Annotated in this window: 53 protein-coding genes, 1 tRNA gene and 3 other annotated features (1 of these 57 running past the window's edge); of the genes, 4 read left to right on the forward strand and 50 right to left on the reverse strand. The window is 36.7% G+C overall.

The features are described 5' to 3' along the window. Positions 1 to 191: 191 nt before the first annotated feature. From nadA to nadB, 3 genes are read right to left on the reverse strand one after another with little or no spacing between them, the layout of a single operon-like run. Positions 192 to 1,301: a quinolinate synthase NadA gene (gene nadA / locus BK577_RS08145; protein ID WP_078432452.1), complete on the reverse strand. Its 1,110-nt coding sequence runs from the start codon at positions 1,299 to 1,301 to the stop codon at positions 192 to 194. 12 nt (positions 1,302 to 1,313) lie between these two features. After that, entirely contained in the window at positions 1,314 to 2,144 is an 831-nt protein-coding gene (gene nadC, locus BK577_RS08150) for a carboxylating nicotinate-nucleotide diphosphorylase (protein WP_078432453.1), read from the reverse strand. A 1-nt stretch (position 2,145) separates the two neighbouring features. Continuing rightward, positions 2,146 to 3,696 (reverse strand): L-aspartate oxidase, encoded by a 1,551-nt coding sequence (gene nadB / locus BK577_RS08155; RefSeq protein WP_078432454.1) that lies wholly within the window; start codon positions 3,694 to 3,696, stop codon positions 2,146 to 2,148. A 115-nt stretch (positions 3,697 to 3,811) separates the two neighbouring features. On the opposite strand from nadB, the gene BK577_RS08160 reads away from it, so the two are divergent. Together BK577_RS08160 and BK577_RS08165 are read left to right on the forward strand one after the other, a co-directional pair. After that, the gene (locus BK577_RS08160) at positions 3,812 to 4,939 is read left to right on the forward strand and encodes an IscS subfamily cysteine desulfurase (protein WP_078432455.1); all 1,128 of its coding nucleotides are present in this window, start codon (positions 3,812 to 3,814) and stop codon (positions 4,937 to 4,939) included. Between the two features lie 12 nt (positions 4,940 to 4,951). Then, positions 4,952 to 5,500 carry a transcription repressor NadR gene (locus BK577_RS08165; protein ID WP_078432456.1) on the forward strand — a complete coding sequence of 183 codons (549 nt, stop codon included), beginning with the start codon at positions 4,952 to 4,954 and terminating at the stop codon, positions 5,498 to 5,500. A gap of 71 nt (positions 5,501 to 5,571) precedes the next feature. Here BK577_RS08165 and pheA read toward each other — a convergent pair whose 3' ends face one another. The 21 genes from pheA to BK577_RS08270 all read right to left on the reverse strand — a co-directional run bounded on the left by pheA (position 5,572) and on the right by BK577_RS08270 (position 26,363). Further along, positions 5,572 to 6,450: a prephenate dehydratase gene (pheA, locus tag BK577_RS08170; protein ID WP_078433501.1), complete on the reverse strand. Its 879-nt coding sequence runs from the start codon at positions 6,448 to 6,450 to the stop codon at positions 5,572 to 5,574. Between the two features lie 20 nt (positions 6,451 to 6,470). Continuing rightward, on the reverse strand, positions 6,471 to 6,914 hold the full coding sequence (locus BK577_RS08175) for an ACT domain-containing protein (RefSeq protein ID WP_026558616.1): 444 nt from the start codon (positions 6,912 to 6,914) through the stop codon (positions 6,471 to 6,473). Between the two features lie 165 nt (positions 6,915 to 7,079). Beyond that, entirely contained in the window at positions 7,080 to 8,363 is a 1,284-nt protein-coding gene (gene obgE, locus BK577_RS08180) for a GTPase ObgE (RefSeq protein ID WP_078432457.1), read from the reverse strand. Between the two features lie 51 nt (positions 8,364 to 8,414). Then, positions 8,415 to 8,978, reverse strand: a complete 564-nt coding sequence (locus BK577_RS08185; RefSeq protein ID WP_078432458.1) for a Spo0B C-terminal domain-containing protein — start codon at positions 8,976 to 8,978, stop codon at positions 8,415 to 8,417. 309 nt (positions 8,979 to 9,287) lie between these two features. Further along, positions 9,288 to 9,578 carry a 50S ribosomal protein L27 gene (rpmA, locus tag BK577_RS08190; protein WP_026558613.1) on the reverse strand — a complete coding sequence of 97 codons (291 nt, stop codon included), beginning with the start codon at positions 9,576 to 9,578 and terminating at the stop codon, positions 9,288 to 9,290. Positions 9,579 to 9,596: 18 nt separating this feature from the next. Further along, positions 9,597 to 9,929, reverse strand: coding sequence for a ribosomal-processing cysteine protease Prp (locus BK577_RS08195; RefSeq protein ID WP_078432459.1), 333 nt, complete (start codon positions 9,927 to 9,929; stop codon positions 9,597 to 9,599). A gap of 11 nt (positions 9,930 to 9,940) precedes the next feature. Then, complete coding sequence (gene rplU / locus BK577_RS08200) at positions 9,941 to 10,249, reverse strand: 50S ribosomal protein L21 (RefSeq protein ID WP_026558611.1); 309 nt, start codon at positions 10,247 to 10,249, stop codon at positions 9,941 to 9,943. A 12-nt stretch (positions 10,250 to 10,261) separates the two neighbouring features. Beyond that, positions 10,262 to 10,341, reverse strand: a sequence feature (ribosomal protein L21 leader region). A 70-nt stretch (positions 10,342 to 10,411) separates the two neighbouring features. After that, the gene (locus tag BK577_RS08205) at positions 10,412 to 11,878 is read right to left on the reverse strand and encodes an Rne/Rng family ribonuclease (protein WP_078432460.1); all 1,467 of its coding nucleotides are present in this window, start codon (positions 11,876 to 11,878) and stop codon (positions 10,412 to 10,414) included. Positions 11,879 to 12,061: 183 nt separating this feature from the next. Further along, the gene (locus BK577_RS08210) at positions 12,062 to 12,928 is read right to left on the reverse strand and encodes a M50 family metallopeptidase (protein WP_078432461.1); all 867 of its coding nucleotides are present in this window, start codon (positions 12,926 to 12,928) and stop codon (positions 12,062 to 12,064) included. Then, positions 12,921 to 13,715 carry a M23 family metallopeptidase gene (locus BK577_RS08215; RefSeq protein WP_078432462.1) on the reverse strand — a complete coding sequence of 265 codons (795 nt, stop codon included), beginning with the start codon at positions 13,713 to 13,715 and terminating at the stop codon, positions 12,921 to 12,923. Before BK577_RS08215 ends, BK577_RS08210 begins: the two co-directional genes overlap by 8 nt. Before the next feature lie 165 nt (positions 13,716 to 13,880). Continuing rightward, on the reverse strand, positions 13,881 to 14,684 hold the full coding sequence (gene minD, locus BK577_RS08220; protein ID WP_026558607.1) for a septum site-determining protein MinD: 804 nt from the start codon (positions 14,682 to 14,684) through the stop codon (positions 13,881 to 13,883). A 2-nt stretch (positions 14,685 to 14,686) separates the two neighbouring features. Then, on the reverse strand, positions 14,687 to 15,370 hold the full coding sequence (gene minC, locus BK577_RS08225) for a septum site-determining protein MinC (RefSeq protein WP_026558606.1): 684 nt from the start codon (positions 15,368 to 15,370) through the stop codon (positions 14,687 to 14,689). An 84-nt stretch (positions 15,371 to 15,454) separates the two neighbouring features. Beyond that, a complete protein-coding gene (gene mreD / locus BK577_RS08230) occupies positions 15,455 to 15,973 on the reverse strand; it encodes a rod shape-determining protein MreD (protein ID WP_169908161.1) in 519 nt (172 codons plus the stop codon). 2 nt (positions 15,974 to 15,975) lie between these two features. Then, positions 15,976 to 16,938, reverse strand: coding sequence for a rod shape-determining protein MreC (gene mreC / locus BK577_RS08235; RefSeq protein ID WP_078432464.1), 963 nt, complete (start codon positions 16,936 to 16,938; stop codon positions 15,976 to 15,978). Between the two features lie 109 nt (positions 16,939 to 17,047). Further along, positions 17,048 to 18,067, reverse strand: a complete 1,020-nt coding sequence (locus tag BK577_RS08240; protein WP_026558603.1) for a rod shape-determining protein — start codon at positions 18,065 to 18,067, stop codon at positions 17,048 to 17,050. Positions 18,068 to 18,299: 232 nt separating this feature from the next. Next, positions 18,300 to 18,989, reverse strand: coding sequence for a RadC family protein (gene radC, locus BK577_RS08245; RefSeq protein ID WP_026558602.1), 690 nt, complete (start codon positions 18,987 to 18,989; stop codon positions 18,300 to 18,302). Positions 18,990 to 19,094: 105 nt separating this feature from the next. Then, a complete protein-coding gene (locus BK577_RS08250; protein WP_078432465.1) occupies positions 19,095 to 19,664 on the reverse strand; it encodes a Maf family protein in 570 nt (189 codons plus the stop codon). 155 nt (positions 19,665 to 19,819) lie between these two features. After that, a complete protein-coding gene (locus tag BK577_RS08255; RefSeq protein WP_078432466.1) occupies positions 19,820 to 20,839 on the reverse strand; it encodes an SPOR domain-containing protein in 1,020 nt (339 codons plus the stop codon). Between the two features lie 253 nt (positions 20,840 to 21,092). After that, on the reverse strand, positions 21,093 to 21,866 hold the full coding sequence (locus BK577_RS08260) for a prepilin peptidase (protein WP_078432467.1): 774 nt from the start codon (positions 21,864 to 21,866) through the stop codon (positions 21,093 to 21,095). Positions 21,867 to 22,280: 414 nt separating this feature from the next. After that, complete coding sequence (locus BK577_RS08265) at positions 22,281 to 23,606, reverse strand: bifunctional folylpolyglutamate synthase/dihydrofolate synthase (RefSeq protein WP_139367285.1); 1,326 nt, start codon at positions 23,604 to 23,606, stop codon at positions 22,281 to 22,283. Between the two features lie 108 nt (positions 23,607 to 23,714). Then, positions 23,715 to 26,363: a valine--tRNA ligase gene (locus BK577_RS08270; protein WP_078433503.1), complete on the reverse strand. Its 2,649-nt coding sequence runs from the start codon at positions 26,361 to 26,363 to the stop codon at positions 23,715 to 23,717. A gap of 73 nt (positions 26,364 to 26,436) precedes the next feature. Continuing rightward, positions 26,437 to 26,679: a binding site (T-box leader), on the reverse strand. Positions 26,680 to 26,907: 228 nt separating this feature from the next. Between BK577_RS08270 and BK577_RS08275 the strand changes: the two genes are divergently transcribed. Next, entirely contained in the window at positions 26,908 to 27,099 is a 192-nt protein-coding gene (locus BK577_RS08275; RefSeq protein ID WP_026558584.1) for a hypothetical protein, read from the forward strand. A 41-nt stretch (positions 27,100 to 27,140) separates the two neighbouring features. Here BK577_RS08275 and ysxE read toward each other — a convergent pair whose 3' ends face one another. The 8 genes from ysxE to hemA form a co-directional block, all read right to left on the reverse strand. Next, a complete protein-coding gene (gene ysxE / locus BK577_RS08280; RefSeq protein ID WP_245823494.1) occupies positions 27,141 to 28,163 on the reverse strand; it encodes a spore coat protein YsxE in 1,023 nt (340 codons plus the stop codon). Positions 28,164 to 28,365: 202 nt separating this feature from the next. Further along, complete coding sequence (spoVID, locus tag BK577_RS08285; protein ID WP_169908163.1) at positions 28,366 to 29,532, reverse strand: stage VI sporulation protein D; 1,167 nt, start codon at positions 29,530 to 29,532, stop codon at positions 28,366 to 28,368. Between the two features lie 200 nt (positions 29,533 to 29,732). Continuing rightward, positions 29,733 to 31,019: a glutamate-1-semialdehyde 2,1-aminomutase gene (gene hemL / locus BK577_RS08290; RefSeq protein WP_078432470.1), complete on the reverse strand. Its 1,287-nt coding sequence runs from the start codon at positions 31,017 to 31,019 to the stop codon at positions 29,733 to 29,735. Positions 31,020 to 31,056: 37 nt separating this feature from the next. Next, the gene (gene hemB, locus BK577_RS08295; protein ID WP_078432471.1) at positions 31,057 to 32,037 is read right to left on the reverse strand and encodes a porphobilinogen synthase; all 981 of its coding nucleotides are present in this window, start codon (positions 32,035 to 32,037) and stop codon (positions 31,057 to 31,059) included. Continuing rightward, a complete protein-coding gene (locus tag BK577_RS08300; RefSeq protein WP_078432472.1) occupies positions 32,034 to 32,834 on the reverse strand; it encodes a uroporphyrinogen-III synthase in 801 nt (266 codons plus the stop codon). The genes hemB and BK577_RS08300 overlap by 4 nt, the downstream gene beginning before the upstream one ends. Further along, on the reverse strand, positions 32,834 to 33,766 hold the full coding sequence (gene hemC, locus BK577_RS08305; protein WP_078432473.1) for a hydroxymethylbilane synthase: 933 nt from the start codon (positions 33,764 to 33,766) through the stop codon (positions 32,834 to 32,836). Before hemC ends, BK577_RS08300 begins: the two co-directional genes overlap by 1 nt. 30 nt (positions 33,767 to 33,796) lie before the next feature. After that, positions 33,797 to 34,627, reverse strand: a complete 831-nt coding sequence (locus BK577_RS08310; RefSeq protein ID WP_026561732.1) for a cytochrome C assembly family protein — start codon at positions 34,625 to 34,627, stop codon at positions 33,797 to 33,799. Positions 34,628 to 34,646: 19 nt separating this feature from the next. Then, the gene (gene hemA / locus BK577_RS08315) at positions 34,647 to 35,999 is read right to left on the reverse strand and encodes a glutamyl-tRNA reductase (RefSeq protein WP_078432474.1); all 1,353 of its coding nucleotides are present in this window, start codon (positions 35,997 to 35,999) and stop codon (positions 34,647 to 34,649) included. 309 nt (positions 36,000 to 36,308) lie between these two features. Between hemA and BK577_RS08320 the strand changes: the two genes are divergently transcribed. After that, entirely contained in the window at positions 36,309 to 36,797 is a 489-nt protein-coding gene (locus BK577_RS08320; protein WP_078432475.1) for a hypothetical protein, read from the forward strand. Positions 36,798 to 36,923: 126 nt separating this feature from the next. On the opposite strand, the gene yihA is transcribed toward BK577_RS08320, so the two are convergent. From yihA to BK577_RS08410, 18 genes are all read right to left on the reverse strand, one after another. Beyond that, entirely contained in the window at positions 36,924 to 37,511 is a 588-nt protein-coding gene (gene yihA / locus BK577_RS08325; RefSeq protein WP_078432476.1) for a ribosome biogenesis GTP-binding protein YihA/YsxC, read from the reverse strand. Next, positions 37,508 to 39,832, reverse strand: coding sequence for an endopeptidase La (lon, locus tag BK577_RS08330; protein ID WP_078432477.1), 2,325 nt, complete (start codon positions 39,830 to 39,832; stop codon positions 37,508 to 37,510). The genes yihA and lon overlap by 4 nt, the downstream gene beginning before the upstream one ends. Positions 39,833 to 40,138: 306 nt before the next feature. Beyond that, entirely contained in the window at positions 40,139 to 41,815 is a 1,677-nt protein-coding gene (lonB, locus tag BK577_RS08335; RefSeq protein WP_078432478.1) for an ATP-dependent protease LonB, read from the reverse strand. Positions 41,816 to 42,201: 386 nt separating this feature from the next. Then, entirely contained in the window at positions 42,202 to 43,467 is a 1,266-nt protein-coding gene (clpX, locus tag BK577_RS08340; RefSeq protein ID WP_078432479.1) for an ATP-dependent protease ATP-binding subunit ClpX, read from the reverse strand. Positions 43,468 to 43,898: 431 nt separating this feature from the next. Beyond that, entirely contained in the window at positions 43,899 to 45,188 is a 1,290-nt protein-coding gene (gene tig, locus BK577_RS08345) for a trigger factor (protein WP_078432480.1), read from the reverse strand. A gap of 264 nt (positions 45,189 to 45,452) precedes the next feature. Continuing rightward, positions 45,453 to 46,463, reverse strand: a complete 1,011-nt coding sequence (locus tag BK577_RS08350) for a tetratricopeptide repeat protein (RefSeq protein WP_078432481.1) — start codon at positions 46,461 to 46,463, stop codon at positions 45,453 to 45,455. A 157-nt stretch (positions 46,464 to 46,620) separates the two neighbouring features. Continuing rightward, positions 46,621 to 47,214, reverse strand: coding sequence for a 3-isopropylmalate dehydratase small subunit (gene leuD, locus BK577_RS08355; RefSeq protein WP_078432482.1), 594 nt, complete (start codon positions 47,212 to 47,214; stop codon positions 46,621 to 46,623). A gap of 24 nt (positions 47,215 to 47,238) precedes the next feature. Then, positions 47,239 to 48,666 (reverse strand): 3-isopropylmalate dehydratase large subunit, encoded by a 1,428-nt coding sequence (gene leuC / locus BK577_RS08360; protein WP_078432483.1) that lies wholly within the window; start codon positions 48,664 to 48,666, stop codon positions 47,239 to 47,241. Positions 48,667 to 48,784: 118 nt separating this feature from the next. Continuing rightward, a complete protein-coding gene (gene leuB, locus BK577_RS08365) occupies positions 48,785 to 49,897 on the reverse strand; it encodes a 3-isopropylmalate dehydrogenase (protein WP_078432484.1) in 1,113 nt (370 codons plus the stop codon). Between the two features lie 222 nt (positions 49,898 to 50,119). Beyond that, entirely contained in the window at positions 50,120 to 51,145 is a 1,026-nt protein-coding gene (ilvC, locus tag BK577_RS08370; protein WP_078432485.1) for a ketol-acid reductoisomerase, read from the reverse strand. Between the two features lie 101 nt (positions 51,146 to 51,246). Next, the gene (gene ilvN / locus BK577_RS08375; protein ID WP_026561718.1) at positions 51,247 to 51,762 is read right to left on the reverse strand and encodes an acetolactate synthase small subunit; all 516 of its coding nucleotides are present in this window, start codon (positions 51,760 to 51,762) and stop codon (positions 51,247 to 51,249) included. Then, positions 51,759 to 53,480 carry an acetolactate synthase large subunit gene (gene ilvB, locus BK577_RS08380; protein ID WP_078433504.1) on the reverse strand — a complete coding sequence of 574 codons (1,722 nt, stop codon included), beginning with the start codon at positions 53,478 to 53,480 and terminating at the stop codon, positions 51,759 to 51,761. Before ilvB ends, ilvN begins: the two co-directional genes overlap by 4 nt. A 115-nt stretch (positions 53,481 to 53,595) precedes the next feature. After that, positions 53,596 to 53,847 (reverse strand) — a binding site (T-box leader). A 12-nt stretch (positions 53,848 to 53,859) separates the two neighbouring features. Then, complete coding sequence (gene ilvE / locus BK577_RS08385) at positions 53,860 to 54,765, reverse strand: branched-chain-amino-acid transaminase (protein ID WP_078432486.1); 906 nt, start codon at positions 54,763 to 54,765, stop codon at positions 53,860 to 53,862. 487 nt (positions 54,766 to 55,252) lie between these two features. After that, positions 55,253 to 55,329, reverse strand: a tRNA-Arg gene (locus BK577_RS08390). A gap of 111 nt (positions 55,330 to 55,440) precedes the next feature. Next, a complete protein-coding gene (locus BK577_RS08395; protein ID WP_078432487.1) occupies positions 55,441 to 55,953 on the reverse strand; it encodes a metallophosphoesterase family protein in 513 nt (170 codons plus the stop codon). Positions 55,954 to 55,977: 24 nt separating this feature from the next. Continuing rightward, positions 55,978 to 56,562, reverse strand: a complete 585-nt coding sequence (locus tag BK577_RS08400) for an XTP/dITP diphosphatase (RefSeq protein WP_078432488.1) — start codon at positions 56,560 to 56,562, stop codon at positions 55,978 to 55,980. Continuing rightward, entirely contained in the window at positions 56,559 to 57,326 is a 768-nt protein-coding gene (rph, locus tag BK577_RS08405; RefSeq protein WP_078432489.1) for a ribonuclease PH, read from the reverse strand. The genes BK577_RS08400 and rph overlap by 4 nt, the downstream gene beginning before the upstream one ends. A gap of 103 nt (positions 57,327 to 57,429) precedes the next feature. After that, a protein-coding gene (locus BK577_RS08410) for a GerMN domain-containing protein (RefSeq protein ID WP_078432490.1) crosses the window boundary here: on the reverse strand, positions 57,430 to 57,671 show its final stretch. Its footprint extends 817 nt past the window's final position; the window shows 242 of its 1,059 coding nt (coding positions 818-1,059); its start codon lies off the right edge, out of view — the gene reads right to left on this strand; it ends in the stop codon at positions 57,430 to 57,432.

A 57,671-nucleotide genomic window follows, 5' to 3' on the forward strand; every position in this document is an offset into this window, starting at 1 on the left:
CAAATGATAATGCCAACAATCTTCATAACAATTTATGAATGGGAATTGGTGATTATGATAAAAATACTTTTAAAAGTGGATAAACCTATAAAAACAAACTTATTAACAAGCATATGAAGATGCCGATAAAAATATTAACCAAACTCAAAAGAACCGGCCACTTCAATGATAGTGGCCGGTTCTTTTCTCTCTTATACATTCGCTAACATACGGTCTAAAGCCAGGACAGCATCCTTTGTAATATTGCCCGGCACTGTAATTTGGTTAATAATTTCCCCGCTTTCCAGACCTTCTAACGTCCATAAAAGGTGAGGTAGATCAATTCGATTCATTGTTAAACATGGGCACATAAAAGGATTTAGAGAAACAATCCTTTTGTTTTCGTGGTTTTGAATTAATCGATTTACGAGATTCATCTCTGTTCCTATCGCCCATTTTGTTCCTTCTTCTGCCGCTTCTATCATGTCAATAATATACTTTGTGGACCCCGCATAATCAGATAACTCCACAACTTCACGGCTGCATTCCGGATGAACAATAATCTTCATATCCGGTTCTGTTTGACGAATATGTTCAATATTCTTCACTGTGAAATTTTCATGGACCGAGCAGTGGCCTTTCCAAAGAATAACAATAATATCTTCAACATTACCAGTATATTCAAGCTCATTGCTGATTGGATTCCATATGGCCATTCGATCTAATGGGATACCCAAGTCAAAGGCTGTATTTCTTCCTAGATGCTGGTCTGGTAAAAATAAAATTCTTTCTTTTTGCTGAAAAGCCCACTCCAACATTTTTTTTGCATTTGAAGAAGTGACCGTTGCCCCACCATTTTTACCAACAAATGCTTTAATAGCAGCTGTGGAATTAACATATGTTAAAGGTAAAATTGTATCTCCAAATATGTTTTGAAGTTTTTCCCAAGCACGATCTGTTTGTTCAATATCTGCCATATCCGCCATAGAACAACCTGCTCTCATGTCAGGCAGAATGACTTTTTGATTTTGAGATGTAAGCATGTCCGCTGTTTCAGCCATAAAATGAACACCGCAAAAAACAATAAATTCTGCTTCTTTATTTAGTGCTGCTGCCTGTGCCAGCTGCAGAGAATCTCCAGTTACATCGGAAAATTGGACAACCTCATCTTTTTGATAATGATGTCCGGGGATATAAAGCTTTGAGCCAAATTTTTTCTTTATTTCGCGGACTCGTTTTTCCATTTCCTCTATTGTTAAGTTCTTATAGGTTTCCGGCATCATTTCTCTTTTTTCATGTTCTAAAATATCAAGTAATTCCATCTTCCATTCCCCCTATTTAACGTTCAAACTTATATCCAATGATTGATATGAATGAGTCAGCATCCCTAACGAAATATAATCAACATTTGTGTTTCTATAGTCAGCAAGATTATGAAACCCAATGCCCCCTGATGCTTCTGTAATAATTGATTTTGGCGTGATCTCAACGAATCTTGCCACTTCTTCAGGTGATCGATTATCAAACATAATAACATCTGCTCTTACATCAATTGCTTCATGAAGTTGTTCTTCCGTCTCAATTTCAACTTCAATCTTCACCATATGACCTGTTTGCTTTCTCACTTTTTTTACAGCGTTTGAAATTGAACCAGCAAACGCAATGTGGTTATCTTTTATCATGACTCCATCGTAAAGTCCAAATCGGTGATTAAAACCTCCACCACAACGTACCGCATATTTTTCAAACATTCTAAAGCCTGGTGATGTTTTTCTGGTGTCACAAATTCTCGTGTGGTTAGAATTTAGCTTCAGAACAGCTGTATTGGTTAAGGTAGCAATCCCGCTCATTCGTTGTAAAATATTTAAAATCACACGTTCCCCACTTAAAATAACAGAAACAGGGCCTCTTATTTCAGCGATGATGTCTCCTTTCTTTACGTTTTCTCCATCTTGTTTTTTTACATTTACTTGAAGATCCGTTTGGAACAAAGAATAACCAATTTCGATTATATCTGCTCCTGCAAAAAGACCATCTTCTTTTGCAATTATGATGGCCTCACCTTCCGATTCCTTACCAAAAATTGTGTGACTGGAGATATCTATCTCTCCAAGATCCTCCAAAAAGAATTCTTCCAACTTCTTCTTTATTTTGATCGTATGCATGTTAAACCCCCACAAACATTTCGGATTTTGTTATCATTACTTGTTTTCTTTGCCAATTCTGATCATTTCGTTCAGGATAATCAATTCGATAGTGTCCGCCTCTACTTTCTGTTCTTTTAAAAGCAGATGTTGCAATAATCCAGCCAATTGTTAACATATTGATGACTTCTATTTCATTTATTGTGAAAACCTTCACATTGATATTTTGAAAAGATATTTGATCCCGGTATTTCTCAAACCACTTTATTGCAAGCTGTAATCCAGTATTAGACCTTTGAATTCCAACATATGTGGACATGATTTCTTGTATTTGTTTTTTTGTTGGTAATTTCGGCTTTTCATTTACTTGTTTAGCTGTATTTTTTGTTGTTCTCGAATGAGTTACTTCTGCCGATATGGATGAGATATAGTTTGCTATCCTTTTTCCAAACACAAGCCCTTCCAGAAGGGAATTACTTGCTAATCGATTAGCACCATGTACACCTGTACAAGCTGCCTCTCCTACTGCAAAAAGATGTTGAATACTTGTCTCACCATTCTCATTTGTTTTAATCCCCCCCATTAAAAAATGCATTCCCGGGGAAACTGGGATCTTACCACTTGCTAAATTAATATCATACTGTTTACAAAGTGCTGTTATCGTTGGAAATCTGGAATTAAAATTATTTATTGAGGAAATATCAAGAAATACCTGATTTCCTTTTTCCATCTCATCAAATATCGCTCGGGACACTACATCTCTTGGAGCAAGATCTCCCTGATGATGGATGGTATGCATAAATGCTTCTCCATTTTGTGTAACTAAAGAGGCACCTTCTCCTCTAACTGCTTCAGAAATAAGGCCAACACACTTTCCGTTAATATGAAGCATTGTTGGATGAAATTGGACAAATTCCATGTCTGCTAACTCAGCACCAGCCCGAAAAGCCATGGCGATTCCATCACCGGTAATGACATCTGTATTTGATGTTTGACCATAAACCGCACCACAACCTCCACTTGCAATGATGACATGACTTGCAAAATATGAGTTTATTTCACCTTGATTATTTTTTGTGTTAACTCCTTGGCAACAATTTTGTTCAATTATTAAATCTATTGCTATTTCATTTTCAACAATTTGTACGTAAGGTTTTGATTGATAAAATAGAAAACTAGTTAACTCTTTCCCTGTCGCATCTCCGCCAGCATGAATAATCCGATGATGGCTATGTGCTCCTTCTTTACCGAGTAAAAGCTGTCCCTTTGTATCACAATCAAACTTTACACCTCGATGAATCCACTCATTTAATTCTCTAGGACCTTCTTGAACGAGATATTCTACGTTTTTCACGTTATTGTGATAACACCCGGCAGCAATTGTATCCTCGAAATGATTTTTCCATGAGTCATTATTAGCAACTGCTGCTGCAATACCACCTTGAGCAAGCATTGAATTACTTTGTGACCATGAAGATTTCGTGATTATTTTCACATGTTTATGACGTAGATGGTATGCAACAGTTAGAGCCGCAAGTCCACTACCGATTATAATAACATCTGTTTGAGGCATAGCACCCTCCTGTAATTTACACCTGTCTTGACACCTATATTTACATAAATTTAAAATAATGACAAGAGTTTTTATTTATAGTCTAAAAGATTAAGAGTAAACGGGAGTGAAAAAATTGATCTATTTTGATTACGCTGCAACAACACCGATGAGCGAAAATGCACTTAATATATATGCAAAAGCTGCAAAAAATGCCTATGGCAACAGCAGCAGCCTTCACGATATTGGAGACATTTCAGCACGTACTCTTTCTGCCTCCAGGAAAGTTATTGCAACGATCATCAATGGACATGAAAAGGGAGTTTATTTCACTAGTGGCGGCACTGAAGCAAATATCTTAACTGTACAATCTTTATTAAATGGTATACAGCATAAAAAGCATATTATTACAACAGCAAATGAACATTCATCTCTTCATACGTTCTTTAAAAACCTCGAATCAAAGGGCTATGAAGTTTCGTATTTAAAGCCGAATCAGCAAGGTATTATTACACTGAACCAGATTCAAAGTGAAGTAAGTAAGGAAACAGCCCTGGTGTCGATTCAGCACGGAAATTCCGAAATTGGCACCATTAATCCTATTGAAGATATTGGCCTATTTTTAAGAGAAAAGAGGGTTCTTTTTCATAGTGATTGTGTCCAAACGTTCGGCAAAATACCTATTGATGTTAAACATATTGATGCAATTAGCATCTCAAGCCATAAAATCTACGGCCCTAAAGGTGTGGGAGCAGCTTATATTAGCCCTTCAGTTCATTGGCAGCCTATTTTACCCGGAACTACACATGAATCAGGCTTCCGGCCCGGTACTGTGGACGTTCCCGCGATAGCAGCTTTCGCAACAGCTGCCAGCGATATTTCAAAAGATCAACAAAAGTTGTATGATCATTTTGTCCAACTAAAAAATCAGCTTATTGAGTTTCTGGAGCCTTATCACGATAAAATCAGCTTAATAAACGCTCATTTACCACACACATTGCCAAATATCCTTCCCTTTCTTTTTAATGGAATTGAGGGGCAATATGTCATGTTGGAAGCAAATCGTTTTGGTATGGCCATTTCAACAGGAAGTGCATGTCAAGTTGGCATGCAGGCACCTTCACGTTCTATACTGGCTATAGGGTATAATGAACAACAAGCGAAACAATATGTTAGAATCTCTTTGGGTAAAGACACAACATTTACACAAATCGAGAAATTAGGTAAAGTACTGATCAACATTGTTGAAAACTTTCGAAAATGAAAGGAAGATAAAATGAATTCCGGGAAATTACTAGGGGAAGAAAGAAGAAATCTATTACTGGATAAATTATTAAAAGCAAGCAAACCCATTACAGGTGGTGAGCTTGCTGCATTTGCCAATGTAAGCAGACAGGTGATTGTTCAAGATATTTCATTGTTAAAAGCAAAAAACCATCCTATTATCGCAACAAGTCAAGGGTACGTGTATTTAGAAAAAAATACACAAGATCAGCCATTACTGGAGAGACTGATTGCTTGTAAGCATTCACCTTCAGATACAAAAGAAGAATTAACTATACTTGTTGACCATGGTGTTTTTGTAAAAGATGTCATCGTGGAGCATCCTGTCTATGGGGAATTAACTGCCTCCATTAGAGTTGGAAATCGTATTGAAGTAGAGGAATTTATAAAAAAGATCAGCTTAAACAAGGCCTCATATCTTTCACAATTAACAGAAGGACTGCACTTGCATACATTACAAGCAGATTCGATTGATAAACTTGATCGTGCTTGTCATGATTTAGATAAGGCAGGAATTTTGGTAAAAGAAGAGGATAATTAGTTATTAAAAGGGTAGCGCCGCAAAATAAATATTTTGCGGCGCTTATTATATGTTTCAATAAAGAGGGATCGTTAGACACCTTCTTCAATTTCCTGACGTATAAAATAGGCCTCATAAGTACCTAACAGCTTTACTCCGCAACCTAAAGCCTCTAACTCGGCAATCGCTCCCGGAATCAGAACCTCATCAACTCTCATATCGATATCTATTATAAAGAAATAATTCCCTAAACCTGTTTTCATAGGTCTTGATTCTATTTTCGAAAGATTTAGCTTTCGCCATGTAAAAGCCGATAATACTTGATGAAGAGCACCTGACTGATCAGACGGTAACGTCACCATGAGTGTTGTTTTTTCTTTTTCAGCTGTAAGCTTCTTACTAGGAAATTTACCATCAACTGTTGGATGTACAATTGCAAACCGGGTATGATTATAATGATAATCATGAATATTTGGTTGTACGATCTCTAATCCATATTCCTTAGCAGCTAGTTTATTTGCTATGGCTGCCACTAATTCCTCAGGATTATTTTTTACATATTGAGCAGCTGCCCCTGTACTTGTTGCATAATCATATGTAATCCCCTTAAAGCTTTTATGCAAAAATTTATGACATTGCGCAATGGCATGGGAATGAGAATATACACGAGAGACACTTCTCCAAGCCTCTTTATTAGCAGGATGTACCATAAAATGTTGTTCAATTGGTGATACTATTTCACCGACAATATATAAGGGTTGTTCATGTATTAAATAATCGATCGTTAAATTAACTGAGCCCTCAAGTGCATTTTCTGTCGGTACAACAGCTAAATCAATTTCACCCTCTGCCACAGCATCAATGCATTGAGGAATGGTCGAATAGGCAATCTGCTCAATTTCCTCTCCGAAATATGATTGTACAGCTAAGTGGGTAAATGTTGCTCTTGGACCTAAAAATCCTACTCTAATTGACAACTATCTTCAACTCCTTATGCTCCCTGACCTAAAATCTCTACTTTCTCAACAAACTCTAAACGTTTTAATTTCGCCATTAAGTGATTGATATCTTCGTTCATTCCATTCGTATTGAGCGATAATGTCACATTGGCTCTCCCCTGGATTGGGATTGTCTGATGAATCGTCAGAACATTACAGCCTGCATTTGCAACGACTGACAACAATTGTGAGAGTGTTCCACTCCGATCTTCTAAATGGAAAAAAAGGGTGATTAATTTTTCCTTTACCATTGTATGAAAAGGGAAGACAGCATCACGGTATTTATAAAAAGCACTTCGGCTCATATCTACCCGTTGAACCGCTTCTGCAACTGAATCAACTTTGCCTCGTTCAATTAATTTCTTTACTTCAAGCGTTTTTTTCATTGCTTCCGGAAGTATATCTTCTCTCACTAAATAAAAGGTATCATCCTTCATGTTTTCCCTCCCACAATTTTCTCAATGTAGATAATTTATCACAATATTGGCTAAATTTCTTCTGTTTTCCTAAGAAAAGCAGAAGATTTGTCTAAAAATCAACATATGTATCGGTTCATACGTAAAAAGAGAGCCGTATCCAGCCCTCTTCTCAGATCTTCTATGTTATTCAACAAATTCAAATTCATAATCCAATAATTTTACGATATCCCCATCTTCTGCGCCACGTGCTCTTAATGCTTCATCAACCCCTAAGCCGCGAAGCTGTCTGGCAAACCGTCTAACTGATTCCTCACGTGAGAAATCTGTCATTTTAAATAATTTTTCAATCTTCTCACCTGTTAACACATAGGCACCTTCACTATCACGTGTAATAGCGAAATTCGGTTCTTCTTTCTTGAATTCGTATACCACACGGTTTTCTGTTTCTTCTTCTTCATAAAGCGGGAACTCCGGTGTCTGTTCAATTGCATCTGCTACAGCATATAAAAGCTCACGAACACCATCTCTTGTGATTGCAGAAATTGGGAAAATTTGAACATCTTCAGCGAGCTTTTTCTTAAATTCAGCGAGATTTTCTTCTGAATCAGGCATGTCCATTTTATTTGCAACAATAATTTGCGGTCGCTCTGTTAGTCGTAAATTATATTCTTTAAGCTCTGCATTAATTGTTAAATAGTCTTCATAGGGATCTCTTCCCTCTAAACCGGACATATCAATAACATGTACAATGACACGCGTACGTTCGATATGCCTTAAAAATTGATGACCTAATCCAACACCTTGATGCGCACCTTCAATTAATCCTGGTAAATCAGCCATAACAAAACTTCGACCATCTTCAGTTTCTACCATTCCGAGATTAGGAACAAGAGTTGTAAAGTGATACTCTGCAATTTTCGGTTTTGCAGAAGATACAACCGATAACAACGTAGATTTCCCTACACTCGGAAAGCCTACCAACCCAACATCTGCAAGAACTTTCAATTCTAAAATTACATTGCGCTCTATACCGGGCTCACCATTTTCTGAAAGCTCCGGTGCCGGGTTTGCCGGCGTAGCAAAACGTGAGTTTCCACGCCCTCCACGTCCACCTTTTGCAATAACAGCCTGCTGCCCATGCTCTGTTAAGTCAGCGATGATCTGCCCTGTTTCTTCATCTGTTACAACTGTCCCAGGCGGAACTTTTACGATCATAGGCTGTGAATTTTTACCGTGTTGATTTTTTGACATTCCATGCTCCCCACGCGGAGCTTTGAAATGACGCTTGTAACGGAAGTCCATTAACGTACGTAATCCCTCTTCTACTTCAAAGACTACGTCCGCTCCGTTACCACCGTCACCTCCTGCTGGTCCACCCTTTGGAACATATTTTTCACGACGGAATGCAACCATACCGTTACCACCGTCGCCACCTTTTACATAAACCTTGACCTGATCGACAAACATTTGTCTTCCTCCGTTCTATTTAACTCTCATAAAGAAGTATCCTTCTTCAGCTTAGATTCTCGTATCATCCAGTGATATTGTCACTGTTATTTGATATGTACCAATTTCAATATCCTCTATACAAATTGGATTATGATCATTATTTTGAAGCCATGTTGTAACTTGTTCTTCCTCTTTTATTATCCCTTCAAAATCAAAAAAGAAACGCACAGTTTCTCCTGAAGTATGTCCAGTATGTAACGTAATACAGACGCGATTTTCACCCGAATAATCAACTATATGATCCAGTATTTCCAAAAACTCTTTACTCCATTGGGTGATTGGTTTATCATATTGTGAAATATTTCTTGTCTCTCCCAGTACCTCATATTCCAATAAAAAATGATGGTTACTCCAATTAAAGGTCATCAGGTAACTAGCAAAAAGAGGTAGTTGCAAATTACACAGTTTTGATTCCTGTTGAGCTTCAATGACAATTTCCTCGAGAATCTCTTGAACACGATCGTATTTTTGTAAAGAAAGATTTCCCTTAATTAATTGCAACTTGTTCATCCAATCGTGACGTGAATGGCTTAATATATTAACTACATCTATTTCATTTTGTTTATTTTCCATACATTTTCTCCTACTAGGTTATTTTCATCAAGGAGTTAATTACCGTATTTAGGCTGTATTAAAAATTATAACAAACATTGTTTTGGAAAAGAGCCTTTTAATAAAAACTTTCTATAAAATATCATGGGAATTGATTACGTATCTTATGTATAAAACCGGAGTTAATAGAAGATTAGATATAGAAGCATTCTGTAGAAATTTGTTTGTCTCCATTAACTAAAATCCATTTAGAAGTTAGCCTCATGAAAAAATGAAAAGAAGTCTTTAAAAAAACTCTAACCTTTAGTTAGGCTAGAGTTTTTCGTAAGCTTATGCTTCTTGAGCTACTGGATATACGCTAACTTTTTTGCGGTCACGTCCGAAACGTTCGAACTTAACAACACCATCAACTTTAGCAAATAGCGTATCATCACCACCACGGCCAACGTTTTCACCTGGGTAAATTTTTGTACCGCGTTGACGGTAAAGAATTGAACCACCAGAAACAAATTGACCATCTGCACGCTTAGCACCAAGACGTTTTGAGATAGAGTCACGACCGTTTTTAGTCGAACCTACCCCTTTCTTAGATGCGAAGAACTGAAGATCTAATCTTAACATGAAGTTTCACCTCCTGCTTTATTCATCTGATACCGAGATATATTGTCCATAATCTCTTTCAATTGTTTGGAGAGAAACAACCATACCCTCTAACAATAATTGAACTTTTTCACTTACGGATCCGTCGAGATTTGAAGGAAGTTTAACTTGTAAAAATCCTCCTTCTCCACCCTGATCAATTTGTGGTTCAATATTTGTTAGTGAAAGTACTGCATTCACAGCACCAAAGGTAACAGCAGAAGCTCCAGCACAAACAATATCTTTGCCGTATTCATCGAATGCAGCATGTCCAGAGAGTGTGAACGATGTGATAAGTCCCTCATTTGAACGATAAATTCTAGCATTTATCATATCAAATCGCCTTACGCGTTGATTTTTTCAATCACAACTTTTGTGTATGGCTGACGGTGACCTTGTTTTTTACGGTAGTTTTTCTTTGCTTTATATTTGAAAACAGTGATTTTCTTTTGACGACCTTGTTTTTCAACTTTCGCTGTAACAGTCGCACCGCTCACAGTTGGGCTACCAACTTGAACGTTGTCACCACCAACAAATAAAACTTTGTCAAACGTTACCGATTCACCTTGATCAGCACCTAGCTTTTCAACGTAGATTACTTGACCTTCTTCAACCTTGATTTGTTTTCCACCAGTTTCGATAATTGCGTACATTCTCTGCACCTCCTATAAACTAAGACTCGCCAAAATCAGGTGAATGCCTAGCATTGCTTTAAAAACCATGATTTGAGCGGTTGTAGCACGGGTGCGCTACAAGTCATAACATGTTACATAATAACAAATCCTATTAAATTATGCAACTAATTTTTAATTGATTTAATAAGGGGATGATGAAAGCTTTTCCATTAGTAATCGTTCATCACCCATTTGCTTAATCCGATACATTGGGACATGTGAGAATATCTCTGAGAATAGAATCTTAAATTTCAACATATCTTGAAGCTTTTTTAAGTGTTCTTCATTTGTTCCTTTTAATAAGTCGATGACTTCCCCTGTTGCTTCAATCCACATGGCTTCTTCATCCATAAATTGATATTCCCATAGTTCTCTCTCTAATTTATATGCAACAGACTCAGCGGAGGCAATACGTCCCGAGCCACGACATGTTTTACAAAGATCTGTCACATTACTTTCTAACGACTTTCGCATTTTCTTTCTTGTTATTTGTAATATATTTAATTCTGTAAAACCGATGACTTTATGCTGAACACGATCCTTATTCATTTCCCGTTTCATTGTCTCAAGTATCTTGTTTTGATCTTGTTTATGCTTCATATCAATAAAATCAATCAAGATGATTCCACTTAGATTTCTTAACCTAATTTGTTTCGCTATTTCAATAGCAGCAAGTTCGTTCGTTTTCAAAACTGTGTCACGCATCGATAATTTCCCGGAAAATTTTCCGGTATTAACGTCAATAATTGTCATTGCCTCGGTTTGTTCAATTAAGATATATGCACCGTTTTTCAACCATACTAAAGACTTGAGTAATTTTTCAATTTCTTGTTCTATTTTATATGTAGAGAAGATCGCCTCTTTATGTTCATGATAGTGAACAGATGTTTTAGGAAAAAGCAGCTTTAGCTGCTGAACCCGTTCAATTTGATCACAAATTAACAAATCCTCATCTTTTATGACAATCTCAGATAAAATTCTGTCAATAAAATGTTTAGATTCAAATACACAAATAGGCTTATCATGTGTTTGTCTCTTTACCTCTTTAAATTTCTGTTTTAAGAGATTATACTCTTTTTCCAGCTCCTCTTTTGATTGTTCATTAGAAGCTGTACGAAAAAGAATCCCTTCTTGATCCTGTATAATCGTTTGAGCTACGTTTAGAAGCCGATTTCTTTCCTGTTCATCTTGTACTTTTTTCGAAACCGCCAAATAGTTACCATAAGGCATGTAGACAAGTAAATGTCCACCGAATTCAAGGTTCATGGTCAACTTGGGTCCCTTTTGTTCTGTCCCGACTTTAACAATCTGAACGAAAATCTTTTCTCCTTCTTTAATATAATGAGAAATTGATGGGTTTGACTCAGATTGATTTGCTTGCTGAAAGCGTAAAATGTCGTTTCGATGAAGGTATCCATTTTGTGATAACCCGATATCTACAAAGGCTGCCTGCATGCCTGGTAATACTTTTTTTACTCGACCAATATATATGTTTCCAACAATATCGTCTTCTGAGGAATAAGATTGGTGAATCTCTGCTAATTGTTCATGTTCGAAAATGGCACAGCGTGTTTCTCTGCCTTTTTCATTTATAATTATTTTACGCACGTTATGTTAAACTCTCACTTTCTTTGGCTTTGTCACTATTTTACTACAGGTTGCTTTTTCTAGCATCTAATCTAAGTAATACGATGTTTTGCAAACTTTGCATTTAGGTTAATTGAAGTTGCCAGGATGCTCGTTTCGATCAACCTAAACAGTTTATTCAGAGACCTTTTAAGAAAGCCCATTTTAATAGTCATACACAAGGTCTCCTATTTTAGAGTCTGTTAGTTTATTTGCAAAGTATGCATGTAATAGTTCATTTTCATCCATTTCTGACACCTTTGTTCCATTTCGTTCAACTATGATTAAGTGTTTGCAGCCGCGTTGGAATTGCAGGAGGACATGGTACACTAATTCAGATTCGTCCACGACAATCGGCTTAATTCGATTTATTTGGGTTTGTTTTCCGTAATATCTCTCCATTAAAAAACGTAAACAGCTGTACATTTTATTTTTTTGTTCATGATAGAGACTATAAACGAGAAAGGTTGTGATAATCCACATATTTAAGTGGGTAGGAGAAAATAAGAGAATAGCTGTTACGTAAAAAACTAAAAAGATAATAGATGTGATCATCATATAGGAATGAGCTTTTTGGTATGACCAATGTTTTGAAAATATAATAAATAATAGCTTACCACCATCTAATGGCCAAACAGGCAATAAATTAAACAATAAAACGGATAAGTTATAAAATGTGAATAATTGATAGTTACTTACATCAATAACATTAGATATATAAAGAAGAAAAGCCGCTCCTTGAAGCCATAGATGCTGAATAGGTCCTGCAAGCACAACCATGCATTCTTCCCTTAATGAACGATTTCCATGCTCATCAACCTCAGCAACTCCTCCAAAGGGGAGAAGCATAATGGACTTTATCCTCCAAGAAAAAAAATGAGCACTGATTGCATGGCCCATTTCATGTACAAAAATAATGATCATTAATAGAAATAATGGTTTAAAGTTAGCTGTAATGACACTAATTGCAATCATGACCCATAATAAAGGATGTATATGTATTTTTTGGAGAAGTAATAAGTATCTATTCAAATTGTATCACCTGTATTGGGTCAATAAAGGAATCACCCTTTTTGATCGCGAAGTAATAAGTTCCCTTTTGATTTTCTGAAAGCTTAATTTTGCCTAATTCTTTTCCCTTTTCAACAAAATCATAGAGCGGCACATCTATTTTGTCTAAATTTCCATACCAGGATTTAGTACCATCTGCATGCTGCAGGACAATTGTAAGGCCTGTATCTTCTTTTTCACCAGCCTCAATAATAATTCCTTCATTCATTGCTTCAACAGAAGGCCGATTCGTTTCCACCATAATTCCTTGACCGTTATCTTTGAACGATTCTAACACCTTCCCTGATGCAGGAACAGCAAGCTGGGCCACTTCTGTTTCATTTTCTGCTTTTTCACTGTCAGTCGTGACATTGTTAAACAAAGCTAATGGTTCGCCAAACTGATCTCGATACCATTTGGATACAGTCGCAAATTGAAATTCTTCTTCAAGAGAATAGTGTACAACTTCTTTCGCCTTATCAAACAGCGGAGATCCATTTTTAAAGACGATAGCTGTTACTAATACCAATACCGCTGAAAATAGAATTTTGAAGATAAAAACTTCGGTACGGAAAAGTGGGTGGGCTCCTCTTTGATTTCCTGGGCCACCTTCATAGGTAGGGGGTGAATATACACCGCCATATCGCTCTTCCTCACTCATAAAAAGTGATGTTCTTTGTGATGTCTCGTTGTTTTGACTACCTACTATTCCTCGATCACGTTTTCTTTTTGCAATTCTTTTTCTTATTTCGTCCGCTCGATGACTCATCCCCATCCATCCTTTTAGCAAGTTTGTACAAGTGTATGCCTTGTCCTTATGGAATATGAATGTTTTTATAGGAGATAGATAAAGATTAAGAAGCAAAAGAAAAAGACTAGAATTCTTCATTTTGAAAAATCTAGTCTAGAATCTATGTATCTATGAATGTATGTTTTAAACACGCACACCAAAAAATCTTTTTAGCTTAACAAGCATCCCTTTGTTTGGTTCATCTAAAGATTGTAATGGAACAGATTCCCCTAAAATACGTCGTGCGATATTTCTGTAAGCAATCGCTGCACGGTTGTTTGGGTCCATAGCAATTGGTTCACCATTATTAGAAGCTTTAATGACATCGTCGTCATCAGCCACGATTCCAATAAGGTCAATTGATAAATGAGTAACAATTTCGTCTACATCAAGCATGTCCCCATTTTTCACAAGATGATTTCGGATACGATTGATCACTAACTTTGGCGGTTCAATATCCTCCTGCTCTAACAAACCGATGATGCGGTCAGCATCACGAACAGCCGATATTTCAGGTGTTGTTACAACAATTGCTTTATCTGCCCCGGCAACTGCATTTTTGTATCCCTGTTCAATACCGGCAGGACAATCAATCACAATATAATCGTAATCCTGTTTTAATTCATTCACCAGTTTTTTCATTTGTTCTGGCTTAACAGCTGTTTTATCACTTGTTTGTGCAGCTGGAAGTAAATATAACAGATCTTCAAAACGTTTATCTTTGACGAGAGCTTGATGCATTTTACAACGCCCTTCCACAACATCAACCAAATCATAGATAATACGATTTTCAAGTCCCATTACGACATCAAGGTTTCGAAGACCGATGTCTGTATCTACTAGACAAACCCGTTTGCCTAATATAGCTAAAGCTGTCCCAATATTTGCCGATGTCGTTGTTTTCCCAACGCCACCTTTACCTGAGGTTATGACAATTGCTTCACCCATTGTTAGATTCCTCCTTCAAACCTTGTTAAATTTGGTCGTAGATGAGTTAGTTGTTGTAATCTCTCAATTACCATTTCTTCATCTTCATTTAAATAAGCACATTCCATCTCAGAACCCTCATGAGGGGTATGATCTGGTGCCCGATTAATGATCTCACCGATTCGCAGTTGTGACGGCTTCATAAGAGAAGCTGCAATCACTGCTTGGTTATTCCCATCATTGCCAGCATGAGCAATCCCTTTTAAAGCACCTAATACAAAAATATTTCCGGAAGCATTTACTTCTCCGCCAGGATTAACATCCCCAATGAGCAGTAAATCTCCCTTTACTTTTAATATTTGACCGGAACGAACGATTTTGGTTACCGGCACAATTTCTGTTTCTTTTTTTAATCTCAATGCCTCATCTTTTGTAATGACATTGCTTTCTATTGATTCAACTAAAAGATTTCGCTTTTGTTTTATAACTGTTTCTAGTTTTTCTCGCTGATTCGCATTAATTAAACGGTTTCCAACCTTAACATTTACTCCAATAACAGGGCCAGTTTGTTGAACATACTGTTTTAATGATAGCATTTCCTCTAATTCTTGGAGCAATTGGTCAAAAGAACATGAATCATCGAGATGCAACGTTAAGCCATCTTTCGTGCCTTTAATCGTAACATATTGTTGTTTTTGGACCTTCATGACGTTCACCTCAACGATTTTACTATTCGACAAAACTGCCCGAATTCCTTTTTTCACGAGAGAATAAAGTACATTTTTTCATCATTAATCTTCTGATTCAGCTTTTTTTAATTTCGTTAAAAACGACTTTAGCGGGAAAATAAAGAGTAACGCAAAAATGAAGTTTAGCCCAAGGGTTGTAAGTAACCTTTTGGTTGTAAAATCGTATAACGACATATCGGTGGCACCAATTGCGTAATTAATGCCATATACGTAAAACTCCAGTATAGCTATGGCAAGAGTCGACAAAAAGATGACAATCAAAACATGTTTATGAAGCACCTTCATCGCCTTTGAAACTAGATAAGCAAGAAAAGCATAGGAAAAAAGATAGATCCCTATTACTTCAATATAGACGACATCATGTAAAAAGCCAAATATTAACCCGAATAACATACCTTGTGTCCGATTTAAATACACCGTAATTAAGATAACAAAGACCAGCAAAAATCTAGGTATATATAAATAATCTTCACTTAAAAAGGAAATATTCACAAGTTGAGCGAAGGTACTTTCACTTATAAAGACAAAAAGAACTAGAAAAGGAAGAATAAAACGTCTCAATATTATTCCTCCTCTTCCTCGGCTAGCGCGTCAACAGGATCCTCTGATGCGGCAACACGATCTGCAACCCATACCCGATCAACATCATAAAAATCTGCTGTTGGTTTAATATAAGCCATTTGTTCTAATCCATATGAATCAGGCTCTACTTCCATTATTTCTCCAATTAAAATCCCTCGTGGAAAAACTCCACCCTTACCGGATGTTATGACTTTTTGACCTTCAACAAGCTTAACGTCAGACTCAATTTTTCGTAGTAAAAGGGCGCCTTTTTCTTTGTCATACCCTTCTATTAAGCCTGTTACGGTTTCATTGCTTTTGGTTGTCTCTTTGTTTTCATCTTTGTTTTCATCTTTGTTTTCATCTTTGTTTTCTTCTTCATTCTCTTTGACTTCTGCAGGCTGAACTTCAGCTGAAATTCTATTTTTCAAATCTGTTGCACTTAATAACTGGACTGTTGAAGAAAATTGGGAAGTTGATTTCACTTTCCCAATCAAACCTTGTGCTGTTACAACAGCCATATTTGGCTCGACGCCGTCTTGTTCACCTTTATCAATTGAGATATAGTCATACCATTTATCAGGATTTCGCCCTATAACAGCTGAATAAATAGGATTGTATTTTCGTAAATCTGAGACTTCTCCCAGCTCAATTTTCAATTTTTCATTTTCAACTTTATAATCTTGAAGATCTGCTTCGAGCTGCATATACTCATCGAGCCTGCTTTTTAACAGCTCATTTTCTTCGTATGTATTTTTAAGGTCTTTTATATTACCAAAAACATTTGATACATAAGTAGCAGGTTTATGAAAAATAGACTGAAAAACACTTACCGTATCTTGTAAGAATTGCTCTGGCCATGACAGCTCTCGGTCGTCCTTTAACGAAAAACCAATTAATGACACTAACACAATAACACTAACGAGTAACAAGATTAGGCGTTTGTTTAGAAAAAATTGTGGCATGATGAACACCTTCTTATTTACAATTTAAAAACACACCGGCACGTGTACGTGTAAGCAGAATATCCTTACATCCAATTACCGGTGTTTCAAAACTTATTTCGTGGTTTACTTAACGGCTGTCTCTTGCTTTATTTTTAAATAGATGAATGTGTTCTAACGCCTTACCAGTTCCAATTGCAACACAATCGAGCGGATCTTCAGCAATCAATACCGGCATATTGGTTTCTTCTCCGATGACTTTATCAAGATTTCTGAGCAATGCTCCACCACCAGTTAACACAATTCCTCTGTCCATAATATCTGCAGCAAGTTCGGGAGGAGTTTTTTCTAATGTATTTTTTACAGTGTCCACAATTGTATATACTGTATCTTTTAAAGCTTCCGCAATTTCTGCTGCTGTAATTTCGATGGTTTTAGGTAATCCGGTTAAAAGATCGCGTCCTCTGATGTCCATGTTTTCTACACCATCTGGTGAACCTGCTGATCCTATTTCAACCTTGATTGCTTCAGATGTACGATCACCAATCATTAAGTTATATGTTTTCCTAATATATGTAGTAATCGCCTCATCCATTTCATCTCCTGCGACACGAATAGATTGACTTGTTACGATACCGCCAAGTGATATGATGGCTACTTCTGTTGTACCTCCACCGATATCAACAACCATGCTGCCCGTTGGCTCCCAAACAGGTAAATTAGCCCCAATAGCGGCAGCAAACGGCTCCTCAATTGTATAGGCATCTCTGGCTCCGGCTTGTCTTGTCGCATCAATAACTGCTCTTTCCTCAACAGCGGTAATCCCAGATGGTACACATACCATGACATAAGGCTTTCTTGCGAATACACCTTTTGTCGTTGCTTGCTTGATATAGTACTTCATCATCGTAGCAGTTGTTTCATAATCTGCAATAACTCCGTCTTTCATAGGTCGAAGGGCAACAACATTTCCAGGCGTACGACCGATCATATTTTTCGCATCATTACCTACAGCTACAATTTGTTTTGTGTCTGTTTGCAGGGCCACAACTGATGGCTCACGAACAACAATTCCTTTTCCTTTTACAAATACTAGAGTATTTGCAGTCCCTAAATCTATCCCAAGGTCTCTTGTCCCAATTCCGAACATAGGGTGTATCTTCCTTTCTGAAACGAATGTACTTTTTACTTATTATTTTCAGGAAAATTGACAGAATACAACTTTCTTCTTTGTTAGATTAACGTGCGTGTCAAAACAAATCTATATCGATTTCACGTTTTGACATGTTTCCTCACTCTTCCCCAAAACAAAGAGTCTTTTGGTTCTTTCCTAAAAAAACTCATAAATCTTATTATATCGTAATTACTCAAAAAAAAAAGTATTAGATATAGCCTTTTTCTTTCAAACTTACATATTTTTGTTCACCGATGATAAGATGGTCCAAAAGTTCTATCCCTAACATCTTTCCACACTCAGTTAGACGCTTCGTCACCTCGATATCCTCCCGGCTTGGTGAAGGATCTCCGGAAGGGTGATTATGTATACAAATTAAAGAAGCAGCAGACCGCTTTAAAGCTTCTTTGAACACCTCTCTCGGGTGAACGATCGATGCGTTAAGACTGCCGATGAACACTGTTTGTTTATGAAGAACTTGGTTTTTGGTGTTTAAATATAAGCAGACAAAGTGTTCTTGACTTAAAAAACGCATCTCCTCCATGACATAATTGGCTCCGTCTTGTGGAGAGCGAATGACAAACCGATCATCATATGTTAATCGGTTCATACGTCTGCCCAACTCTAAAGCAGATAATATTTGCACAGCTTTTGCTGTTCCGATGCCTGAGATCGTTGTAATTTCCTCAACTGATGCATCCTTTAACATTCTCAATCCTTCAAAATGCTTTAACAATTTCTGTGACAATTCCAAGACGGATTCCTTTTTCGTACCAGTTCGGAGAAGTATAGCTAATAACTCCTGGTTTGACAGCTTATCAGCTCCTTCATTTAAAAGACGCTCTCTTGGTCGTTCATCTTGTGGGAAATCCCGGATTTTAAAGGTTGACGGTTCCATTTGTCCTCCTTCGTTCCCCTTTCTGCTCATAAACTTTTCTCTATGTGTACTATCATGTTCTTACACTATTGTTTTATGCCATTGCTGACTTTAAAAAATTAGCTGCTACCACTTAAAACCTGTATGCAGAAGTTCTCTTTTTGTTCTAGCAATCGGTAAACCCATTACAGCATAATAATCACCTTTTATCTCTTTCACTAAAAGAGCACCAAATCCTTGTATACCATAGGCCCCTGCCTTATCCATCGGCTCTCCTGTATTAACATAATCTTCGATTTCTCTTTGAGTTAAAGAATAAAATGTGACACTTGTTTGTTCACAAAAGGAATTGTGTTTTCCTTTATGAACAATTGAAACACCTGTATACACCTCATGAGTTTGTCCTGAAAGCATTATCAGCATTTCCCGTGCTTCTTGTTCACTTTTTGGCTTTCCAAGCATTTTCCCTTGATACACAACGAGGGTATCAGAACCTATGACATAGGAATTTGGTTTTGTTTTTGCAACACTTTCTGCTTTTTGTTGTGCCAATGACTGAACCATGTCTGCCGGATGAAGATTCTCGTCTACAACCTCCTCAACCTCACTACTTATCACTTCAAAAGGAAGTTGCAGAAGCTCTAGAAGTTCTTTTCTACGGGGAGAAGCTGAAGCTAAAATGAGGTTTGAATTCATGTGTAAAACATCCTTTCTTCGTTTCAGATTAGAAGATACTTCTATATCTTACCAAAAGAGGTTTTTTTGGACAATTTTTCATTTTTAAATTTTGTGTATAAAAAAGACAACCCCAAATCTCCTCTATATCTAGATAAAGGAGATTTGGGGTTGTGTTAACTTCCCTGTAAGGTTTGAACAACGTCAAGGATGGATTGTTGTGCTTCCCAGCCTTTATTTTCCTTAATATTTGCTGAAGCTTGAGATAACTTTTCAATTAAAGCTTTTTCATTTTCATTTCCTGTTTCAATTGCGTTCAATTTTTCTTCTATTTTTACCAGTTCATCAGAATTAACACTCTGATTATTCGTTACAGATGCTGAGAATGCAGCTAACGTTGTAATGGCGTTTACCCACTCTTCAGGTGTTTTTGTTGTTGAAATGGATAGAGATAGCTGCTTTCCTCCCCAAAAATCCGGAAATTGCTGTTGTTTATATTGCTCATTCATGGCACTAGTTTCTGTTTTTGCTTTCCCTAATCCTGCTAACACCGTAAAGGAACTATCTGTTTCAATAACGGTTGAGGCCAGCCCCTTTTCTTTAATTTCCGCTGCGACAGTTTCCGCTCCTTCTTTTGACGAGAAAATCCCACCTTGTACAGCATAAAGCTGCAATGATGCTGTTGAGGTGGCGGTGCTTGTCGGTTGATCGTCATCTTTTTGATCAGAAGGATTATCCGCCTCTGAATCGTCTGTCACAATGACGTCTGTTGGAGTTGTTGCAGCTGGCATATCTTCATTTGACAAGAAATTTAAAGCAATATATCCAAAACCGACCCCAAGTCCTACAGCTAACAATACAATGGTCGTCATCTGTTTCATTGGAAAACCAAGAGTACGTTTGGTTTTCTTTTTAGGAGAATATTGAAATGGCGTCACATTTTGATTTGAAAGTAATTTCTTCTTTTTAGATGGTATAACTACTTTTGGATCCTCTTCAAAAACAGGATCCTCCTCTGGTAAGAGCCATGGAAAATCATCTTCCTCTTTTTTTGCTGAAGCCATTTCTTTTTCGGCTTTAAGTTTTTCTTCCCATGAGAGTATTTGGTATTGATCATTCGTTTCCTTTTTTTCTGATAAGGAACGGTCCTTTCCATTTATTTTAATTTTCACAGTATCTGAGGTCTGCTTGTCCATATGCCTACCACCCTTCTTATTGCACGAGCATTCATATTGATCTTATGCTAACAAAAGCACACAAAAAATGAACAAGACATTTGTCGTCTTGTCCATAATATTTTCCGCCATTTTCTGACAGTTTCCTACTTATCTTCATCTACTAAGTTCGTAAACCTCCTATATTATTTGAACTTATCAAGTTTTTTTATTCGACAATCTATCTAATTTTAAAAGAATCAAACGAATAATGGTTCAGAACTATTAAACTCGTTTAAAAGATGTAAGGAAAGAAATTTGTTACATACAACTGGATCAGATTTTGACCAAAGAAATAAGATATTAAAGTACCGAGCACGAGGAATGGACCAAAAGGAAAAGGTTTTCCCGTTTTAATAAGGCCCATCATCATTCCGATAATCCCAATTACTGTGCCGATTAATGTAGCTAGAAAAAAACTTAATAAAACAAGTTTCCACCCTAAAGCAAGACCAAAAACAGCCAATAGCTTCATATCGCCACCACCCATACCGCCGCGACTAACTAAAATAACGACAAGCGGCACAAAGGTTCCAATTACTAAACCTGCAAAAGGATCCCACCAAGGATCTGTTGGAATAATAAGCCGTTCTCCTAAAAATAAAAATAGAAAAAATACATTTACTTTATCAGGAATTATCATATATTTTAAATCAGAAACTATTACAATCATACATAACGAGATAAGTGTCCAGGAGATAACCAATTCTTTTGACCATCCCACCAATAGCGGTGAAATCGTAAAAAGAATTGCAGTGAGAAACTCGATTGTAGGATATAAAGGTGAAATAGATGTTTTGCAGTTTCGGCATTTACCGTCTTGATATAGGTAAGATAGTATTGGGATTAATTCAACTACTGATAGTTTATTATTGCATACTGAGCAGGCTGAGCCAGGGTATGTGATCGATTTTTTTAATGGGACGCGCAGTCCTACAACATTGTAAAAGGAGCCGAGGACTGCACCTAAGATAAAGATGTAGGTGTGTAGAATAAAGGGTGTTAGCATTTCAAGGGCTCCTTTTCAATAGAAAGATACACAATAACTATACTCATTTTAATAAAAATTATTTCATGATAAATTAACTTTTTTACACTTACCACTTCTTGAATAGCCTCATATACCAGCTCAAGTTTTGTTTTACTTTTACGACAATCTCAGCATTCTCCCAGTCTATCAAAATCACCGGTTTTTAAAAAACATGAATGTAGGTCAATTATACCAATTCAATGAATAGAGTATAATGAATTTGTACAATCTTTACAAAAAGATAACAAATTAGTCGATAATGTGTAGGGAATATTTCTTATAATAATGTAAAGAGCGCGTGAAAAAATGACAAGAATTCTTTAACCTTCCTATTAATCAACTTCCCGTAAATTCGAATTACTTAAATATCCACATATTTTGATACTTAATTAATTAAGTACTCTTATTATTAGAATCTTTTTTAAGTAGGTAATTTCGAATAGTGGAAATAAAATAAAGTGATCCGGTAACAATTATTAGATCGTTTTTTTTATTTTCATTTGACACGAGCAATTTATTCAATAGTCCCTGCCAAGAGATAGAAAAAGATTTTTTATCTAACTCACATGCAGAATATAAGTCTTCAGCCTTTGCTGCTCTCGGAAAATCAAATGTCGTAAAATGCATGGTGGTCGCAACAGTACTCAATCGATCAATCATTTTCTTATAATTTTTATCACTTAGTGCACTGAATAATATATGAATTCGTGTATGGGAATAATGCCTTTTAATCGTATCAATTAAACTTTCGATTCCTTCATCATTGTGTGCACCGTCAACGATCACGACCGGATTTTGATAAATGAGCTCAAAGCGGCCTTTCCATATTGATTTCTTTATTCCTTTCATAACTTCATCATAGGTTATTTTTACGGCACCTTGCTCTTTTAAATAATCAATAACAGAAATAGCAAGTGCTGCATTTTTAATTTGATGATTTCCTCTCATCTTAATTTTGACATCTTCATATGTGTTGGTTTCTGTTTTTACAGAGAACTTTTCACCATATTCCCAGGGTGAGAGGTTCTTTACACTTATGTCTTTACCAAGTGAGTAAAAAGGAGCCTTTTTCTCTTTTGCTGTTTGCGATAGCACCTCAAGTGCGTCTTCTTTTTCTGCTGTTGTGAAAATTGGTCTTCCCTTTTTAATGATACCTGCTTTCTCACGAGCAATATCAGTTATCGTGTCACCGAGTATATTCATGTGGTCATACCCTATGTTTGTAATAACAGATAAAATAGGATCTATGACGTTAGTAGAATCCAAACGGCCACCAAGTCCTGTTTCTAGTAATAGAAAGTCAGGTTTATTAACTTTCCCAAAATATAAAAACATCATCGTTGTAATGATTTCAAATTCGGTTGGTGAACCCAGATCAGTATTTTCTATTTTCTCTGCATATGGCTTTACTTCATTTACTAAAGATAACATCTCATCATCTGTTATAGGTTGGCCATTTACACTTATTCGCTCATTAAATGTTTCAATATAAGGTGAAGTAAAGGTTCCTACCTTGTAACCCGCTTCCATGAGCATATGCAGCATATAAGAAATTGTGGAGCCTTTACCGTTCGTTCCTGCTACATGAATGGTTGGGATATTTTTTTCGGGATGATCGAGCTCTTTTAAGAGCCATTCCATTCTTTTGAGGCCTGGTTTCACACCAAATTTTAAACGGTCATGAATCCAGTTTATTGCATCATCATACTGAGTAAACACCTATCATTCCCTCCTATGTAAAAACTCGGGGGAACTATTCATAGCACCACCCGAGTAAACTCCTTATCCATTCAGTATGGATAAAGCCCCATACTAAATGAAGTCACTTTATCCTCTTAGCTCTTGAATTCTAGCTAAAACGATGTCACGTTTTTCCAGATAATCTTTTTCTTTTGCTTTCTCTTCCTCAATAACCTTCTCAGGTGCTTTCTTTAGGAAGCCTTCGTTGCCTAGTTTCTTCTGAACGCGTTCCACTTCTTTATCGAGTTTTTCACGTTCTTTTTCAAGACGTTTAATTTCTTCTTCAATGTTGATTAATCCTTCAATTGGCAGGATGATTTCAGCACCCGTCACAACAGCTGTCATGGATTTTTCGTTCGCTGTTACTTCTGTAACGATATTTAAAGAACTTGTATTACAGAATTTCTCAATATACGCAAGATTGTTTTCCAGTTGAGTTAACACAGCTTGATCTTTCGCCTTGATTGTCATTGGAATTTGCTTGCTCATTGGCGTATTTACTTCAGAACGAATATTTCGAACCGCACGAATGACTTCTACTAGAAGTTTCATTTCTGTTGCCGCTTCATGATCTGTTAAATCTTCATTAACATTTGGCCATGCTGCGATTGTAATCGACTCTCCTTGATGTGGAAGAGACTGCCAGATTTCTTCTGTAATAAATGGCATGAATGGGTGTAACAACCTCATTGTGTTATCAAGCACATAAGCGAGGATTGAACGTGTTGTTTTCTTCGCTGCTTCGTCCTCACCATACAATGGCAGCTTCGCCATTTCAATGTACCAATCACAGAAATCATCCCAAATGAAGTTATAAAGTAGACGCCCTACTTCACCAAATTCATATTTGTCGGCAAGCTTTGTGACATTTTCAATTGTTTCATTCAAGCGAGTTAAAATCCACTTATCTGCAACAGATTTCTCACCGGATAGATCAATTTCATCAAACGTTAAACCATCCATATTCATGAGAGCAAATCGGGATGCATTCCAAATTTTGTTCGCAAAGTTCCATGTTGATTCCACTTTTTCATAGCTGAATCGTAAATCTTGACCCGGTGAGCTTCCTGTTGATAGGAAGTAGCGTAGTGAATCTGCCCCATATTGATCAATGACTTCCATGGGATCTACACCATTTCCTAAAGATTTACTCATTTTACGACCTTGCTCATCACGTACAAGACCATGAATTAAGACATCCTTGAATGGACGTTTACCTGTGAATTCAAGTCCTTGAAAGATCATTCGTGATACCCAGAAAAAGATAATATCATAGCCTGTTACAAGAGCATCTGTTGGATAATAACGTTTAAAGTCAACTGATTCTGTATCCGGCCAGCCCATTGTTGAAAATGGCCATAATGCAGAACTGAACCATGTATCAAGAACATCATTATCCTGTGTCCAATTTTCAATATCTGCTGGTGGCTCTTGGTTTACATATACCTCTCCAGTTTCTTTATGGTACCAAGCAGGAATCCGATGTCCCCACCAAAGCTGACGGGAAATACACCAGTCACGAATGTTTTCCATCCATCGTAAATACGTTTTCTCAAACCGATCAGGAACAAAGTTTACCTTTTCATCGTCTTCCTGAAGTTTGATTGCTTCATCTGCCAGTGGTTGCATTTTGACAAACCATTGTGTTGAAAGATATGGTTCAACAACAGCACCGCTTCTTTCACTGTGACCGACAGAATGCATATGTTCTTCAATTTTAAATAATACACCTTGTTCTTGTAGGTCTTTTACAATTTTCTTTCTACATTCAAAGCGATCTAAGCCATTATAAGTTCCGGCATTTGAATTCATTGTTCCGTCTTCGTTCATGACTAGAATTCGTTCAAGATTATGACGGTTTCCAAGTTCGAAGTCATTCGGGTCATGTGCAGGCGTTATTTTAACAGCACCTGAACCAAACTCCATATCTACATAATCATCGCCAACAATTGGAATCTCACGTCCAACAATTGGTAAGATAACTTTTTTGCCGATTAGGTGTTTATAACGTTCATCTTCAGGGTGAACCGCGACAGCCGTATCTCCAAGCATTGTTTCTGGACGTGTCGTTGCTACTTCAATTGAACCAGAACCATCAGCAAGTGGATAGCTCATATGATAAAAAGCACCTTGAACATCTTTATAAATAACTTCAATATCTGATAAAGCTGTTTTTGTTTGCGGATCCCAGTTAATGATATACTCTCCGCGATAAATAAGTCCTTTGTTGTAAAGTGTGACAAACACTTCACGAACGGCTTTTGATAAGCCTTCATCAAGGGTAAAACGTTCGCGTGAATAATCTAAACCTAAACCAATTTTCGCCCATTGCTCACGAATATGGCCTGCGTATTCTTCCTTCCACTTCCATGTTTCTTCAACGAATTTTTCCCGTCCTAAATCATAGCGTGATTTACCTTCTTCACGCAGCTTCGCTTCTACCTTTGCTTGTGTAGCGATACCGGCATGGTCCATTCCCGGAAGCCATAATACATCATAGCCTTGCATTCTTTTCATACGTGTTAAAATGTCTTGCAAGGTTGTATCCCAAGCATGACCTAAGTGTAGCTTCCCTGTTACGTTTGGCGGGGGAATAACGATTGTGTAAGGCTGCTTCTTTTCATCCCCTGTTGCTTCAAAGTATTTTCCTTCTAGCCAAAAGGAATAGCGGTTTTTTTCGATTGCATTTGGATCATATTTCGTTGGTAATGATAGCTGTTGTTCATTATTTTCCATTCCGTTTTTCTCCTTCACACTATATTTCTCCTTGGATTTTTTGATAGTAAAAATAAAAAACTCCCTTCATCCATAAAAGGACGAAAGGAGAAAATTTCGCGGTACCACCTTTTTTTATAGACTGATTCAGCAAAAAAGCATAAATCAACTCTATACACTCAATATAATAACGGTTTTCACCGACCTCTTCTACTATTCTTTCAAGGAAGTAACTCCTGGGCGACCTTCCAAAGCCTCAACATAAGAAATCTTCCAGCAAATGATTTCTCTCTCTGTGAAGTGAAGACAATGTACTCTTCCCAATCAACGTTTACTAAATATGTAGTTGTTTCTTTTCATCTATCTTATATTACTAAATAATACATTTTACCGTCAATATTTTCTCCATTTTTCCTTCCATTCATACAGGCACTTATCACATTTTTTGGAATACCTTACATTAGTGGACGATTTGTACGAAAATTCGATGTTGAACGTATTTTATGAACATGTATAAAAAAGGTGAGAATTTTTTTCAAAAATGAGTGTAAGGAGGAGTTATGATATGAAGAAGCGTTATAATCCATATTCTTTACCACCCTGGGTTAGACAAATACGTGAGGTTGGTATTCAAATCATTATTCCGTTAACCATTTTTCAGGGTATACGTACTGTGTTTTTTCCTACTACATTTGATGTTCTTCTTTTAGGGATCCTAATCGGTTTAGCTATAGCTTTACGTTATGATTGGATTTAAAACAAATGGAGGGGAGGCTCCCCTCTCCCTCTTTTAAAATTTTATGATTGTTCCTCTGCTTCCATTTTCTTTTTCTCTTCAATCTCAGATACTTTCATCACAAAATATTCTACATTTTTAAACTGCCAATACGCCTTTACTAACTGTTTGTTTCTGTCCAACTCAGAGCGCTTTTTCTTCTCCTTGTTATAGGTTTTAATTAAATGACATACACGATCAGGATATGCCAAATAACTTAAAAACAAGCTCATTTCTTCAGCGGTATATGGGTATCCCTTTTGATACGTATAAAACCAGTTAACACAATCGTCACTTTGAATCGGGTAGGTGGTTGCCGTTCGATTCATAAACAGCAAAAAATCATCTATCGGTGAGGCATATTTTGAGCGCTCAAAATTCGTTATATACCCGTTCCCATCATCATCATATAAAAAATGGCGTGCCGATATTTTTCCATGTATTAAGACAACTCTAGTTGACTTTTCTTCTTCCATCAGATTGGACCATTCTTCAAGTTTTTTCTTAGAAAAATCGATCGCACGAGATACTTCGGTATAATAGGTGACTGCTTGTAATTCAAAAGGTGAAAGATAGATTTTTTGCTCACATTGCTCGACGAATGCTTCGTACATTTCTTTTGCCTGATCCCACCGTTTTACCGTTTCTTCATAATGATTTGATACATCCTTGGTACTGATGTCTAGTTTCTTTTCTGTCTTTTTATGAAGAGTGGCTACCTCTTTAAATAAATATTGATGTCTGGCATCCCGTTCCTCTTCTTGTTCATTTGATAACCATGGCATTAGATAATAGTAATCACCTTTATAATACGAGAGAAGCTGCTGTTGGTTATTGCTGACTAGTGGTACATGATGAGAATATTTATTATCTTTTAGAATTCTTAAGGAATCTACAAAGTAAGGATTAAAACCTTTCGAGAGCTTTTTTAATACAAATGGACCTGTATCTGTATAAATCTTTATTGCTTTTTTACTTAAACCCTCAGTATATTCAGGGGATAGGTTATAATCATGTAACAGAGGCCGAATTTCACTTAATGACATTTGCACAGTTTTTTTCACCTCAATTCATCGGCTTGAACTGAAAAAAACAGCTGAGGATCAGGTAGCCCCCATGCTGTTTTTTATACTATCAGTAAGTATAAGATTTTATGGATGATAGTATAAGAAAAACTAAGGCTTTCGCCATTTGGACTTGGCGACAAGCCAAGTTTTTCTAATTACTTCATACTCAAGTCAAATCATTTTATTTACTAGTTGAGTAGGCTGGAATATATAGAATTTGTCCTTCATAAACATCTTGATCAGCTTGAAAATCATTAACACGTACAATTTGCTGTATTGATATTTCATATCTATCACAAATTGAATTGAGTGTATCACCTTGTTGAACAATGCACATTTTCAAACGAGAAAAGTCTTCTTCGTCATCTCTGGCAAATAAACTGGTTAAATAATGTGCATCCTTCTGATCTTTCTCATCTCTCTCATCCTGATCATCAAGCTCTTCCACTTTCTCAACCTCAGCTTCAGATTTTGAAAAGAAGGAATATTGGACTTCTTGCGGTTCTTCATTTTGTTCTTCTTTTCTTACTTCTACAGAGAACGGATCATAAAGATCTTCCTGCACTTTCTCTTCGTCTTGAATTGGCTCACTATTAAGTACCTCTTGCTGTTCAGTCTCTTCCTGTTCTTCTACTTGCACTGAAAGATCCTGTGAAGAGATTTCAGTAAAGATTTCTTCTTCACTTTCTTCACGACTTTCCGTAACCTCTTTTTGAATGGTAATCGATGGTGGTGACAATTTGTCCATGTCCGAATCATCCGATTCATTTACTTCATAAAATGATGAAAAAGGAGATACTGCTGTCCTTTCAGCTTGAGCAAATGATTCCTCACCATTAACTTCTGTTTCATCTTGACTTTCCCTGTATAATGGTTCAAGCTCTTCTTCTCTAGTTGTTTCAACCTCTTCATTTTGCACAGCTTCACTATCTGAAATCCCGCTAATCGACAAATCTGCTATTAATTTCAAACATTTTAGTTCAGGGAGTTCATAATCAAATGACTCAATCGAAACATAAACATCATCTAATTGTGAAATGCGATTCCTTGGAATGGTAATATCTACTGGGAAGCGATGACTTAATTCACTAATCCCATCTTCCCTCGTTTCAACCTCATTTACATATCTTACGTTTGCATATTCAAAGGAATCCCCTTCACTACCATCTTGATCTATTTTGTATTCACCTGTCAGCAGTAGTGCTCCACGAATTGAGATGTACTGATCATGTTCATGAATTGAAATATCAGGATCTAAAGAAATAGATAAAAGTTCAGATACTTCCTGTCCTTTTTGAAACCATACAGATTCTTCAACAGAAAAACGCAGTTGCTGTTCCTGTGACAAAATAATTCCTCCTTTCAAATAGCCTAGTAAAATAACTATGACATTACAGATGTATGTCTGAAACGAGGAAAATATGAATTAATTTTATCTTTTTCCTTGTATTAGAAAAACACGATTTACCGCCAGAAGGCGGGAGTCGATGTCTTTTCTTATACTTTAATCAAAAAAAAGATTCACCACATTTGTGATGAATCTTTTTTTTATTTTAATAAAGAAAATGCTTTTTTAGCCGCTTCAATTGTACGATCCAAATCTTCATCTGTGTGAGCTGTAGACAAGAATAAGCCTTCAAATTGTGAAGGAGGAAGGAATATTCCTTCATTTGCCATTGTTTGATAATACTTGGCAAAATAATCCAGATTTGATGTTTTAGCTTTTTCATAATTTGTTACATCTTCGTTTGTAAAGAAGAAGCCAATCATAGATCCTGCACGATTGATTGTATGTGGAATCTCATATTCTTTCGCAACCTTGGATAAACCTTCTTCAAGTCTGTCCGCTTTACGTTGAAATTCCTGATAAGATTCTCTTGTTAGCTGCTTTAATGTTTCATAGCCTGCTGTCATGGCTAATGGATTTCCTGATAATGTTCCAGCTTGATAAATTGGACCACTTGGAGCGATTTGCTGCATAATTTCCGCTTTCCCGCCATATGCCCCAACAGGTAAACCTCCACCTATGACTTTACCAAGACAAGTTAAATCTGGAGTCACACCATAAAAATCTTGTGCACATCCATAGTCAACACGGAAGCCTGTCATTACTTCGTCAAAAATCAATAATGAACCATATTGTTCTGTTATTGAACGTAATCCCTCTAGAAAACCTGGTTGAGGAGGTACAACTCCCATGTTACCTGCTACCGGTTCTACAATAACACCTGCAATATCTTCTCCAAATTGCTCAAAAGCGTATCGAGTGCTTTCTAAATCATTATAAGGAACTGTAATTGTATTCTTAGCAATTCCCTCCGGAACACCCGGGCTATCAGGTAATCCCAGCGTCGCTACACCAGAGCCTGCTTTAATTAATAAAGAATCACCATGTCCGTGATAGCACCCTTCAAATTTCACAATCTTATTGCGGCCAGTAAAGCCTCTTGCTAAGCGCAAAGCACTCATAGTAGCCTCAGTGCCTGAGCTGACCATTCGTACAACTTCAATTGAAGGTACACGATCAATGACAAGCTTTGCAAGCTCATTTTCTATTAATGTAGGCGCTCCAAAGCTTGTCCCTGATTCAACAACCTTTTTGATCGCTTCAACCACCGTATCATTGGAGTGACCGTGGATAAGTGGTCCCCATGATAATACATAATCTATATACTCGTTTCCATCAATGTCATAAATTTTTGAGCCTTTTCCCCGTTCCATAAAAATCGGGTTCATGCCAACTGATTTGAAGGCTCTAACAGGACTATTTACTCCTCCTGGCATTAACGTTTGTGCTTCCTTAAATGCTGATTCACTTTTTGCGTAACTATTCATCGGAGTGTTCTCCTTTCAACTTTTTGTAAGAGGTTGTTTAGTTTTCTTCTTTAAGCCAGCGGGCAACGTCTTTTGCAAAATATGTAATCATTAAATCCACACCAGCACGCTTCATTCCGACAAGCATTTCTGTAACGATGGCTTTTTCATCTACCCATCCATTTTGAGCTGCCGCTTTTATCATTGAATATTCTCCACTTACATTATAAGCCACAACAGGTACATTAAACTGATTTTTCACATCACGGATAATATCGAGATATGCTAAAGCAGGCTTCACTATTAAGAAATCCGCACCCTCTTCAAGATCTGACTGTGCCTCTCTCAATGCTTCATCACGGTTAGCAGGATCCATTTGGTATGTCTTACGATCCCCAAACTGTGGTGAACTGTGTGCTGCATCTCGGAACGGTCCATAGAATGCACTAGCGTATTTTACTGCATATGACATAATTGGAATATGCTCAAAACCAGCTTCATCCAATCCATGTCTAATTGCTGCTACAAAGCCGTCCATCATGTTTGATGGAGCAATGATATCCGCACCTGCTTTCGCTTGACTTATTGCCGTACGAGCAAGCAGATCAAGTGTTGGATCATTTAACACCTGACCGTTCTCAACGATACCACAATGTCCATGATCAGTGTATTGACATAGGCACGTATCAGCTACAACAACTAAATCGGGAAATGCCTCTTTCACTTGTCTTGTTGCTCTTTGAACAATCCCTTGATCATGATAAGCTTGTGTTCCCACATCGTCTTTCTCGGCTGGAACCCCAAACAAGATAATTGATTTAATTCCCAATGAAACAATCTCTTCTATTTCTTTATTAAGAAGATCTAGTGATAAATGAAACACACCAGGCATTGATGGTACTTCATTTTGTTTATTTTCTCCTTCTACAACGAAAATTGGATAAATAAAATCTTCAGGGCGAAGATGTGTTTCTCTCATCATTGCTCTTAAATTATTACTGCTGCGTAATCTTCTATGTCTTGTAAATTGAATATTCATTGAATACCCTCCTTATTTTCCACTACATCTATCATCACTTTTATCATATCATCAATTGTATAAGAATCCGGCATTACCCCGGTAAATCCATATTCCATTAACGTATCTTTTGTAATTGGACCTATGCAGATAAAGGTTACTTTTTTAAGATGTTCAAGCAATTCCCTTTGATAGAGTACCTTCATAAAGCTATCAACAGTTGAAGAACTTGTAAACGTTATAAAATCTATATCATTACGCTCAATATATGACAATAGTTTGCTTGTCTCTGAATCATTATGTACCGTTTCATAAACAACTAAGTCTTTTACATAGAATCCATGAGCTGTTAATTGTTCGATTAATACTGGTCTTGCGAGATTACCGCGTATGACAAGGATTCTTGTGTCACGCTGAAGCTTTTCTTTTATTTTTTCAGCTAGTTTTTCAGCCACAAATTCTTCAGGTATGACCGAAACCGTTAAATCAAGCTTTTCCATTTGCTTACTTGTTTTTCTCCCAACAGATGCGGCAACCATATGTTGTAAAGCAGAATAAGGTATATTCCACTGATCAAGATATTTCTTAAAGAATGTAACACCATTGGCACTTGTAAAAACAATACAATCAAACTCGTCCAAACAATTTATTGTTTGTTTTATATTTTTTTCGTTTGACTCATTCCTCTTTATTTCAAGCAGTGGAGTAGATAACGCAATCCCACCCACTTCTTCAATCTTTTGAATAAACTCTTCCACCTGAGCTTTAGCTCTAGTTATTAACACTTTCTTTCCTTGTAATGGAAGAATAGTATCCATTATTGATCAAGCTCCTCTTTTACTCGATCAATCAAGGCTTTTGCCCCCTGATTTGTTAGTAGTTCAGCAACTTTGCCGCCGATTTCATTAGGATCAGTGCCAGAGACCTGTTCTTTATATACCTCTTTACCATCTGGTGAAGCAATTAATCCTGTAAATAGTATTTCTTTTTGATTGTTCACAGTCGCAAAACCAGCGATAGGTACTTGACAGCCGCCTTCCATCTTTGTTAAAAAGGTTCTTTCTGCTGCTACCGCTAATTGTGTTGGTTCATCTGTAAACTTTGCTAATAAGTCTAATAGTTCATGATCATTTTCACGACATTCAATAGCTAATGCACCTTGTCCAACTGCTGGTAAACAAACCTCAGGCTCTAAAAACTCGGTTACGACATCTTTACTCCAACCCATTCTTGATAAGCCTGCAGCTGCTAAAATAATCGCATCATAGTCTTCTGTCTTCAGCTTTTCAAGCCTAGTGTCGATATTTCCTCTAATCCATTTAATTTCTAAATCAGGCCGCTCAATTAATAGTTGGGCACTTCTTCTTAAACTACTCGTTCCGATAACAGCTCCGCTTGGTAAATCAGAAAGTTTTTTGTGGTCTTTAGAAATAAGTACATCTCTATGGTCTTCACGGTTTGGAACACATCCAATCGTTAAACCTTCAGGAAGAATTCCCGGCATATCTTTCATACTATGAACAGCCATATCAATGTCTCCATCTAACATCGCTTGTTCAATTTCTTTCACGAACAGCCCTTTTCCGCCGACCTTTGATAATGTAACATCAAGAATTTTGTCACCTTTCGTAACAATTTCTTTAATTTCAAATTCAAAAGGTAAACCAAATGATTTTAATTGATCGATTACCCAATTTGTTTGAGTTAATGCTAATTTACTACGTCTAGAACCTACTACTATTTTTCGCATAATTGCCTCCTACTTTGTTAAAAAGCCATATCATGAATCCCAAAAATGAAATCTTGATAAACTACCGAACAAGAAAAAGTTAATTAATAACACCAGAAAGGACGCTAAGTTTAGTAAGGCAACAGATTTACCTTGCAATTCCTTTACAATTCGCATATATAAATAAACTCCATATGTAAAAATGACCATAAAAGAACCAAGCACCTTTGCATCATACCAATGAAAATTTTGCACTTTTATATAAGCCCAAATGATACCAAGTATTAAACTTAGTAACAGCATTGGTACTCCAATGACATTTAATACATATGACATATGATCCAGTTTTGACAAATCTTCTATTCTAAGAAGGCGCTTTCCCCACTTTTTCTTTTTCAATAAATTATATTGAATGGTATAAAGAATGGAAAAAACAAAAGACAAGGAAAATGCCCCATAGGATAAAATCGCCATTGTAATATGAATCAACAATAATTCTGATACGAGCTGACTTGAAACAGCAGCTGATTCATATTGCGTTGGAGCAAAGGTATGTAGAGCCATCATGATAAACCCGATCACATTTGTAAAGAAGATGATAAACTCCGCTTTTAAGAAACGATTTAACACGACAGACAAGGTAACGAGTACCCAGGTATAGAAATACAATCCTTCAAATACATTTAATACCGGAAATCTTCCTGTTTCAAACATACGTGCAAATAAAAAAATTGTTTGTAAGAGCCAAACAATAGAAAGCAACCAGAAGGCAGCTTGTTTCGCCTTCCGGTTGTTATTTAAAAAATCTATAAAATATAAAAGTACACATACTGCATAAAGAATAATGGTTACTTCATTAATTCTACTTAAGCTCATCTCCATAAAAGAAAAGTCCTCTCACTTACGATTGAAGTGAAGCACGATAAATCTGTTGGTTCGTACCAACCTCATGACTCTCTGATTTATCTATTTTCATTTGCTCTTCAACAGCATCTTCAATATTAAAGATTTTCATAAATAAATCTAATGATTCCTGAGCATTTGCTTCTCCGGAAAGTTCTTTTACTTTTACAATTGGATCTTTCAACAACTGATTAATAATACTTTTGGTATGCTTGCTCAGTACCTTTCTTTCACGATCAGTTAAATTAGGCATTTTACGTTCAATACTTTCCATTGTTTCAGCTTGAATCGTTAAAGCCTTTTGGCGCAAAGCTGAAATGACCGGTACAACTCCAAGAGTATTAATCCATTGCTTAAATTGAACAATTTCTTCTTCAATCATTAGTTCAATTTTTTCCGCTGCGATCTTTCTTTCTTGTAAATTTGCTTCAACGATCCCTTGCAAATCATCAATATCATATAAAAATACGCTATCTAATTCAGCGAGCCTAGGGTCTAAATCACGTGGTACAGCAATATCCACCATGAATAATGGTCGACCTTTTCTCATTTTCTCAACATGTGTCATCATGTCTTTCGTAATCACAAAATCTTTTGCACCTGTTGAGCTAATAAGAATATCTGCTTCAATAAGGCCACATTGAAGTTCATTTATACCCTTTGCATATCCATCAAATCGACTTGCCAACTGCTCTGCCTTTTGAAGAGTCCTATTCATAACAGTCACTTTACCAACACCGCTGCCATGTAAATTTTGGGCCGCCAGCTCTCCCATTTTCCCGGCACCTAAAATAAGTACATGTTTAGAGCGAAGGTCACCAAAAATCTTTTTCGCAAGCTCAACTGCTGCATAACTAACTGAAACTGCATTAGCCCCAATCTCTGTTTCAGAGTGGGAACGTTTTGCCAGTGTAATCACTTGTTTAAACAACTGATTGAAAACCGTTCCAATAGTATGGTTCTCTTGTGCTTGCAAAAAGCTCGACCGAACCTGACCAAGGATTTGAGTTTCTCCCAGAATCATTGAATCTAAGCCACAAGCAACTTTACATAGATGTTCAAGTGCACCATCCTGCTCAAGGATCGTTAAGTATGGTGATATGTTTTCTTTATCTAATCCAAACCAATCAGCCAAAAAGGCCTTTATATAATAACGACCTGTATGAAGTTGATCTACGACAGCATAAATCTCTGTTCTATTACATGTCGACACGATCACATTCTCAAGGATACTTTTTTGTTTTTTTAACTGTTTCATCGCATCAGTAAGCTCATTAGGTTGAAATGAGAGCTTCTCGCGAATTTCAACAGGGGCTGTTTTATAATTTAAGCCGACAACAAGTATATGCATTTTCTTATACACCCCCATGTACAAGGATCTCTACTTATTAGTATATCACTCTTCATTTTAATTCCCTCAAAAAAATGTGAACAGTCTTTGAAACTGTATGTTATGATAATTTATGTTTGTATGTTTGACTGTTACACTTTATCTGTGTAATACTTCACAAAGATTCTACACAGTATGACACTATTCTCAACTATTCTCTCTGTACAATATCAGATATTATGCTGTTAATCAAGTTATTGGTTTGGATATGCTTACAGTATTTACTAGTATGTACAATTATGATTATCATTATTTGACAAGAGGTGCACAATGAAAAAAATCACATTATTACCAGCTATTATTTTGTTTAGTGTTGGCATTTTTTATTCTATCCAGAAATTAAATATTCATTTATTTGAAGGACAAAGCAGCTGGGAAGTTTTATTAATTTTACTTGGCTTTGCATTTTTAATTAGCGGCCATTTCGAGCAGGATTCAAGTGCTATTTTACCTGGAGTTATTTTAGCGGGAGTCGGGATTCATTTTTTCTTTTATGAAAAAGTTCCATCATGGCCGGCACATTCAGCTTCATTTTTATTTATTATCTCAGTCGGCCTTATATTAACAGCAATAAAAACAAAGTCCGGGTATTTACAAGGAGTAATCTTACTTGCAATTGGCTTGTTTTTGCACTTTTTTCCTGCAATAATGGGGTCCCTCTCTATAGTTGAAAATGGAGTGAACAGCATTGAAACATATTGGCCATTTTTATTTGTGGTTATTGGCGGTGTTCTATTAGTAGTTATACGTAAAAAGTAAGAGACTCTGGTTATGACCAGAGTCTCTTTTTGTACTATCAGAAAGTATATAAATTTTATGGATACTAGTATAAGAAAAACTAAGGCTTTCGTCATTAGGACTTGGCGACAAGCCAAGTTTTTCTAATTATTCTGATGTATATTCTCCGATTACCTTCCAAGCATCGTCTTTTCCTAATCCTGTTTCAGATGAGAAAATAACAAATTCATCGGATTTCTCCATATTCAAGGCGTCTTTAATTACTTTTGCGTGCTTTTGCCATTTTCCTTTTGGGATTTTGTCCGCTTTCGTTCCAACAATTATAGTCGGGATGTCATAATGTTTTAGGAAATCATACATCAGCATGTCATCATTTGTTGGCGGATGGCGAAGGTCAATCAGTAAAATAACGGCTCGAAGCTGTTCACGGGTCGTAATATATGTTTCAATCATTTTCCCCCATGCTTCTCTTTCTTTTTTACTAACCTTCGCATATCCATACCCAGGGACATCTACAAAATGTAATTGTTCGTTGATAATGTAAAAGTTTAACGTTTGGGTTTTCCCTGGCTTTGATGAAATTCTAGCTAGAGCCTTCCTACCTAGCATTTTATTTATAAAGGAAGATTTTCCAACATTCGATCTACCAGCTAAAGCAACTTCAGGTAAATCTCCTTCTGGGTATTGTTGTGGCTTAACAGCACTAATCACGATTTCTGAACTTGTAACCTTCATTCTTTCTCCTCTGTTAGCGCATGTTTTAACACTTCATCTAAATGTGAGACAAGGACAAAGGTCAATTCTTTTCGGACACTTTCCGGAATATCGTCCAAGTCTTTTTCATTATCTTTCGGTGCAATGATTTTTGTTAATCCTGCCCGATGTGCACTAAGTGTTTTTTCTTTTAACCCGCCAATTGGCAGTACTCGGCCACGCAGTGTAATTTCACCAGTCATCCCAACTTCTTTACGAACTGCTCTGCCGGTTAATGCTGAAATCAACGCTGTTGCCATTGTGATACCTGCTGATGGCCCATCCTTTGGTACAGCACCTTCTGGTACATGAATATGGATATCATTCTTTTCATGGAAATCACGATCGATATGAAGCTCTTCAGCACGGGAGCGGATATAACTAAACGCAGCTTGAGCTGATTCCTTCATAACATCTCCAAGCTTACCTGTAAGAATGAGCTTTCCTTTACCAGGTGTTACCGACACTTCAATTGAAAGTGTGTCACCACCTACAGTTGTATAAGCTAAACCAGTTGCCACACCGACCTGGTCTTCTAATTCCGCTTGTCCGTATCTAAATCGTTTTTTCCCTAGAAAATCTTCAATATTCTTTTCGGTAATTACGATTTTCTTACGTTCTTGCTTAACAATCATTTTAGCCGCTTTTCGGCAAATACCTGCTAGTTGGCGTTCTAAGCTACGAACACCAGCTTCTCTTGTGTAATAACGAATAATGCTTTGAATAGCATCATCTCGTAGTTGCAGATGAGATTTTTTTAAGCCATGATCGTTTAACTGCTTCGGCAATAAATGATCTTTCGCAATATGAACCTTTTCCAGTTCAGTATAACCCGCTATATTTATAATCTCCATACGATCACGAAGTGGACCCGGAATTGTAGCAAGATTATTTGCAGTTGCAATGAACATAACTTTTGATAAATCATAAGTCTCTTCAATATAGTGATCACTAAAATTATGATTTTGCTCTGGATCCAATACTTCAAGCAAGGCTGATGAAGGATCACCTCTAAAATCACTGGACATCTTGTCGATTTCATCTAATAGGAAAACAGGGTTTACTGTGCCTGCTTTTTTCATGCCTTGGATGATTCTGCCGGGCATTGCTCCTACATAAGTTCGCCTGTGACCACGTATCTCTGATTCGTCTCTTACACCACCAAGTGAAATCCTGACAAAATGACGATTTAAAGATTTTGCCACTGACTTAGCTAATGACGTCTTACCTACACCAGGTGGTCCTGCAAGGCAAAGAATTGGCCCTTTTAACGAGTTTGTCAGCTGTTGAACGGCTAAATATTCAATTACCCGGTCTTTAACTTTTTCAAGGCCGTAATGTTCTTCATTCAAAATTTCTTCCGCAACATTCACATCAAGACGATCTTCAGTTGCTTTTGTCCACGGTAATGAGATTAGCCATTCAATATAATTTCGAATCACAGCACTTTCAGCAGAGCTTGACGGTACTTTTTCATATCGATCAAGTTCCTTTAAAGCAACTTCCTTTACATGGTCCGGCATTCCAACTTCATCTAAACGCTCTTTAAGTGTGGAAACTTCCCCAAGCTTTCCTTCTTTTTCACCAAGCTCCTTTTGGATGGCCTTCATCTGTTCACGTAAATAATATTCTTTCTGTGTTCGCTCCATTGATTTTTTTACACGTTGACCTATTTTTTTCTCAAGTTGGACAACTTCTTTTTCATTATGGAGGATTGAGATCACTTTATTTAATCGCTCTGTCATATCAAGAGTCTCTAGTACCTCTTGCTTATCTTTAAGTTTTAAAGGTAGATGTGATGTAATAATGTCTGCCATTCTTCCAGGTTCTGTAATATCAGATACTGTTGCATATGTTTCTGCTGAAATCTTCTTCGAAAGCTTTATGTATTGCTCAAAATATTCTAGCATGGTTCTCATTAACGCTTCTTCTTCAACACTTTTTTCTTCCGGGTCCGGATATACAGCAACTTCAACAGAGTAATATTCTTCTTCATCTACAAAGCGTTGGATTTCACCACGCTCTAATCCCTCAACAAGGACACGAATTGTCCCGTTAGGTAGTTTTAACATTTGCTTTATTTTCGTTAATGTTCCAATTTCATAAATATCTTCTTTTTTTGGCTCATCTATCGAAATCTCTTTTTGTGTCGTTAAAAAGATAATATGATCATCCATCATCGCCTTTTCTAACGCCTGTACAGATTTATCTCTCCCTACATCAAGGTGTAGTACCATTGTTGGATATACTAACAAGCCTCTTAATGGTAGGAGGGGTACGATTTGAGTAGTTGATTTCGCCATGCGTTTACACCTCCATGACAATATAGTTCATTCTTGTACAATTCTATCTTATTCTTTTTATAGTGTCTATTTTAACCACTTTTAGTCAATAGGTAGTATACCCTAAACGATTCTACCTGAAAAAAATTGTGATATATGAAGCATCTGTTAAACTCATATAGTATTAAGAAAAAGAATAATGCCTATTTTACACTATTATTCCTGCTTAGATAATATTTTTTTAAGAATAAACATGAAAACATGAGTAGAGACCTCCTTCTATAATGACCAATATATGGTCTTAAGTTGGTAGGCCCCTTTATGAGATTAAACTGATTCCTGATGTGGAAAGTTTTGTGAATTTTTTTGGATTCTATTAGGTAATTCAGTTGGCGGATCAACTAGAGCTATATCAAATACCTCTTGTAAATGTGTGACAGGAATAATCGTAATTCCTTCAATATCTTTCAGAATCGATTGGACATTCTCCTTAGGAATTATCACAGTGTCTGCTCCTGCCTTTTTTGCTGCCTTGATTTTTGGTATAACTCCACCAATCGGTTTAACATTCCCGTGAATACTGATCTCTCCTGTCATCGCGACTTTATTGCTGATCGGGATTTTATGGATGGCTGAAAAAATACCTGTTGCCATTGCAATACCAGCAGAAGGTCCATCAATTGGTGTCCCTCCTGGGAAATTCACATGGATGTCATAATCTGCAGCCTTAATTCCCATCGAGCGTAAAACAGTGATCACATTTTCCACTGACCCTTTCGCCATACTTTTTCTGCGAATGGATTTTGAACGGTCACCTATGCTTTCTTCTTCCACAATACCTGTAATATTAATTGTGCCCTTTTCTTTTTCAGCAGGAATAACCGTTACTTCTATTTCGAGTAATGCACCCGTATTCGGCCCATAAACAGCGAGACCATTTACTAAACCAACCTTTGATGTTTCTTCAATTTTCTTTTCATGACGTGGCGTTAATTGACTTGAATGTATGACCCATTCTATATCTTCAACAGTAATTTCCTTACGATCTTCTGACATGGCCATTCCTGTTGCAATTTGCATTAAGTTTACAACTTCACGTCCATTTCGAACATAAGACGTCAGCAAGTGAATTCCTGCTTCACTAACTTCCATTTCTACCTTATCTGCTGCTTTTCTAGCAACAATAGCGAGTTCTTCCTGCTCTAAATCTCTAAAAAAGACTTCGAGACATCTTGAACGAATTGCCGGCGGAATTTCGTTTGGAGTTCTTGTAGTAGCTCCTATTAAGCGGAAATCGGCTGGTAGACCATTTTTAAAGATATCATGAATATGAGTTGGAATCTGTGTGTTCTCTTCGTTATAATAAGCACTTTCTAAGAAAACTTTTCGATCCTCTAACACCTTTAATAGCTTATTCATTTGAATTGGATGTAATTCACCAATTTCATCAATAAATAAGACGCCGCCATGTGCGTGTGAAACTGCTCCTTGTTTCGGTTGAGGAATTCCTGCCTGTCCCATAGCCCCGGCTCCTTGATAAATAGGATCATGAACTGATCCGATTAACGGATCTGCAATTCCCCTTTCATCAAATCTCGCTGTTGTTGCATCAAGTTCAACAAAAACAGCATTTTCTTTGAAAGGAGATCTCTTATTACGTTTCGCTTCTTCTAATACCAATCTCGCCGCTGCTGTTTTTCCAACTCCAGGTGGTCCATATACAATAACATGCTGAGGATTAGATCCACAGAGGGCAGCACGCAAGGAACGAATCCCATCTTGTTGTCCTACTATATCTTGAAAGCTCTTTGGACGAACTTTTTCAGCTAAAGGTTCTGTAAGTCTAATAGCCCTCATCTTCCTTAGCTGTTCCATTTCTTTTTTAGATTCTCGATCAATTGAAATCTTTTGAGTTCGCTGATTTTTTAATAAGTTCCAAAAATACAACCCAATAACAATCCCAAAAAATAACTGAATAAACAAAGCGATACTAGTCCAGCTCATTTGTCGGTCCCTCCTACCATGATGTCGTCTTACCGCTACGATGGAAAATAAAACTACATATATGACTTCGTTGAGAGGTCTTTTCCAATCCTTTTGCCCTAATCAATTTTTTCACTAACATATTAAATATGATCTGTTTTTTCTATATGTATAGGAAGATAATCTCCCCGTAGATGGACAAAAGGGCAAGCTTGGCTTGCCATCTTTTTGTAGAAGCGGTTATTTATAGCTAGTATCTCCTTTGTTTCTTTGGAATAAACATCACTCTAAGGAAAGTTTTAGCTTATGAATATGTATAAAAAAACTCATTAATTATTGCGGTAGAATAAGCTCTACTGTACAAAAAAGGAAGCCGGTAATTATGCGGCTTCCTTTTTGTATATATATTATGCAGATGTCTTTTTATCTTCCTGGATTACAGTTCCATCACTTAAAACAAGTTTAGGAGGTGTTTCTCCCAGAACAGTTTCAGCTGTGATGATAGCTTTTACAATATCTTCACGAGATGGTAAGTCAAACATCATATCAAGCATAATGCCCTCAATAATTGATCTTAATCCACGTGCACCTGTTTTTCTTTCAATCGCTTTTTTAGCAATTTCTAATAGAGCTCCATCTTCAAACTCAAGTTCAACACCATCTAAATCAAGCATTTTTTGGTATTGCTTTACAAGTGCATTTTTTGGTTTAGTTAAGATTTCAACTAATGCGTCTTCATCTAACGGCTCTAAACTTGCAATAACAGGTAAACGACCAATAAATTCCGGTATTAAACCAAATTTTAATAAGTCTTCCGGTAATACCTGTGAAAGTAATGCTTTCTTATCAAGATCAGCATTTTTGTTATCTGAACCAAAGCCAATTACTTTACGTCCTAGGCGACGTTTGATAATTTGCTCTATTCCATCAAATGCTCCCCCACAAATAAATAAGATATTTGTTGTATCAATTTGAATAAATTCTTGATGTGGGTGTTTTCTGCCACCTTGAGGAGGAACGCTCGCCACTGTACCTTCAAGAATTTTCAAGAGTGCCTGTTGAACACCTTCACCAGATACATCACGTGTTATAGATGGGTTTTCGGATTTACGGGCTACCTTATCAATTTCATCAATATAGATGATTCCTTTTTCAGCCTTTTCTACATCATAATCTGCAGCTTGAATAAGTTTAAGTAAAATATTTTCAACATCTTCTCCAACATATCCTGCTTCAGTTAGTGATGTAGCATCAGCAATCGCAAACGGAACATTTAATATTCTAGCTAAAGTTTGAGCTAGTAAAGTTTTCCCGCTACCAGTTGGCCCGATCATCGAAATATTACTTTTTGAAAGCTCAACATCATCAATTTTACTATTAGAGTTAATCCGCTTATAGTGATTATACACGGCAACAGCTAATGATTTCTTTGCTTGATCTTGACCAATTACATATTCATTCAGGATCTCTTGGATCTCTCTTGGCTTCGGTACATCTTTAAATTCAACTTCTTCCTCTGTTCCCAACTCTTCTTCCACAATCTCAGTGCAAAGCTCAATACATTCATCACATATATAGACTCCAGGTCCAGCTACAAGCTTACGAACCTGATCTTGAGTTTTTCCGCAAAACGAACATTTTAATTGTCCTTTTTCATCGTTAAATTTAAACATTGTTTCACCCCTTATATCTTTATCTCAAACAAGCAATTCCATCTTACCCTTATCGTTTTTACAAACAGGAAAATAGGTAGATGAAGATGGACCAAAGAAAAACAATTGTTTAGAAAAACTTGACTTGTCGCCAATGCCTAAGGCGGAGCCTTTCGTTTTTCTTACTACTGTCAACTCTAAATTTTGAAACTTTTTGACAGGTATAAATAAGTATGTACTGCATTTTACCATAACTGGATCACAAAAAGGTAATAATACCACTTGAGCATATTGAAAAAGCTTACAAACCTTATTGTTTATTGCTCCATTTAATTATACTTTTACTATATGTATGTATTGACTTTCTAATATCATTCCCAAAGGAATATAAATAAAACATGATTGTATAAAACAAGGCACGATCTGCTCGCGCCTTGTTCTTCTATTTTATATTATGCAACAACTTTGCTGTTTTCCACAAGAAAATCAATTGCTTTACGAACTTTTAGATCTTCTTTAAGTCCTTCAGCGTTTCCACCTAAAGCTTGTTTAATGTTTTCAATCGGCATGTTGTACATTTCAGCCATTTTTACTAATTCTGCTTCTACGTCTTCATCAGAAACTTCAATGTTTTCAGCTTTAGCAATTGCTTCTAGAGTTAAGTTATATTTTACACGCTTCTCAGCATCCTCTTTCATTTGAGCTTTTAAAGCCTCTTCGTCTTGACCAGAGAATTGGAAGTATAACTCAAGATTCATTCCTTGCATTTGTAGACGTTGTTCAAATTCTTGCATCATGCGAGAAATTTCATTGTCAATTAAAGCATTAGGAATTTCAACTTCAACACCCTCAGCAGCTTTTTCTACTAAAGTATCACGCAGATTGTTTTCTGATTCGGATTTTTTCGCTTCTTCAAGGCGTGTTCTTGTTTGAGCTTTTAATTCATCAAGAGTTTCAACCTCTTCATTAACGTCCTTAGCAAAATCATCATCTAATGCAGGAAGTTCTTTCGTTTTAATTTCATGTACTTTCACTTTGAATACTGCTGGTTTACCTGCAAGATTTTCAGCATGGTATTCTTCAGGGAATGTTACTTCCACTTCTTTTTCTGCTCCAGCTTCCAAACCAACTAGTTGCTCTTCAAACCCTGGAATGAAAGAACCTGAACCGATTTCTAATGAATAGTTTTCAGCAGCTCCGCCTTCGAATGCTTCACCGTCAACATAACCGTCAAAATCGATTACAGCCGTATCACCATTTTCAATTGTTCCTTCTTCTTTTACAACTAATTCAGCATGACGCTCTTGTAATTGTTTTAGTTCGCTTTCAACATCTTCGTCTGTTACAGTATCGTCTAATTTTTCAACTTCTAGACCTTTGTATTCACCTAATTTTACTTCAGGTTTAACAGTTACTTTTGCAGTGAAAATTAAGCTTTTGCCTTTTTCGATTTGTTCTACATCAATTTCCGGACGATCAACCGGCTCAATACCAGCTTCATCAACTGCATTTGGATATGCTGTTGGTAAAATGATGTCTAACGCGTCCTGGTATAAAGATTCTACACCAAAACGTTGTTCGAACATTCCACGTGGAATTTTACCTTTACGGAATCCAGGAATTGAAACTTGTTTTACTACTTTTTTAAATGCTTCATCAAGTGCTTGTGTGAAGTCCTCTGCAGAAACTTCAACCGTAAGAACGCCTTCGTTCCCCTCTAATTTTTCAAATTTAACTGACATATTTGCTGTCCCTCCAAAGATCTATCATGATTTGTGCGAATAAGTGATAGGTAAATTGTGGTTGCTTGTCACAGTTTAAACAATCGCCCACTATCATATACCTGTTTTTATGTACGGTAAAAGTAACCGAATACTAAACATGCTTAGGATTTCGCATAAAAAAGAAGGTCAATTTGTCCAAAATAAAATAGACCTTAATTACGATGATCACTATTTTGCAACCATTTTATTATAACATAGAATGAATTCCTTTCAACATATAGCTCATATTTGAAAATAAGAAATTTCTTCTATTTTATATATTTTTTCACAAGCTTCTTGTAATGATAACGCAGACTTAGCATAAATTTGTTCAATTTCTTCATCTTCAATAGAAATTCCATGTAGTGAATAACCTACAACATGTAAGGCTGCAGCCCATAGCTTTACATCCTCAGGCTGTGGTAAAAATGGATACATAACATATAAATGTCTGACCCATACCTCTTTTACAGCTTCAAAAAGGGTAGGATTTTCACTGCCTAATGTATCATCCAAGTAATTTAATACTTTTTTTGCAAACGGGACATCAGCTGGATCCTTTAGTTTTGCGGGTACAACATTCATCGCTTCCCCAAACTTTACTACCGTTACTTCCTTCTCTAATTCATGCTCGATCATAACATGTAAGATCATCGATTTAATCGTTGGATGTACTTCTTCTCCTTCTAAAAGGAGTCTGAGAGTGTTAATATGCTTATTTATATTTCTGTCTCTTAACGAATGCACATATCCCATTTGTTTTTGGGGATCTTGTAATAAATCTTCTACGTAAATTTCTTCATTACTTTCTTGGTCTTCTTCCTCTACTAGTAGCTCTTCACTATTTTGATTCATTCTACGACTAAATTCCAATAACTTATAAAAGTGTTCGGCACTTTCTGCAGGAAGATGGTTTTCTTCAAGAACCGCTTCAATTGTTGACTGGACTTCCTGGTATTCCCGAAGTTGAATTAAAATCGTTAAATAGATTTGTAGTACGGTAAAATAATGCCCGATATCCTCTTGAAGCATTTTTTTACAGATGTCCTTCGCCTCACTTAGTTCTCCGAGTTCCATTAAACAAATAGCCATCCCTAGATGGATTTCAGCTTTGTCTTCTTTTAATTTTTTTGCTTCTGCGAACATATCTAATGCTGCGTGAAATTTCTTTTCTTTTAAAAGAGCCATTCCTTTATCAAGATAACGTTCTTTTAAATTCGGAAATAATACAACATTGTTCTTTTTTTGTTTCATATATGGTCAACTCCAGCACCCTATCTTTGCATACAAGTGTATCAATCCAACAGGTGGAAAACAAGTTTGGGTGTCATTGAATACGACTAATATAGTATAAAAAGTGAGAGTAATAAATTTCAGCCTTTTAAAAAAGCCAAAAGAAAAAGAGCAATCATTATAAAAATGATGCTCTTCTTTCTTCAAACTGTTTAATTTTTTCATCATAATTTAAAGTTAGATCGATTTCATCTTTTCCATATAAAAGCATATCTTTCCAATAAGCGTCTACCTCAAATGATTTTGATAACCCTTGATTATCAGAAATTAATTGTTCTCCAAGATCAATCGTCAACACATAGTTGTCATCATTGGTCTTCTCACGTATCACATCTAAATCTGATTGCTCTAATGCTATAGGTAATAAACCGTTTTTAAGACAGTTCTGATGAAAGATATCTGCATAAGACGGCGCAAGAATAACTTGAAATCCATAGTCAGACAGAGCCCACGGAGCGTGCTCACGTGATGATCCGCAGCCAAAGTTTTCTCCTGCAAGTAAGATTGTCGCTCCTTTGCTTTTTTCCTGGTTTAATTCAAATTTCGGATTTTCAGATCCATCGTCTAAATATCTCCAATCAAAAAATGCAAAACGGCCATAACCTGTTTTTTCTATTCTTTTTAAGAATTGTTTAGGAATGATTTGATCTGTATCTACATTTGCTCTATTTAATACAGCTACTTTACCTGTATGTGTAGTAAAAGGTTGCATGTTGTCCCTCCTAATGTTGTACTTTTAGATGCTCATCGCATTTTTTTGAATATGACGGACATCCACAAATCGTCCATGTAAAGCTGCTGCTGCAGCCATTGCAGGGCTTACTAGATGTGTTCTAGCTCCTTTACCTTGTCTTCCTTCAAAGTTACGATTTGAAGTTGAAGCACAGCGTTCACCTTCTGGAACAACATCATTATTCATACTTAGACACATACTGCATCCTGATTCTCGCCATTCAAAGCCTGCTTCTTTAAAGATCACATCCAGACCTTCTTCTTCTGCTACTTTTTTGACTTTTTGTGAACCCGGTACAACAATGGCACTTACATTTTCCGGTACCTTTTGCCCTTTAAAGCTTTGAATAATTTCTGCAGCTTGTCTTAGGTCTGTTAAGCGTGAGTTTGTACAAGATCCTATAAAGACGTGATCGATAGTAATATCTTCAATCTTAGTATTTGGTTGTAATCCCATATAGCTGAAAGCACGGTTTGCTTCATCAAGTTCTTCAGCATTTTGGAAATCATTTAAATCAGGAGTTTTCTCATCAACACCTACTGACATGCCTGGATTTGTTCCCCAAGTAACCATTGGTGCAATTTCTTCACCTTTTACCGTTATAACTTGATCAAACTCGGCACCTTCATCTGTTCTTAACGTTTTCCAGTATTCTACTGCACGATCAAACTCTTCCCCTTTAGGCGCATACTTTCTACCTTTAATGTAAGAGAAAGTTATTTCATCAGGTGCAATAAGACCAGCTCTGGCTCCTGCCTCAATTGACATATTACAGATCGTCATTCTTTCATCCATTGAAAGACTTTCAATGACTTCACCTGTATATTCAATAATATAGCCAGTACCAAAGCGAACACCATATTTACCTATTACAGCAAGAATTACATCCTTTGCTGTTACTCCCTTTTGAAGCTTACCAGGCACATGAATATTTAACGTTTTAGGACGCTGTCTCCATAATGTTTGAGTTGCTAATACATGTTCAACCTCGCTGGTTCCAATCCCAAAAGCAATCGCACCAAATGCACCATGAGTTGAAGTGTGGCTGTCTCCACAAACAATTGTTTTTCCAGGTAGTGTTAGCCCTAGTTCCGGCCCAATTACGTGAACAATTCCTTGATCTTCACTTTGCAGGTCAGCTAACCGGATACCGAATTCCTGACAGTTTCTTTCCAAAGCACTAATTTGGTTTTTCGCTACCTCATCATTGATTACAAAACGATTGACAGTTGGGACATTATGATCCATTGTTGCAAATGTTCGGTCGGGTCTTCTTACTTTACGATTTTTCTCTCGTAATCCTTCAAAAGCCTGTGGTGATGTTACTTCATGAATTAAGTGTAGGTCGATATATAAAAGATCCGGCTTTCCCTGTTCTTGTTGGACGATATGTTCGTCATAGATCTTTTCTATGATCGTTCTTGGCTTCATGGTCATAAACCTCCTTTAATAGATGGAAAATGAGGGGCTGACAATAATAATTGTCATACCCCTCAGGTCCTGATGCAATATGATGAATACCTGCACCTGGATTTTATAATCGGTAAACTCACTTAGAGTAAGCCTCCATAATATTAATAATTGCATGGTCATCGGATATTGCATTTTTTATTTCTTCAGCCATTTGCGTTGTTGAAATAGCTTTTTCGCCATTTACAAGATCAGCTGTACGTGCACCTGAATTTAAGACGTTATCAACAGCTTTTTCAATCGCCTTTGCTTCTTCTTCCATTCCAAAAGATTGGCGAAGCATCATGGCTGCTGAAAGAATTGTTGCAATTGGGTTTGCTTGATTCTTACCAGCTATATCTGGCGCTGAACCGTGAATTGGTTCATATAAATGCAAACCTGTTGAAGATAGACTGGCAGATGATAGCATTCCTAGGGAACCTGTAATCATCGATGCTTCATCACTTAAAATATCCCCAAACATATTTTCCGTCACAATGACATCAAATTGTCGAGGCGAGCGTATAAGCTGCATTGCCGCATTATCAACTAGCATATGCTCTAACGTTACTTCAGGGTATCTTGCAGCTACTTCTTCTGCTACTTCACGCCAAACTCTACTTGACTCCAGAACATTTGCTTTATCAACAGATGTCACATGCTTACGGCGTTTCCCGGCGACCTCAAATGCTGTAACAAGTATTCTCTCGATTTCCTTTCTCTTATAGAACAAGGTATCGACAACTGCATCTTCACCATCTTTTACCACACGCTCACTTGGCTTACCGAAATATAAGCCGCCTGTTAGTTCTCGTACGATAACAAAATCCACTCCATTAACATACTCCCTCTTCAAAGGGGAAGAATCTAACAAACTCTCAAATGTTGTAATCGGGCGTAAGTTAGCAAATAAGTCTAATTCCTTACGCAATGCTAGTAGACCACGCTCCGGTCGAAGTTCAACTGGATTTTGATCCCATTTCGGTCCTCCAACAGCCCCTAAAATGATGGCATCAGATTGTTTACAAATTTCAATTGTTTCTTGTGGCAGTGGATTGCCTTTTTGATCAATGGCCGTACCACCTATCAAACCATAGTTAAATTGGAATTGATGATTGAAATGTTCAGCGACAGCTTTTAATATTTCGACAGTTACATCAACTACTTCTTTACCAATTCCATCACCTGGTAATAATGCAATTGTTTTTTTCATGTTCTATCCCCCTTCACTCTAAGTTCCTTAATTTTGTAGACCTGTTTTTAAATTTCAGTACATGTTGCACTGCTGCTACATCAACTTTAACGTAACAGGAACAGCTGCTTCATTATGATCTAATCAGAGTTTTTCTAGTAATTTAGCAATCTCCAGCTTTTTCACAAAATAAAATACGAACCTGGAGATTGCTCACAATAACAGAGATTTATATCAAACAGATTAGTTTTTTACACTCACTGCTTCTTTTTGTTTTTGTTTAGATTTTACAAACGGCATCATTGCGCGTAATTTTTTACCTACAACTTCGATTTGGTGCTCATTTTCATTGTTATTAATTGCATTAAATTGTGGACGGTTTGCTTGGTTTTCAAGGATCCATTCTTTTGCGAATTTACCAGTTTGGATGTCTTTAAGAACTTCTTTCATCGCTTCTTTAGAGCTACTGTCTACAACGCGTGGTCCTGAAACGAAGTCACCCCATTGTGCTGTATCAGAGATTGAATATCTCATACCCGCCATACCATCTTCATACATTAAGTCTACGATTAATTTTAATTCGTGTAAGCACTCAAAGTATGCTACTTCCGGTTGGTAACCTGCTTCTACTAATGTTTCAAATCCAGCTTTTACAAGTGAAGTTAATCCTCCACAAAGTACTGCTTGCTCACCGAATAGATCTGTTTCTGTTTCTTCTTTAAATGTTGTTTCTAATACACCAGCACGTGCAGATCCAACACCTTTTGCATAAGCTAATGCTTTATCTTTCGCTTGACCTGTTACGTCTTGATAAATAGCGAATAATGCAGGTACACCAGCACCTTCTTCGTATGTTCTTCTTACCAAGTGACCTGGTCCTTTTGGAGCAACTAAGAATACATCAACATCTGCAGGTGGTACGATTTGGCTGAAATGTACGTTAAAGCCGTGTGCGAATACTAAAGAGTTTCCAGCTTCTAAACCTGCTTTGATTTCTTCTTCGTAAACTTTTGCTTGTTGCTCATCTGGAAGTAATACCATTACTAAATCACCAAGCTCTGCAGCTTCAGCAACAGATACAACATGATGTCCATCTTCTACAGCTTTATTGAAAGATCCACCTTGACGAACCCCAACTACTACGTCAACTCCGCTTTCTTTTAGGTTAAGTGCATGTGCATGACCTTGTGAACCATATCCAATGATTGCTACCTTTTTCCCTTGTAATGCTGCTTCGTTTACGTCACCGTTATAATATACTTTTGTCATTTTATACTCTCTCCTTCAAATCTTTTTTTAGAATAAAATTAGGTTTCTTGCTATATATGAATCTTTTAAACCTGGCTTAATCAGGCAAGATTGCAAACAAATTAAACAATTGAGATAGGAACTTCTTTTGATGCTCTTTGCGTTCCACGCGTAAATGCAGTAGTACCGGTACGAGCGATTTCTTTAATGCCATATGGTTTTAATAAATCGATAAGTACTTCAATTTTCTCAGGCTCACCAGTAACCTGCACAACAACACTTTCTCGACTTACATCAATAACTGTTGCTCTAAATGGCTGAATAAGTCCTTGAATTTCCATTCTTGTTGCTGGTGTTGACATTACTTTTATTAATGCCAGTTCTCTGGATACAATGGAGTGTGAAGTAATATCTGTTACTTTAAGAACATCTATTTGTTTATTTAATTGCTTCGTGATTTGTTCAACTTCTTTTTCCTCTTGGACATTTACAACAACTGTCATTCTTGAAACACCTTCTGTTTCAGCATGACCTACTGTAATACTTTCAATATTGTAATGTCTTTTTGTAAACAACCCTGTAATTCTATTTAAAACCCCGGTTTGGTTCAAAACCGTTAATGAGAGGATTCTTTTCATAGTTTGACACCTACCATTTCATGTAACCCTTTGCCTGTAGCAACCATTGGATACACGTTCTCATCCTTACATACATGAATATCAAGTAATACTGGTTCGTCTGATAAAATTGCAGCTTTTAATTTTTCTTCCCAACCATCTTCTTTTACAATTCGAACCCCAGTCATGCCATAAGCTTCTGATAATTTTACGAAATCAGGTTGTGAAACAAACTTAGAATGAGAATATCTTTCTTCATAGAATAGCTCTTGCCATTGTCTAACCATTCCAAGAGCACCATTATTTAATATCACAACTTTTATTGGTAAGTTTAATTCATGTATAACTGATAATTCCTGAAGAGTCATCTGGAATCCACCGTCACCAATAACAGCAATTACAGTGGAGTTACGGTCTGCAAGTTGAGCTCCAATCGCTGATGGTAAACCGAAGCCCATTGTTCCAAGGCCACCTGATGTTACCCATCTATTTGGATTATTAAAATTGTAATATTGTGCTGCCCACATTTGATGCTGACCAACATCCGTCGTTACAATTGCTTCGCCATTCGTCCATTTGTGGATAAGCTCTAAAATGTTCTGAGGCTTTAACTCTGAATCACTTTCTTTATAGACAAGTGGAAATTCTTTCTTATTTGAAGCCAACTGTTCATTCCACTCTTTGTTATCACCTTGTTTACCATCTTGTTTTAATAATTGTTGAAGAACTAATTTAGCATCTCCCACAATTGGAATCTGGGTTGGAACATTTTTACCGATTTCAGCCGGGTCAATATCGATATGAGCAATGATTGCCTTTTTCGCAAAATGTTGAAGATTTCCTGTTACACGATCATCAAATCTGGCACCAACACTGATCAATAAATCACAGTCATAAATGGCCATGTTTGCTGTGTACGTTCCATGCATTCCCGCCATCCCTAAAAACAATGGATGATCAGATGGGAATCCACCTAAACCAAGTAAAGTATTTGCGATAGGAATTTGCTGTTGTTCTGCATATTGTCTTAATTCCTCATGGCCGTTTGCATGTAATACACCTGCACCAGCCAAAATAACAGGTTTTTTTGCTCGACTTACAGCCTCGACCAATTTACGGATTTGAAGGTAATTTGGCTCATTAGTAGGTTGATATCCTGGAAGATTTACTTCCATATCATATGAGAAATTCCCTTCAATTGTAGCGATATCTTTAGGGATATCGATTAATACCGGGCCTGGTCTTCCCGTAGTGGCAATATGAAACGCCTCTTTAACAATTCTTGGAAGATCATTCACTTCACGAACCTGGTAATTATGTTTTGTAATTGGAGTAGTAATTCCTAAAATATCAGCTTCCTGGAAAGCATCAGATCCAATCACAGAAGATGCCACCTGCCCTGTAAAAACAACTAATGGTAGTGAATCTATCATCGCATCTGCTAATCCGGTGACTAGATTTGTAGCACCTGGTCCAGATGTAGCAATCACTACTCCCGGTCTTCCCGAAACTCGTGCATAGCCTTCAGCAGCATGAATTCCGCCTTGCTCATGGCGAGTTAAAACATGGAATAAACCTGAATCATATAAGCTATCATAGATTGGTAATACAGCACCACCTGGATAACCAAAAATAACTTCAACCTTTTCCTGCTTTAAAGCTTCCACAAGCATTTGTGACCCTGACATTGTGTTTGTACATTTGGCAGTTGAGCTGTTCAACTGTACATTTGTACTCATTTTCTTTCCTCCCTTTCCTGGCATATTAGCCTCTTGTATTTTTTACAAAAATTCAATTAATTCAGCATATAAAAAACCTTCCCACCCCTCATAAGACTCCACATAAATTGTGTGCCAAAGGGGCGAAAAGGTTAATAAACTTTTTCGCGGTACCACCCTTCTTCATGGTCATTATAGACCACCTTACGAACAGATCATCTGTTCACTTTGATAACGAGTACCGAAGAATGGGACTCGGCTAACCCTACTAAATTTCAGGTTAACACTCAGAGGCGAGTTCATCTTTGGTAATATCACCGGCTTCCAGCTACCCCGGTTCTCTGTAGATACTTTTCCAAAAACTACTTTTCCTCTTCACCGTTTTACTATATGCAAATAATTAGCTTACATGAAGATTTTCAGGTATATTTTCAACCTTGATACCTTCTTCAACAACTTTCTTACGAAAAGCTACTAGAAGCTTTTTCGTTTCTTCTCCAGGAACACCTTGACCAATCGTGCGTCCATCTACTTTAACAACAGCAATAACTTCTGCCGCTGTACCAGTTAGGAAAACCTCGTCAGCTGTATACACATCGTGACGGGTAAATGGCTCTTCACGCACTTCATAGCCCAATTCAGAAGCTATATCAATAATGGCATTTCGTGTAATTCCTTCTAGAGCACCTATATATCCAGGGGGAGTTAATAGCTTCCCATTTTTTAAGATAAAGACATTGTCGGCAGAACCTTCTGCAACATAGCCCTGGTCGTTTAACATTAATGCTTCACTCACGTTGGCCAAATGTGCTTCGATTTTTACCAATACATTGTTTAAATAATTTAGAGATTTTACTTTTGGACTTAATACATCCGGTCTATTTCTTCTCGTTGCCACCGTCACAATTTCAATACCAGTTTCATACAAATGCTTAGGGAATATTGATAGTGGTTCGACAATTATAACTGTATTTGCCCGTTTACAATTATAAGGATCTAATCCTAGGTCACCAGTTCCTCTTGAGACAACTAATCGAATGTACGCATCGCTCAAACCGTTCTTTTTGACAGTTTCAACAACTAATCCAGTTAGTTCCTCTTGTGAGTATGGTATGGTTAGCATAATCGATTTTGCCGATTGATAAAGCCGATCCATATGCTCTTTCATTCTGAAGATATTTCCACTGTAAACTCGAATACCTTCGAATACTCCATCACCGTATAAAAACCCGTGATCATAAACTGAAATTTTCGCATCTTCTTTCTTTACAAAATTGTCATTAAGAAAGATCCACTGGTCACCCATAAGAGCACGCCTTTCATTAAAAAGTTCAAAAATTAAACCACTGAACATTATATTTGTAAAGGAAATTATGAAAGGAATTTTGAATTTTCTATACTTTTTAAAATGTTCGTGTAACTTTTATTTGAACTTATATTACGCTCAATAAATCCAAGTGTCAACAGTGTTTCACGAATTATTTGATAATTTAGATTACTTCATTTCGTTGTATCCGCTTACATCGTTGGTATAATTGGAAAGGCTATTTTCAAAAAAAATTGTGAATTTTTTAAAAATCCGCATATGTGTAGATCTTTTTATGGAGAAACTTTCAGGGGAACTATTTAAAGTGGAAAATTTGGTTTTTAATATTTAAGAACATCTTACAACTCTTTTTATTTAAGTGAAACAAAAGTGTAAGATAATCTAACATATTTTTTTGTTGTGACTCATGCTAAAGAAAACAAAAAACCTTCCATCAAATGATGAAAGGTTGTATGTATAATATGAATGGCGTCCCAGGAGAGATTCGAACTCCCGACCGACGGCTTAGAAGGCCGTTGCTCTATCCAGCTGAGCTACTGGGACATTGTATTATAGCTGCACATTAGTGGCAGCGACATTTATTATTATATTTCTCGGTATGATAAAAGTCAATAGATTTTTAAGATTTTTTATGAAGAGGGAGAAACATCTCCCTCACTCTATTGAAAATTCTTTAGTAAGCTCATTTACAATATGACCATTTACTTCAAAAAACGTAACATTAACAAGGTTATCCTTCATTTCCAGTATAGCATATGTCTTCTGTCTGCGCAGCACTGGAAGACGAATGCTGCCGGGGTTTATCAGTACTACACCATCAATTAACTCAGCACCTGCAATATGTGAATGTCCGTAACAGGCAATTTTAGCATTTGTTTCGATTGCCCGGTATTTCAGATTCATGAGAGACATCTTTACATTATATAAATGCCCATGAGTCATATATAAAGTAGTTCCATGTAAATCTTCAATAATTTCATTTGGTAAACTTGAACCAAAATCACAATTCCCTTTAACACCTATAAACCCACTTAACTCTTCACAATCATAAGGTAACTCTGAATCACCACAATGCAACATCAAGTCCACTTCATCTTGATGCCTATTTTTAATGTCTATAATTTCTGAGGTCAATCCATGACTGTCACTCATTATTAAAATCTTCATGCTTAACTTCGCTCCGTTATAAATTCATTTCATTAATTCTTTTATTTTTCTTAACGCATCTGCCCTATGACTAATCTTGTTTTTTTCTTCTTTTGTTAATTCAGCCATTGTTTTACCTGTGCTATCTATACAAAAAATCGGATCATAGCCAAATCCACCTTGACCTTTTCTTTCTTTCGCAATATATCCCTCACATGTTCCAACAACTGTTTTAGTTTTTAGTCCCGGTACTGATAGAGCTAATGCACAAACAAATCTTGCCTTTCGCTGATTCATTTCTACATTCTCAAGCTTCTTGAGGACAGCATCTATATTTGCTTGATCATCTTTCTTAGGACCTGCATATCTTGCAGAGTAGACTCCCGGCTCACCATTTAAGTAATCAATTTCTAATCCGGAATCATCGGCAATGGTTATTAGCTGATATTGCTTAGAAATAGCTTCAGCTTTTAGAATACTATTTTCTTCAAATGTCTGACCTGTTTCTTCAACATCAATTGAATCTGGAAAATCCAATAATGATTGAACCTGATATCCAAGTGGAGCAAGCATAGCTTGAAATTCTTTAACTTTGCCTTGGTTTTTTGTTGCGATGATTATATTTTTCACTTTGACATAACCTGCTTCTTCTCATTTTCTTCGATAAGCAATGAAATGTCTCCCAGTACTTCCTTCTGATGTTCAATAAGTGATTTGATTCCTTTTTCAGCTAGGTCTAACATGCTGTTTAGTTCATTTCGAGTGAATGTTGCTTCCTCACCCGTTCCTTGAACCTCTACAAGTTGACCTGAAGATGTCATGATTATATTCATATCTACTAATGCATTTGAATCTTCTATGTAATTTAGGTCTAAAATTTCACCAGCTTGAGAATCTACTCCCACGGACACTGCTGCAAGAAAACCTGTAATTGGCAGTGATTTGATTTTCCCTGCTTTCACAAGTTTTTCTAGTGCGATAACCATTGCCACATATGCACCTGTTATTGAAGCTGTTCTTGTTCCTCCATCTGCCTGAATCACATCACAGTCGACCCAAATCGTTCTCTCTCCAAGCTCATTTAAATTTACAACGGCTCTTAGTGATCTTCCGATTAAACGTTGGATTTCCATTGTACGACCTGTAATTTTCCCTTTTGACGATTCTCTTATCGTCCGTTGTTCTGTCGCTCTTGGTAACATCGAATACTCGGCCGTAATCCAGCCCTTTCCTTCACCTCTCATAAACGGTGGTACACGATCTTCGACACTTGCATTACAAATAACCTTTGTATTCCCAACAGTGATTAATACAGAACCTTCAGGATGAATGACAAAGTCCTTTATAATGTCAACTTTCCTTAATTGATCTGCTTTACGTTCATCATGTCTCATTTTCTTTCCCTCCAATGAAACTTTTGTAAACAAGAAATAAGAGGTAGCCTTGTTAAAAGCATACCTCTCTATACCCTTTATATAGTATATCAAAAACATATGATTAAAAACTACCCGTATTCACTTTGGCCGGTCTGGTTACAGGTTCTGTTAGTTTTTCCCCATTTTCATTAATTAACTCTGCCTTTCCATTAACAGTCACGGCTACACTCTCAATACCTTCTTGTTCAGTTAATGTTAGGACTAAAGTATTTAATACGTCAGAAGAAATAATCTTTTGTTCTTCATCAAAGCTGCCAAAGATGGATTCATTAAAATCAAGTGTCACTTTTCCATCTTCATATT

Origin of the sequence: Metabacillus halosaccharovorans (assembly GCF_002019635.1) — a bacterium.
GTDB lineage: Bacteria > Bacillota > Bacilli > Bacillales > Bacillaceae > Metabacillus > Metabacillus halosaccharovorans.

What these genes read in the sequence shown, in the direction of transcription:
- nadA (WP_078432452.1), bottom strand. Translation starts at nt 1,301, where the DNA reads ATGGAATTACTTGATATTTTAGAACATGAAAAAAGAGAAATGATGCCG.
- nadC (WP_078432453.1), bottom strand. Translation starts at nt 2,144, where the DNA reads ATGCATACGATCAAAATAAAGAAGAAGTTGGAAGAATTCTTTTTGGAG.
- nadB (WP_078432454.1), bottom strand. Translation starts at nt 3,696, where the DNA reads ATGCCTCAAACAGATGTTATTATAATCGGTAGTGGACTTGCGGCTCTA.
- BK577_RS08165 (WP_078432456.1), top strand. Translation starts at nt 4,952, where the DNA reads ATGAATTCCGGGAAATTACTAGGGGAAGAAAGAAGAAATCTATTACTG.
- BK577_RS08175 (WP_026558616.1), bottom strand. Translation starts at nt 6,914, where the DNA reads ATGAAGGATGATACCTTTTATTTAGTGAGAGAAGATATACTTCCGGAA.
- obgE (WP_078432457.1), bottom strand. Translation starts at nt 8,363, where the DNA reads ATGTTTGTCGATCAGGTCAAGGTTTATGTAAAAGGTGGCGACGGTGGT.
- BK577_RS08185 (WP_078432458.1), bottom strand. Translation starts at nt 8,978, where the DNA reads ATGGAAAATAAACAAAATGAAATAGATGTAGTTAATATATTAAGCCAT.
- rpmA (WP_026558613.1), bottom strand. Translation starts at nt 9,578, where the DNA reads ATGTTAAGATTAGATCTTCAGTTCTTCGCATCTAAGAAAGGGGTAGGT.
- BK577_RS08195 (WP_078432459.1), bottom strand. Translation starts at nt 9,929, where the DNA reads ATGATAAATGCTAGAATTTATCGTTCAAATGAGGGACTTATCACATCG.
- rplU (WP_026558611.1), bottom strand. Translation starts at nt 10,249, where the DNA reads ATGTACGCAATTATCGAAACTGGTGGAAAACAAATCAAGGTTGAAGAA.
- BK577_RS08215 (WP_078432462.1), bottom strand. Translation starts at nt 13,715, where the DNA reads ATGAGTCATCGAGCGGACGAAATAAGAAAAAGAATTGCAAAAAGAAAA.
- minD (WP_026558607.1), bottom strand. Translation starts at nt 14,684, where the DNA reads ATGGGTGAAGCAATTGTCATAACCTCAGGTAAAGGTGGCGTTGGGAAA.
- minC (WP_026558606.1), bottom strand. Translation starts at nt 15,370, where the DNA reads ATGAAGGTCCAAAAACAACAATATGTTACGATTAAAGGCACGAAAGAT.
- mreC (WP_078432464.1), bottom strand. Translation starts at nt 16,938, where the DNA reads ATGCCACAATTTTTTCTAAACAAACGCCTAATCTTGTTACTCGTTAGT.
- BK577_RS08240 (WP_026558603.1), bottom strand. Translation starts at nt 18,067, where the DNA reads ATGTTCGGAATTGGGACAAGAGACCTTGGGATAGATTTAGGGACTGCA.
- radC (WP_026558602.1), bottom strand. Translation starts at nt 18,989, where the DNA reads ATGGAACCGTCAACCTTTAAAATCCGGGATTTCCCACAAGATGAACGA.
- BK577_RS08250 (WP_078432465.1), bottom strand. Translation starts at nt 19,664, where the DNA reads ATGAATTCAAACCTCATTTTAGCTTCAGCTTCTCCCCGTAGAAAAGAA.
- BK577_RS08255 (WP_078432466.1), bottom strand. Translation starts at nt 20,839, where the DNA reads ATGGACAAGCAGACCTCAGATACTGTGAAAATTAAAATAAATGGAAAG.
- BK577_RS08260 (WP_078432467.1), bottom strand. Translation starts at nt 21,866, where the DNA reads ATGCTAACACCCTTTATTCTACACACCTACATCTTTATCTTAGGTGCA.
- BK577_RS08270 (WP_078433503.1), bottom strand. Translation starts at nt 26,363, where the DNA reads ATGGAAAATAATGAACAACAGCTATCATTACCAACGAAATATGATCCA.
- BK577_RS08275 (WP_026558584.1), top strand. Translation starts at nt 26,908, where the DNA reads ATGAAGAAGCGTTATAATCCATATTCTTTACCACCCTGGGTTAGACAA.
- ysxE (WP_245823494.1), bottom strand. Translation starts at nt 28,163, where the DNA reads ATGTCATTAAGTGAAATTCGGCCTCTGTTACATGATTATAACCTATCC.
- hemL (WP_078432470.1), bottom strand. Translation starts at nt 31,019, where the DNA reads ATGAATAGTTACGCAAAAAGTGAATCAGCATTTAAGGAAGCACAAACG.
- hemB (WP_078432471.1), bottom strand. Translation starts at nt 32,037, where the DNA reads ATGAATATTCAATTTACAAGACATAGAAGATTACGCAGCAGTAATAAT.
- BK577_RS08300 (WP_078432472.1), bottom strand. Translation starts at nt 32,834, where the DNA reads ATGGATACTATTCTTCCATTACAAGGAAAGAAAGTGTTAATAACTAGA.
- hemC (WP_078432473.1), bottom strand. Translation starts at nt 33,766, where the DNA reads ATGCGAAAAATAGTAGTAGGTTCTAGACGTAGTAAATTAGCATTAACT.
- BK577_RS08310 (WP_026561732.1), bottom strand. Translation starts at nt 34,627, where the DNA reads ATGGAGATGAGCTTAAGTAGAATTAATGAAGTAACCATTATTCTTTAT.
- hemA (WP_078432474.1), bottom strand. Translation starts at nt 35,999, where the DNA reads ATGCATATACTTGTTGTCGGCTTAAATTATAAAACAGCCCCTGTTGAA.
- BK577_RS08320 (WP_078432475.1), top strand. Translation starts at nt 36,309, where the DNA reads ATGAAAAAAATCACATTATTACCAGCTATTATTTTGTTTAGTGTTGGC.
- yihA (WP_078432476.1), bottom strand. Translation starts at nt 37,511, where the DNA reads ATGAAGGTTACAAGTTCAGAAATCGTGATTAGTGCTGTTAAGCCACAA.
- lon (WP_078432477.1), bottom strand. Translation starts at nt 39,832, where the DNA reads ATGGCGAAATCAACTACTCAAATCGTACCCCTCCTACCATTAAGAGGC.
- lonB (WP_078432478.1), bottom strand. Translation starts at nt 41,815, where the DNA reads ATGAGCTGGACTAGTATCGCTTTGTTTATTCAGTTATTTTTTGGGATT.
- clpX (WP_078432479.1), bottom strand. Translation starts at nt 43,467, where the DNA reads ATGTTTAAATTTAACGATGAAAAAGGACAATTAAAATGTTCGTTTTGC.
- tig (WP_078432480.1), bottom strand. Translation starts at nt 45,188, where the DNA reads ATGTCAGTTAAATTTGAAAAATTAGAGGGGAACGAAGGCGTTCTTACG.
- BK577_RS08350 (WP_078432481.1), bottom strand. Translation starts at nt 46,463, where the DNA reads ATGAAACAAAAAAAGAACAATGTTGTATTATTTCCGAATTTAAAAGAA.
- leuD (WP_078432482.1), bottom strand. Translation starts at nt 47,214, where the DNA reads ATGCAACCTTTTACTACACATACAGGTAAAGTAGCTGTATTAAATAGA.
- leuC (WP_078432483.1), bottom strand. Translation starts at nt 48,666, where the DNA reads ATGAAGCCAAGAACGATCATAGAAAAGATCTATGACGAACATATCGTC.
- leuB (WP_078432484.1), bottom strand. Translation starts at nt 49,897, where the DNA reads ATGAAAAAAACAATTGCATTATTACCAGGTGATGGAATTGGTAAAGAA.
- ilvC (WP_078432485.1), bottom strand. Translation starts at nt 51,145, where the DNA reads ATGACAAAAGTATATTATAACGGTGACGTAAACGAAGCAGCATTACAA.
- ilvN (WP_026561718.1), bottom strand. Translation starts at nt 51,762, where the DNA reads ATGAAAAGAATCCTCTCATTAACGGTTTTGAACCAAACCGGGGTTTTA.
- ilvB (WP_078433504.1), bottom strand. Translation starts at nt 53,480, where the DNA reads ATGAGTACAAATGTACAGTTGAACAGCTCAACTGCCAAATGTACAAAC.
- ilvE (WP_078432486.1), bottom strand. Translation starts at nt 54,765, where the DNA reads ATGGGTGACCAGTGGATCTTTCTTAATGACAATTTTGTAAAGAAAGAA.
- BK577_RS08395 (WP_078432487.1), bottom strand. Translation starts at nt 55,953, where the DNA reads ATGAAGATTTTAATAATGAGTGACAGTCATGGATTGACCTCAGAAATT.
- rph (WP_078432489.1), bottom strand. Translation starts at nt 57,326, where the DNA reads ATGAGACATGATGAACGTAAAGCAGATCAATTAAGGAAAGTTGACATT.